Source organism: Pseudofulvimonas gallinarii (genome assembly GCF_004343305.1).
GTDB classification, from domain to species: Bacteria; Pseudomonadota; Gammaproteobacteria; order Xanthomonadales; family UBA2363; genus Pseudofulvimonas; species Pseudofulvimonas gallinarii.
The window spans coordinates 1-55,971 of sequence record NZ_SMAF01000020.1 but is presented as its reverse complement, the minus strand read 5'-3'; the positions used below and the strand labels follow the sequence as shown (position 1 = coordinate 55,971).

Sequence of the window (55,971 nt, the reverse complement as noted above, 5' to 3'; positions counted from 1 at the left end):
CCATGCGCAACTGTCCGACATCAAGCTCCGGCCCGACCTGGTGCGCTCGTTCTTCGGGCATCCAAGTGTCGCCTATATTTCTGACTGATGAGTAAGAGCGCTGGATTCCCGCCTGCGCGGGAATGACCAGCGGAGCGCGCGGCGGCCGGGAGCGCTGGATTCCGCCTGCGCGGGAATGACGAGCGGGGAGGTGGGTGCGCCGTCGGGTGCGCAGTGCGACTCGACACCAAGAAGTGTGGGCTCGTCATCCTCGAAAGCCCAGGCTTGTCATCCCCGCGAAGGCGGGGATCCAGTCGCACTTCCAGACATCCGGAGCGCTGGATTCCCGCCTGCGGGGGAATGACCAGCGGAGCGCGCGGCGGCCGGGAGCGCTGGATTCCGCCTGCGCGGGAATGACGAGCCGAGCGCGGGAATGCGCGGCGAGTGGGAGAACTGGATTCCCGGTTGCGGGGGAATGACGCGCCGAACCGGAGACGGGATTCAAGCCAGCGCGGGAAGGAGGACCGGCCGGCACACAGCGCGGAATTCCAGACATCGTCCATAATCGCCGGCCCGATCCGCTTTCCCGGACCTGCAATGCTCAGCCGCGCCGAATTCGACGACCTGGTCGCCCAGGGCTACAACCGCATCCCGCTGGTGCGCGAGGTCCATGCCGACCTCGACACGCCGCTGTCGGTGTACCTGAAGCTCGCCGATGGTCCCTACGCCTACCTGTTCGAATCCATCGAGGGTGGCGAGACCTGGGGCCGGCATTCGATCATCGGCCTGCCGGCGCGCCGCACCTTCGAAGTGCGCGGACATGTCTGGCGCGAGTGCGAGCTGGGCGCCGTGGTCGCCGAGCGCGAGGTCGCCGATCCGCTGGCCGAGGTCGAGCGCGTGCAGCAGGCCTACCGTGTGCCGGCGCTGCCCGGCCTGCCGGCGTTCACCGGCGGACTGGTCGGCTATTTCGGATTCGAGACCATCACCTACGTCGAACCCCGGCTCGCCGGCAACACGAAGCCGGACCTGCTCGGTACGCCGGACATCCTGCTGATGGAATCGGATGCGGTGGCGGTGTTCGACAACCTGCGCGGCAGTCTGTTCCTGATCGTGCACGCGGATCCGTCGCAGCCGCAGGCCTATGAGCAGGCGAAGCGCCGGCTCGACCAGCTCGTGCATCGGCTGCGTGGCGGCGCACCCGGCTATCCGGAGGTGCTCGATCCGGCCAGCATCGACGAAAGCCATTTCGTTTCCGGTTTCACCCGCGAGGGCTTCGAAGCGGCGGTGCGCAAATCGAAGGAATACATCCTTGCCGGCGACATCTTCCAGGTCGTGCTCAGCCAGCGCCTGAGCGTGCCGTTCCGCGCGCGACCGATCGACGTCTATCGCGCGCTGCGCGCGATGAACCCTTCGCCGTACATGTATTTCCTTGACCTCGATGGCTGCCATGTCGTCGGCTCGTCACCGGAGATCCTGGTCCGACTGTCCGGTGACACCGTGACGCTGCGGCCGATCGCCGGCACGCGCCCGCGTGGCGCCACGCCCGACGAGGACGCGGCGCTCGCCACCGAGCTGCTTGCCGATCCGAAGGAAATCGCCGAGCACGTCATGCTCATGGACCTGGGCCGCAATGACGTCGGCCGCGTCGCGCAGCCGGGCAGCGTCAGCGTGCCCGAGCGCATGGTCATCGAGCGCTACAGCCACGTCATGCACATCGTCAGCCAGGTCGAAGGCCGGCTGCAGCCGGGCCTGTCGGCGATGGACGTGGTCCGCGCGACCTTCCCGGCCGGCACCGTCAGTGGCGCCCCCAAGGTGCGCGCGCTGGAAATCATCGCCGAGCTGGAACCGGTGCGCCGCAACGTCTATGCCGGTGCCGTCGGCTACCTGGGCTGGCATGGCGACGCCGATCTTGCGATCGCCATCCGCACCGCGGTCATCCAGGACGGCCAGCTGCATGTGCAGGCCGGCGCCGGCATCGTCGCCGACTCCGATCCCGCGAAGGAATGGGAGGAAACGATGAACAAGGGCCGCGCCCTGTTCCGTGCCGTGGCCCAGGCGGCCAGCGGACTGTAGCGGCCCGCACGTTGCCGTTCGTCAGGCGGTGCCGCCCATCAGCGACGTGACCGCCTCGTGCGCCTGGCGCGCCAGCGCCTGGCGGTCGCCCGGCTGCAGGCCGGCCGTTTCGATGGCTTCGCCGAAACGCAGGGTGATCGTGCCTGGCCGGACCTTGAAGCCGCCGGGCTGCAGCACCGAGCCACTGCCCTGGATCGCCACCGGCAGCACCGGGCAGCCGGCGGCGATGGCGATCTGGAAGGCGCCACCCTTGAACGGCGAAGGCAGGCCTTCCGGTTTGCGCGTGCCTTCCGGGAACGCGACCAGCGTGGCGCCGCCGCGCACCAGTTCCGCCGCCTGTTCGATGCTCGCGCGCGCCTTGCGGCCGTCGCCGCGGGCGATGCCGATCATGCCCATGGCGCGGATGTACCAGCCCAGGAACGGCACGCGCGTCAGTTCTTCCTTGAGCACGAAGCGCAGCGGCACCGGCGAGGTGCGGAACAGCGCCGGGATGTCGATCATCGACTGGTGGTTGGCGACCAGCACCTGGGGTCGCGACCAGTCCACCTGATCGGCGCCTTCGACACGCAACCGCGCGCCGGCGCCGAACATCAGTCCAGGCGCCCAGATGCGGCGCGCCAATGCCAGCGGCAGCTTCTGCGAACGGGTGACCGCATGGATCACGTAGGCGATGAGCAGGCCGGGCAGGGTCCAGCACAGGGTAAACAGCGCCTGCACGGCGTTGACGGGCCACCAGAGCACGGCAGCTGCCTGCCGCCACACCGGATCGGTGGGCAGTGATTGTCGGGAGGGGGTCGACACGGGGCGCGATTCTAGCCCAGCGCTGTGCGGCCGCCGCTGCGTTGCGTGGGTGCGGTTTGGCATCCGGCAAGCCGGGGGGGCGGTTGTCGATACGAAAATGCCGTCGCCGGGTGGCCAATGCCGCCATGGCGGCGGCACGCCGGCACGACCAGGCGGCTCCGGAATGGGCATCCGGCAAGGCGGGCGGAGCTTGTTGTCCATCGGGGGTGCCGTCGCCACCGTCGCGGGTTTGCGCGCCATCCCGGACGCGGCATCGACCTTGCCCGGTCGTCGCCTGCGAAACGGGCGTCAGTCGGATACGGCCGCAGCCGGCCCGGGTCGTCCGGCTGGCGGATCGGGCAGGGATCGCGTCGTCCCGCCCTGAGCTCGAACGTCCCGCCCCGAGGGACGGAGTCCCACGCGGGCGGGGCGCCGCTGCCCGATGCGCCTTCCTGGCTCACCGGGCCGTCAGCTCGCCCCCGCGCTCGCCGGGGCTTCGGTTATGCGGCGCCAAATGCACCCATGGCGCGCAGGGAAAATGCACGCTTTCCGCTGCGACGTGCCGTTCGATCGGCCCACGGCGTCGCTAACTGCCCGCCGTGGCGGAAGTTTTTTTCGCGCCCCGTTGTGCCTGTTCTTGCGAATGCGGTCACGAATAAACGCCAACAGGCTTATTTGCTTACGATTTTTTCTGGAGTACACTGCCCGAACCATCAGGGGGAGACACCGATGTTCAAGCGCCTGCTTGCGCCCGCCGTCGCACTCATGACGTTCGTGGCCGTGCACGCTGCAGACAGCGTGCTGCGCAGCGATCATCCCGATCGCTATGTGGTCCAGAAGGGCGACACCCTTTGGGACATCTCCGCGCGATTCCTGCGCCATCCGTGGTTGTGGCCGGAGATCTGGCAGGCCAACCCGCAGGTCGCCAATCCGCACCTGATCTATCCGGGTGACGTGCTCGACCTGAGCTACCTCGGCGGCAAGCCGCGGCTGAGCAATGGCGGCCCGCAGATCCGCAGCGACGACGAGGCCGCGATCCCGGCCCTGCCGCTGTCGCACATCGAGGCGTTCCTCAAGAGCGTCCGCGTCCTCGAGGGCGATGCCTGGAAGCACCTGCCCTACATCGTCGCGACCGAGGAGAACCGTCCGTTCGCGGCGGAAACCAATTACGTCTATGCGCGCAACCTCGACGCCCGCGCCGGCGACCGCGTCGCCATCGTGCGGCCGACCATGGCCTATCGCGAGGTCAGCAAGCGCAACCGCCAGCGCCACACCGTCGAGCAGTACGCCCGCGGTACGCCGTGGCGCGCCGCCGACAGCATCCATGCGCCGGCAGAGACCCGGCGCCGGGAGACGCTGCTCGGCTACGAGGTCATGGAAGTCGGCTTGGCGCAGGTGATCCGCACCGGCGATCCGGCCACGCTGCTGGTCGATGACTCCGACATGGAGATCAAGGCCGGCGACCTGATCGTGCCGGTGGAAGTCGCGCCCTACGACCTGTACTTCTATCCGCAGCCGCCGGTCTCGGTGCCGGCCGGAATGGAAGTGATGGCGGTGACAGGCGACGGCATCGCCGCCGGCAAGTACTACGTCGTGGCGCTGAACCGCGGCGCGCATGACGGCGTTGCCAACGGCCAGGTCTACAGCGTCTTCAAGCCCGGCGAGCACATCCGCGACGACGTGCGCTATCCGAACCGCAACGTCTTCCGCGACCATCGCCGTGATGACAGCCATGTCACGCTGCCGGACGATTTCGCCGGTCACGTCATGGTGTTCCGCGTCTTCGACCGCATCAGCTACGCGCTGGTGATGGAGGGGCAGCGCCCGATCCATCCGCGTGACCGACTGCGCGAGCCGTACACCCTGTAAGACGGCATGACCCAGGCCGGCGACGAACGCGAAGCCTGGTTGACCCTGATCCGCGCGCCCGGCCTGGGTGCGCGGATCGTCCGGCAGGTCCTCGACAGCGAGGGCTGCGCCCGCGACGCACTGCTGCGCTTGCGCAGGGCGCCAGCCAGCGAATCCGGCATCGCCGACGCCACCCGCGCCGCCCTGCTCGATCCGGACCTCAATGCGATAGATTCGGACCGGCACTGGCTCGACCAGCCCGGCCAGCACCTGCTCACCTGGCTCGACGCCGACTATCCGGCGCTGCTGCGCGACACCGCGCGGCCGCCGCTGGCGCTGTTCGTGCGCGGTGATCCCGGCCTGCTGTGGCAGCCGCAGCTCGCCATCGTCGGCAGCCGCAATCCCACCGCCGGCGGTCGCGACAACGCGCTCGCATTCGCGACGGCACTGGCGCGGTCCGGCGTCGTCATCACCAGCGGCCTGGCCGGCGGCGTCGACAGCGCCGCCCACGAAGGGGCGTTGCGCGGCGGCCGCACGATCGCGGTGGTCGGCACCGGACCGGACGTCGTCTATCCGGCCGGCAATGCCGCTCTGGCCGAACGCATTGCCGGAAGTGGCGCCATCGTCTCCGAATTCGCGCCCGGCACGCCGCCGCGGCCCGAACACTTCCCGCGTCGCAACCGGCTGATCGCCGGACTCAGCCTGGGCACGCTGGTGGTCGAGGCGGCATTGCGTTCCGGTTCGCTGATCACCGCGCGGCTGGCCACGGAGGCCGGGCGCGAGGTCTTCGCGCTGCCGGGCTCGATCCACAATCCCATGGCGCGCGGATGCCACCGCCTGATCCGCGACGGCGCCCGCCTGGTGGAGACGGCCGGGGAAATCCTCGAGGAACTGAAGCCGATGGCGGCGCGCCTGGCCGAGCGCCTGCGCGACACGCTGGCGGCCGATGCCGCGGTCCAGGACACGGCCGGTGATGCCGGAAACAGTGCCGGCCGGCTCGCCGATCCGGACTACCAGCGCCTCTGGGACGCCCTCGGCCACGATCCGCAACCGGTGGACGCGCTGGCTGAACGCACGGGTTTGACCGTCGCGGACATTTCCTCCATGCTCTTGATCATGGAGCTGGATGGCCTCATTACCGTCGGCGCCAACGGCCGTTACGGCCGGGCCGGCAGGAAGGCGGAATGAAAGAAAACATACTGGACGTACTGCTCTACCTCTTCGAAAACTTCGTCTACGACGACCCGGACAGCCTCAACGACCGGGACTCCCTCCAGGCCAGCCTGCTTGAGGCGGGCTTCTCTCCCTCCGAAATCAGCAAGGCCTTCGACTGGCTGGACGTTCTTGCGCGCGAGCGCCCGCAGCTGCGTCCCGCCACCGGAGGCGGCCAGGCGCCCCTGCGCGTCTTCGCGGCCGAGGAAACGGCCAAGCTGGACGTGGAGGCACGCGGTTTCCTCATGTTCCTGGAGCACAGCGGCGTCATCGATGCCGAGCGCCGTGAACTGGTGCTCGACCGCATCATGGCGCTGGACGCCGACGAGGTGGATCTGAACGACCTGAAGTGGGTCATCCTCATGGTCCTCTTCAGCCAGCCGGGCCAGGAGGCCGCCTGCGCCTTCCTCGAAAGCGACCTGCTCGAAAGCGAAGGCGAAGCGCTGAACTGATCCATCACCGCGGCCGGCACGCCGCGCCGTTCCGGCATATTCTTCGCCGGCGCGCCTGCGACCGCGTCGGCCAGGACCTCCCATGCCCACCATCGAATCCCGAATCCGCAGTTTCCTCGGCGAGCAGTTCCAGGCGCCGGACGACCTCCCGTCGGATGCCAGCCTGCTCGATGGCGGCATCATCGACTCCATCGGTGTGCTCACGCTGGTGACGTGGCTCGAGGAAGCCTTCGGCTTCGTCGTCGATGACGAGGACGTGCTGCCCGGGAACCTCGACGGCGTTGGCAACCTCGTCGCCTACGTGCAGCGCAAGCTGGACGAGGCCGCCGCGCGCGCTTGATGCGCTACGAGCGCTTCCTCTTCGACAGTGCGGCCCGTGATCCGGGCCACGTCGCGCTGGTCTGCAACGGCCGGCGCACGACGTATGCCCAGCTGGCCGACCAGGCGGCGCGTTTCGCGCGCGTGCTGCTGGACGAGGCCGGGCTGGCCAATGGCGACCGCTGCCTGCTGTTCCTCGAGAACCGCTCCGAGACCGCGGTCGCGCTGTTCGGCACGCTTGCCGCCGGCGGTGTCTTCAGCGTCATCAATCCGGCGACGCGCGCCGGCAAGCTCGCCTACCTGCTGCAGGACAGCGGCGCCGGCGTGCTGGTCACCCAGACCAGCCTGCTCGAACAGGCGCGGGAGGCGGCCGCGCAGGCGCCCGGCCTGCGCCGGATCATCGTCGTCGATGCGCCGGCCGGCGCGCTGCGCGAGGGCGAGCTCGACTGGGCGACCGCGCTGTCATCGGCGCAGCCGCTGCCGCCGACCCCTCGCGGCATCGACATCGACCTGGCGATGCTGGTCTATACCTCCGGTTCGACCGGCCGGCCCAAGGGCGTGATGATGACGCACCGGAACATGGTGCATGTTTCGGAGTCGATCACCCGGTACCTGGAAAGCCGCCCGGACGATGTCGTGCTGAGTGTCCTGCCGCTGGCCTTCGACTACGGTCTGTACCAGCTGCTGATGTGCGTGCGCATGGGCGCGACGCTGGTGCTGGAAAAGTCCTTCGCATTCCCGCAGAAGATCCTGCCCCTGCTGGCCAGTGAAGGCGTCACCGTCTTCCCGCTGGTGCCGACGATGGCGGCACTGATCGTGCAGATGCGCAACCTGCGCCCGGAATGGGTGGCCGGCGTACGCACGATCACCAACACGGCGGCGGCGCTGCCGCCCGCGCACATCCTGCGCCTGCGCGAGCTGTTCCCGAACGCGCGCCTTTTCTCGATGTACGGCGTCACCGAATCCAAGCGCTGCACCTGGCTGCCGCCGGACGAGCTCGACCGTCGCCCGGACAGCGTCGGCATCGCCATTCCCGACACCGAGGCCTGGGTCGCCGATGACGGCGGCCGACCGCTGCCGCCCGGCGAAACCGGCGAACTGGTCGTTCGCGGCGGCCACGTCATGCAGGGCTACTGGAACGATCCGGATGCGACCGCGCGGGCGCTGAAGCCGGGCCGGTATCCATGGGAAAAGGTCCTGCACACCGGCGACCTGTTCCGCATGGATGCTGACGGATTCTTCTATTTCGTCGCCCGGCGCGACGACATCATCAAGACGCGCGGCGAGAAGGTCAGCCCGAAGGAAGTCGAGAACGTGCTCTACGCGCTGCCCGGCGTGCGCGAGGCCGCCGTCGTCGGCGTACCCGACGACATCCTCGGCCGCAGCCTGAAGGCGATCATCGCGCTGGAGCAGGGCGTCGAGCTGTCGGCGCGCGACGTGGTCGCGCACTGCGCGGCGCAGCTGGAGGATTTCATGGTGCCGCGCCAGGTCGAGTTCCGCGGCGCGCTGCCGAAGACCGGCACCGGCAAGATCCGTCGCAGCGCCCTGCAGGCCGAAGCCGAAGGCAGGGTGCTACCGGCCGAGGATGAATGAAGCGCCTGCCGCGCCTGCCCGGTAAACGTCCGACACATGCAGCGCGCACAGGCTTCGCTACACTGGACAACCTGCAGACCGGCTGCCTGGAGACAGCGCTGCCAGGCTGCCGATTCAGCCCTTGCGACCACTGGGAGTCACCGACATGAATGCGATCACCGTGCAGCCGCTCAAGCAACTGGACAAGGCCCTGTCCGGCCTTCGCCGCATCGGCCTGCTGCCTGCCGACAGCAAGTCCGAAGAGGCGCCGGTGGTGGCGCTGATCGAGAAGATCACGCACCTGGACCCGGACCGGACGCTGGCGATCGCGCGCACGCTGGCGCAGGCCAGCCTGTTCAACCAGGTGGTGCGCGAGAACATCGACGCCATGCGCATCGGCGAGCGCTACAAGGCGATCACCCAGGGTTTCGACACCATCCGTGACGACGCCAAGCGCATGGTGCAGCAGGTCGACGACGGCAAGATCGACACCTTCGAGCGCCTGTCGAACATCTGGATGAAGGTGACGCGCGGCGACATCCCGTCGCGCTTCGACAAGATCAAGCAGGTCTACCTGGAGGTCGCCGCCGACTCCAAGGACCAGATCCAGCGCGAGCAGACCATCCTCGAGGCCTATCGCGACTTCCGCGTCGCGCTGAAGGAATCGCAGGTGCTCGGTTTCGAGGTGCTGAAGAAGGCCGAAGCGGTGCTCGAGCAGGCCAAGGCCGAGCTGACCACCGCCGCCCAGGCGCTGGAGTCCAGCACCTCCGAAGACCGTGTCGTGCTGTCCGGCCTGGAACTGGAGCGCGACCGCAAGCTCCGCGCCGTGCAGGACGAGGACAAGCGCTACCAGATCGCCAAGGACCTCGCCGAGAACCTGTCGATCGCCTACAACACCTCCGACGTGATCATGGCGCGCCTGATGCAGATCACCGACGCCAAGGAGCGCGTGTACTCGCAGGCCGTCACTTTCTTCGGCACAAACGAAACGGTGTTCACCGCGCTCAGCGCCTCGTTCACCGGCATGCATGGCCTGCACGAGGCCACGCAGACGCTGGAAGCCATGAAGGACGGCATCAACAAGAGCCTGGAAACGCTGGGTGAAGTCGGCGACAAGATCCAGGAGGCCGCCGTGCGCGCCGGCTACGGCCCGACCATCCGAGCCGAGTCGGTGAAGAAGCTGGTCGACGCCGTGGTGAACTTCCAGGAGAAGTCGCAGCAGATCATCGCCGAGATGCGCGACCTGGCCGAGAAGAACGAGATCGAAGTGACGCAGGCCGTCGAGGACGGTCGCCGTCGCCTCGTCCAGCTCGCCCAGCAGGCCCATTCGCTGCCGGGACCGACCACCGTCCAGCTGGACGGCTGATCGCGACCGCCGGAGACCACGGTGCGACTGCAGAAACCCGACGAGCACGACCCGGCCGCCCGCATCAGGGCGCGCCGGGAAGAAGCCAAGGCCAAGGCCGAAGCTGCGGCACCCGCCGTGGTGAAGGCGCCGGCGCAGCTGACGCTGGATGCCACCGACCTCGACCTGCTGCCGCCGATGCCCGATGACGGCGGCGGCCTGGACAAGGTCATGCTCGCCATGGACGTGGTCGACACCCTGCGCCACCAGCAGGACCTCGTCGAACATGCGCTCGGCCAGGAGGAGCGCGACGCCGAACTGATCGCGCGCATCCGCAAGATCTACGCCGACCAGGGCATCGAGGTCAGCGACGCGGTGATCGCCGAGGGCGTGCAGGCGCTCAAGAAGGACCGCTTCACCTACCAGCCGCCGGAGCGCGGTTTCGCGCGCCGGCTGGCGCACCTCTATGTCGATCGCGGCAAGTGGTTGCGCCGCACCGTGATCGTCGCCGGCCTCGGCCTCGCCGGCTGGCTGGCATTCGCCGTGCCGGACTGGATCGATGCCAGCCAGCGCGCCGGTGCGGTGCGCAGCGAAGTCGCCGACCTGCGCTCGCGACTGGCCCAGGCGCAGGAACGCCTCGCCAGCGCGCAGCGTGCACAGGCGGCCGTCACCGCGCCGGCCAACGGTGCCGGCCAACGCCTGCTGGCCGATGCGCGCGCCGAAGCCGCACGCGCCGCCCAGGCGCTGGCCCAGGCCCAGGCCGCCGTGCCGCGCCTGGATGGCATCGCTAGCCTCGCCGATGCCAGCGCCATCGAACAGGTGCTGGTACCGGTACGCACGCCGCTGGCGGATGCGGAACAGGCACTGCAGCAGGCGGAGTCGCGGCTGTCAGACCTGTCCAGCCTGGGTGGCCTGGAGACCGCACTGGCGCGCGCGCTCGCGGCGCTGGCTGGCGGCAATCTTTCGGCGGCGGCGCAGGCCGACGTGCAGGTGATCCACGCGCAGGCGCGGCAGGCGCTTGCCGCCGGCGACGTTCCGCTGGCGCGTGGCCGCATCGACCGCCTCAACGCGCTGGCGGAAACCGTTAACCAGGCCTACGAGCTGCGCATCCTGTCGCGGCCGAACGAGCAGTCCGGCGTCTGGCGCCATCCGGCCGACAACCGCAACGCGCGCAACTACTACATCATCGTCGAGGCCATCGGCCCCGACGGCCGGCCGGTCGAACTGCCGGTGACCAGCGAGGAAGACCAGGTGCAACGTCGCGTCAGCCGCTTCGGCATCCGCGTGCCACAGGCCGTCTATGACGCCGTGCGCGCGGACAAGCTCGACAACGGGCTGATCGACAACCCGGTGTTCGCGGTCAAGCGCCGCGGCGACCTTGAGCCGGTGTACCGGCACAACGTCGCCGGCGGCTACATCACCAGCTGGTGACGGGACAGGCTATGACGACTGGACGCAAGGCCTACGAGGACCTCAACCGCCAGGTCGACGCACTGCGCAGGCAGGCGGCGAAGGCGTCATCTCGGCTGGACGAACTGACGCGTCGCGACGAACAGGCGCGCGCCGAGGAAGGCCGGCAGACCGCGTTGCTGGCGAAGTTCCGCCTCGACGAGCTGGCGGCGCAGCGCGTCGGCCAGAGCCTCGGTTCCGCCGAGCGCGAAGCCATGGTGCAGATGGCGCACAAGCAGGTCGCGCAGGAACGCTGCGAACAGGCGATCCAGGCCTCGGTCGAGGTCCAGCAGCAGCTCGAACAGCAGCGCCAGCAGCGGGTCGCCGAATCCGACGCACTGCGCCAGCGCTTCGAGCGCGAGCACCTGGAAGTCGCCGAACGCACACGCGCCACGGCGCAGTGGCAGGCGCTCAGCGAGCGCGCCGACCGGCTCGCCGGACAGGCCGCGCTGGCCGACGAAAAGGCCGAGCTGGCCGAAGCCGACCGGCTCGACAAGGGCAAGCCCTACGAGTCCGATCGCCTGTTCGTCTATCTGTGGCAGCGCCGCTACGGCGGTGCCAGCTATCGCGCCGGACCGCTGGTGCGCACGCTGGACGGCTGGGTCGCCGGACTGATCGGCTACAAGGAAGCGGCGCGCAACTACCGCCTGCTGGTCGCGTTGCCGATGCACTTGCGCCGCCACGCCGAGGACCTGCGCAAGCAGTCGGAAGCCGCGCAGGATGAACTGGCGGCGCTGGAGACGCGGGCGCTGGCGGATTCGGGCGTGCAGGCGCTGGAGGAGCAGATCGTCGCGCTCGACCAGCGCATCGACGCGCTCGCCGCGCAGATCGGCGAGGAAGAACAGAAGCACGCGGCGCTGCTGCAGCAGCGTGGTGAAATGGCCGAAGGGCGTGACGAATACACGCGCAAGGCGCTGGCGGCGCTGACGAAGGCGATCGAGCAGGCCTCCACCGACGAGCTGCGCCGCGACAGCGCGGCGACGCCCAGCCGCGTCGATGACAGCGCCGCCATCGGCATCGAGCAGGCACGGCAGTCGCGGCAGATCCTGGCCGGCGACCTCACCGCCGCGCGCCGCGAGCACGAAGGCGTGATGGCATCACTGCAGCGCGTGGAGGAACTGCGTCGCCGCTTCCGCGAGCGCCAGTACGACAGTGGCGATTCGGAAATCGACGATGGCCTGGACTGGGACGACGTGCTTGGCGGCGTCATGCGCGGCGTGCTGGAGATGGGGCGCGCCTGGGAGCGCGTGCAGCGCAACCAGCGTTTCCGCATGCCCAAGGGCATCGACTTCCCCGGTGGCATCTTCGGTGGCGGCGGCAGCCGGCGCAGTGGTGGCAGCAGCAACCGCGGCAGTGGCGGCGGTGGCTTCGGTGGCGGGGGCTTCAAGGGCGGCGGCGGATTCGGCGGTGGCGGTTTCCGCAGCGGCGGCGGCTTCTGACCGCGGCCTGCTTCACGCGTCGCGACACCTTGCACAACGGTGATCGCGCTGTGCGGGGCGCGCTGCAGCCTCGATCGGCGCGCCAGACCGAAACCGCGGCAAGGCCAGTCGAACGCTAGGCGTAGCTTCACGATCGAACCTTTTTTTTGCCGTACCATCAAACACCTGCTGCCCACGTCCGTGGTCGGCCAAGCTGTTTTAGATGAGCCGGTCGCACGCCTGAAGAACTGACGTCGCGACCGCAAAAGGTGCGCAGATGTCGGTTGTGGACAAGGCAAACAGGTGGGCCGGACGCATTGCTGCGACTGCCCTGTCGTTGGGACTCGCGGGCTGCGGCGCTGATTCGCCGGCGCCGGGCGGCGGAGCCGGACCGGGTGGCATGCCGACGACGGTCACTGCCTACGTGGTCCAGGCCGACGAGTGGGTGGACCAGATCGAGGCGCTGGGCACGGCGCGTGCCAACGAGTCGGTCACCATCACCGCGAAGGTCACCGAAGTCGTGCGCAGCATCCGCTTCCAGGACGGCGACCGCGTCCGCCAGGGCGACGTGCTGGTCGAGCTGACCGGCCAGGCGGAAACCGCCAACCTGCGCGAGGCGCAGGCATCGCTGAACGAGGCGCAGCAGCAGCTCGAGCGCCTGGAACCGCTGGTCAACCAGGGCACGCTGCCGCGGGCGCAGCTGGATACGCAGCGCGCGCTGCGCGACACCGCACGGGCCCGTGCCGATGCCATCCGCGCCCGCCTCGCCGAGCGCGTCATCACCGCGCCCTTCGCCGGCGTGCTCGGCTTCCGCCAGGTCTCCGATGGCGCGCTGGTGACTCCGGGCACGGTCATCGCCACGCTGGACGACATCGACACCATCAAGCTCGACTTCACCGTGCCGGAACGCTACCTGTCGACGCTGGCGGCGGGTCAGGACATCGTCGCGCGCAGCGTCGCCTGGCCGGATCTTCCCTTCAACGGCAAGGTCACTTCGATCGGCTCACGCGTCGATCCGGTATCGCGCGCGGTCACGCTGCGCGCTGAGCTGGCCAATCCCGAGCACATGATCAAGCCGGGCATGCTGCTGACTGTGGAACTGGCCACGCAGCCGCGCCAGGCGCTGGTGATCCCCGAGCTGGCGCTGATCCAGGTCGGCACCCGGCAGTCGGTGTTCCGCCTCGGCGACGACGACGTCGTCACCGAAGTCGAGGTCCGCGCCGGATCGCGTCGCCTCGGTGACGTCGAAATCATTGCCGGCCTGTCCGCGGGCGACCGTATCGTCCACGAAGGCACCGGCAAGCTGCGCAACGGCCTGCGCGTCACGGTCGTCGAGCCGCGTCCGCAGGACACCGCGGTCGCCGGTCGCGCGGACTGACCGCCATGAAGCTGTCCGACGTCTCGATCAAGCGGCCGGTGTTCGCCACCGTGCTGAGCCTGCTGCTGGTGGTGCTCGGCGTGATGTCGTTCACCCGCCTGACCCTGCGCGAACTGCCGGCCATCGATCCGCCGATCGTGTCGGTGCGCGTCGATTATCCGGGCGCGTCGGCGGCCGTGGTCGAATCGCGCGTCACGCAGCTGCTCGAGGACGCGGTCAGCGGCATCGAAGGCGTGGAGATGCTGGAATCGCGCAGCGTCAACGGACGCGCCGGCCTGACCATCGAGTTCTCGCTCAACCGGGACATCGAGGCCGCGGCCAACGATGTCCGCGACGCCATCAGCCGCGTCACCAACCGGCTGCCTGACGAAGCCGACTCGCCGCAGGTGGAGAAGACCGAGAGCGACGCCGAAACCATCATGTGGTTGAACATGCGTTCGAACTCGATGGATACGCTGGAACTGTCGGACTACGCCGACCGCTATGTCGTCGATCGCCTGGCCTCGCTGGACGGTGTCGCCCAGGTGCGGATCGGCGGCGAGCAGCGCTATGCGATGCGCATCTGGATCGACCGCGCGGCTTTGGCCGCGCGCGAGCTGACCGTCAGCGATGTCGAGAGCGCGCTGCGGCGCGAGAACGTCGAGCTGCCGGCGGGACGGCTGGAGTCCGCCGACCGCGACTTCACGCTGCGCGTCGCGCGCAGTTACCAGAGCGCCGACGACTTCGCGCAGATCACGCTGGGAAAGGGCGAGGGTGACTACCTGGTCCGGCTCGGCGACGTCGCCCGCGTCGAATTGGCGTCGGCCGAGCGTCGCGCCTATTTCCGCAGCAACGGCCAGCCGAACATCGGCCTGGGCATCATCAAGACGTCCACCGCCAACAGCCTGGACGTCGCCCGCGCCGCCCGTGCCGAAGCGATCGAGATCCAGCGCACGTTGCCGGACGACATGGAGATCTTCGTCGCCTTCGATTCCACCGTGTTCATCGAGGCCTCGGTGAAGCGCGTGTACTGGACGCTGATCGAGGCGGTGGTCCTGGTGCTGGTGGTGATCTACCTGTTCCTAGGCAGCCTGCGCGCGGCATTGATCCCGGCGGTGACCGTGCCGGTCTGCCTGATCACCGCCTTCATCGCGCTGTTCGCGTTCGGCTTCTCGATCAACCTGCTGACGTTGCTGGCACTGGTGCTGTGCATCGGCCTGGTCGTGGACGACGCGATCATCGTGCTGGAAAACATCCAGCGCCGCGCCGACCTCGGCGAGCCGGTGCTGGTGGCGGCCCGGCGCGGCACCGCGCAGGTCGCCTTCGCGGTGATCGCGACGACGGCGGTACTGGTGGCCGTGTTCCTGCCGGTCGGCTTCATGGAAGGCGACACCGGGCGGCTGTTCCGCGAGCTGGCGGTGGCGCTGGCCGCGGCGGTGGCGATCTCGGCATTCGTGGCGCTGACACTGACGCCGATGATGTCGTCGAAGCTGGTGCGGCCGCACTCGGCGCCGCGCGGATTCAACGCCTGGATGCAGCGTCGCCTGGACGGACTTGCGCGCCGCTACCGCCGGGCCGTGCAGCACACCGTCGGCCGGCCCTGGCTGTTCGCGCTGGTGATGATCGGCGCCGCCGTGGCCAGCGTGATCATGTTCCGCATCGTGCCCAGCGAGCTGGCGCCACCGGAAGACCGCGGCTCCTTCTTCGTCAGCGTCGTCGGCCCGGAAGGCGCCGGCTACGACTACACCGTGCAGCAGATCCAGCAGGTCGAGCACATCCTCGAACCCTATCTGGACGAAGACCAGCCGCTGGAACGCGCCAACGCGCGCGTGCCGGGCGGTTTCGGCGCCAGCGAGGAAATGCATACCGGCATGGTGATCGTGTTCCTCAAGGACTGGAGCCGGCGCGACATCTCCACCGTCGAGGTCGTCGAGCGGATGCGCGCCGACCTCGCGCAGGTGCCCGGCGTGCGCGTTCTGCCGTCGGTGCGCACCGGCCTGACGCGTGGCCGTGGCCAGCCGTTCCAGGTCGTGCTCGGCGGGCCAGACTATGCCGAGCTGGCGCAGTGGCGCGACATCCTGCTGGCACGCATGGCGGAAAACCCGGGTCTGTTCGGCGCCGATTCCGACTACAAGGAAACGCGTCCGCAGATGCGCGTCGAGATCGACCGCTCGCGTGCCGCCGACCTCGGCGTCTCCGTGCAGGAAATCGGCCGCACGCTGGAAGTGATGATGGGCGCGCGCCGCATCACCACCTTCGTGCAGGATGGCCAGGAATACGACGTGATGGTGCAGGCGCAGGCCGATGACCGCGCGACGCCGTCCGACCTCAACAACCTCTACGTGCGCTCGCAGCGCACCGGATCGCTGGTGCCACTGGCCAGCCTGGTGACGCTGAGCGAGATCGCCGAGCCCGGCAGCCTCAACCGCTTCAACCGCCTGCGTGCGATCACCCTGACCGCCGGCCTGGCGCCGGGATATCGACTCGGAGATGCCCTCGCGTGGATCCAGCAGGTCATCGAGGAAGAGCTTCCTGACTACGCGCAGGTGGATTACAAGGGCGAATCGCGCGAATTCCAGCGCGCGGGCAGCGCGGTGCTGTTCACCTTCGCCATGGCGCTGCTGATCGTCTATCTCGTGCTCGCGGCGCAGTTCGAAAGCTTCATCCATCCGCTGGTCATCATGTTGACGGTGCCGCTGGCCGTGCTCGGCGCGTTGATCGGCATCGCCATCACCGGCGGCACGCTCAACCTGTTCAGCCAGATTGGCATCGTCATGCTCGTCGGCCTTGCCGCGAAGAACGGCATCCTGATCGTCGAGTTCGCCAACCAGCTGCGCGACGAAGGCCTTGCCGTGCGCGATGCCATCATCGAATCGGCGACCGTGCGCCTGCGTCCGATCCTGATGACCTCGATCGCCACCATCATGGGTGCGGTGCCGCTGGTCGTAGCCGGCGGCCCGGGATCGGCCAGCCGCGCCACCATCGGCGTGGTGATCATCTTCGGCGTCGCCTTCTCGACGCTGCTGTCCCTGTTCGTGGTGCCGGCGTTCTACGCGCTGCTTGCGCCGTACACGCGTTCGCCGGACGCACTGGCGCGCAAGCTCGACGAACTGGAATCGGCGACCCCGGAACCGGCGGCCGCTGCCACCGCCAGCGGCGAGATCCAGCACGCGCACACCTGACGGAACGGTGCGCTCGAAAGCCGCGCCGCCCGTCGACGCAGTGCTTGCGCCACCATTCACCGGCGGCGGTGGTAGCGCGTTTCCCGCAGGCGCGGGATGCCCGGCGACGCGACGCACCAGGGCAATGCCTTCTCCGGCAATGGTGCGTTCTGCAACGGCCCGCGCACGCGGAATTTCAATCTGCATGAGGCGGGCCGGGGTTGCCGGCCGATCGTGTTCATGTGCTTGAACCGGGTTTGAATCCGAACCTGAAGGAACGCATTTCGTTGCGCCTGCTTCAGGCGCGGTGCGTTGCACTGTCACCGCCTCGTATCCGATGGCGAACAACAAACAGCGCGTGCCGTGCACGCGCCTCTGGATCGTGACGACAGGAGCAACCTCCCATGAAAAAACTCATCCTTCCGGCATTGCTGGCAGCCATCGCCGCGCCCGCCGCGTTCGCGCAATCGGTCGACAACTACCGGCCCGACCTGCGCAGCGGCGACGGCCACTGGTTCCTTTCCGGAAACGCCGGTCGTACCGATGGCGGCACTGCCGACACCTTCGGATCCGGCGACTTCAACCTCTTCCACAGCGCCAACGGACGCCGCACGGGTTATGGCCTGGCAACGGGTTACCGCTGGAAGGTCGGTCCTTCCTGGGGCCTGGGCATCGAAGGCGGTTACACCGACCTGGGCAACATCACCATCAGCAACGCCTTCGACGCCGAACCGGTGAACGAGCGCGAAAGCGAGAACGCACTGCGTGGCTGGCACGTCGGTGCCAACGCGCGCTTCCATGTCATGCCGGCGTGGTACATCGGCATGCGTGGCGGCTACTTCCGCGCTTCCGACAACAATGCCGACTACTACAACAGCGTCGGCCAGTCGCTGGGCCTTGAAAGTGGCGGTCGCGACGGACGCAACAGCTGGTACGGCGGCCTCGGCACCGGCTGGAATGCCACCGATCGTTTCAGCATCGGCGTCCATTACGACTACTTCCGCGCCCGCTCCGGCGAGCTGCGTGATCCGGCGACCGGCATCGAGTTCGACGGGCCCAAGCGCTCGACGGCGCTGGTCAGCCTGACCGGCGAAGTGACGTTCTGATCGGCGTCGCGGTGTAGATCGGCGCGTCGCGGGCATCAGCCCGCGGCCGCCGGTGTGGACCGATGCGGCCGGATGCAGCCGCCCGCATCGGTTTTCCGCCCCGCTCAGCCGGCCAGCAGGCGGTTGAGGCGCTTCACGAAGGCTGCGGGATCCTCCAGCGGTGCGCCGGCCGCGATCTCGGCCTGCTCCAGCAGAATCGCCGCCAGGTCGGCGGCGCGTGCCTCGTCGCCTTCGCTGCCGATGCGCTGCACGAGCGCATGATCCGGATTGATTTCCAGCGTCGGCCGGCTGTCCGGTACGTTCTGTCCGGCCTCACGCAGCAGTCGCGCCAGGTGCGGTGCCAGCTCGTGGTCGGACAGCGCCAGGCAGGACGGCGAATCCGTCAGGCGCGACGACACGCGTACGTCGGCGACGCGATCGCCCAGCAGCGACTTCAGGCGTTCCACGAGGGGCGCGGCGGCCCTGGCGGCTTCTTCCTGCTTCGTCTTGCCGGCTTCGTCCAGCGGCAATTCGCCCTTGGCGACGTTGCGCACCGGTTTGCCGGCGTATTCGCGCAGGTGGCCCAGCATCCATTCGTCGATGCGGTCGAACATCAGCAGCACTTCGATGCCGCGGGCGCGGAAGGCTTCCAGCTGCGGGCTGCCGGCGGCGGCGCGGTATCCGTCGGCGGTGATCGTCCAGATCGTGTCCTGGTCCCCGGCCATGCGCGCGATGTAGTCATCGAGCGAGACATCCTGTGCGTCGCTGTCGCCGCGCGTCGAGGCGAAGCGCAGCAGCTTCGCGATGCGCTCGCGATTGGCCGGATCCTCGACGATGCCTTCCTTCAGCGTGTTGCCGAAGGCCTTGTAGAACGCTTCGAACTTCTCCGGCTCGTCGCGCGACAGCTTCTCGATCAGGTCGAGCACGCGCTTCACGCAGGCGCCGCGGATGCGCTCGAGCTGGCGGTTCTGCTGCAGGATCTCGCGGCTGACGTTCAGCGGCAGGTCGTCGGCGTCAATGACGCCGCGCACGAAGCGCAGGTAGTTCGGCAGCAGTTCCTCTGCCGCGTCCATGATGAAGACGCGCTTGATGTACAGCTTCAGTCCCTTGCGTTCGTCGCGGCCACCCATGAGCAGGTCGAACGGTGCCTGCGACGGCAGGTAGAGCAGGGTGGTGAAGCTCTGGTTGCCCTCGACGCGGTTGTGCGTCCAGGCCGCCGGATCGTTGAAATCGTGGCCCAGCGACCGGTAGAAGGCGATGTAGTCCTCGTCCTTGACCTCCGATTTCGGCCGGGTCCACAGCGCCGAGGCGTCGTTGACGGTTTCCCAGTCCGCGGCGCCGGCTTCGCCCTCGTCGCCCTCGTCGCCCGAAGCCTTGGCCGCCGGCATGCGGATCGGGAAGGCGACATGGTCGGAATACTTGCGGATCAGGCCGCGCAGCGTCCAGCCCTCCAGGAAGCTGTCCTCGTCATCCTTCAGGTGCAGGATCACCGTCGTGCCGCGGTCGGGCAGCTCGACCGATTCCAGCGTGTATTCGCCGCGGCCGTCGCTTTCCCAGCGCACGCCTTCGGATGCCGGCGCGTCGGCGCGACGGGTAAGGACGGTGACGCGGTCGGCGACCACGAAGGCGGAATAGAACCCGACGCCGAACTGGCCGATCAGCCGGGCGTCCGCCTTCTGCTCGTTGCCCAGCGCTTCCAGGAAGCGCCGCGTCCCGGAGCTGGCGATGCTGCCGATGTTGGCGATCACCTCGTCGCGGCTCATGCCGATGCCGGTGTCGGCAATGGTCAGCGTGCGCGCCTCCTTGTCCCAGTTGACGTCGATGCGCAGCTCGGGCTGTCCGGCCAGCAGCTCGGGCCGGGTGATGGATTCGAAGCGCAGCTTGTCGCAGGCGTCGGACGCGTTCGAGACCAGTTCGCGCAGGAAGATTTCCTTGTGCGAATACAGCGAATGGGTGACCAGGTGCAGGACCTGGGCGACCTCGGCTTCAAAGCGGCGGGTTTCGGTCGGGGTGTTCATGCAAGCTCCGTGGCTGTGGCCGTGCAGGCGGCCGATATGCGAGCGCTGGGCGCGGTTTTCAAGCGCACCGGCAGGCCGGTCCGGGCCCTCGCGGCATAATGCCTGCATCCAGGAGGCCTGCCCGCATGAAGACCGTCGAAGTCCGCCACCCGCTCGTCCAGCACAAGATCGGCCTGCTCCGCGACGCTGCCCTGAGCAGCAAGGGATTCCGCGAGCTGGTGACCGAGCTGGGGACGCTGCTGGCCTACGAGGCGACGGCGGACCTGGAGACGGAAAGCTGCACCATGGACGGCTGGGCCGGCCCGGTCGAGGTGCGGCGCATCGCCGGCGCCAAGATCACGCTGGTGCCGATCCTGCGCGCCGGCCTGGGCATGCTGCCCGGCGTGCTGGCGCTGATCCCGGCTGCGCGCGTCAGCGTGGTCGGCCTGCAGCGCGACGAGGAAACACTGCTGCCGGTGCCGTATTTCGAGCGCCTGACCGGCCGCCTGACCGAGCGCGATGCGCTGATCCTCGATCCCATGCTCGCCACGGGCGGCACGCTGGTCGCCACCATCGACATGCTCAAGCGTGCCGGTGCGCGGCGGATCAAGGGCATCTTCCTCGTCGCCGCGCCAGAAGGCCTGCAGGCGGTCGCGGCGGCGCACCCCGACATCGAGGTCTATACCGCGGCGATCGACGAACGGCTCAACGACAAAGGCTACATCCTGCCCGGACTCGGCGACGCCGGTGACCGCCTGTTCGGCACGCGGGTCGACTGAGCAGCACCGACCGGAAGCGCCCGCGCTGACCACGGCCGTCCTGCGACAATGACGCCATGAACTACCTTCTTGCGGCCGTCGCCTTCAGCGTCCTGGTTTCCGTCCTGCTGAAACTTTTTCCGCGCCTGGGCATCGACACCGGCCAGGCGGTGACCTGGAACTATCTGGTCGCCAGCCTGCTGTGCTGGTGGCTGCTGTCGCCGTCGCTGGCTTCGCTGCGCGGGGGCGACGCGCCCTGGCTGGGCCTGCTCGGCCTGGCCTTCATCCTGCCGACGCTGTTCATGGTGCTGGCGATCGCCGTCCAGCGCGCCGGCATCGTCCGCACCGATGTCGCGCAGCGGCTGTCGCTGCTGCTGTCGCTGGCGGCGGCCTTCCTGTACTTCGGCGAACGCACCGGCGCGCAGAAGCTGATCGGACTTGGACTGGGGCTGGTCGCCGTGGTCGCGATCCTGGCGCGGCCCGGCGGCGAGGAACGCCAGCGTGGCGCCGGCTGGGCGCTGCTCGCCGTCTGGGTCGGCTATGCGGTGGTGGACGTCATGCTCAAGCTGATCGCCCAGGCCGGCACGCCGTTCGCCGCTTCGCTGCAGGTCGCCTTCGTGCTCGCGTTCATGGGCATGCTGGCGGTGCAGGGCCTCCGCCATGCGCGCAGCCAGGACGGCTTCTCGCTGCGCGGCGTCGGTGGCGGCATGGTCCTGGGCAGCCTCAACTTCGGCAACATCGTCTGCTATGTGCTGGCGCATCGCAGCCTCCCGGACAGTCCGGCGGTGGTGTTCGCGACCATGAACATCGGCGTCGTCGTCCTGGGGACGCTTGTCGGCGTGTTCGCCTTCGGCGAACGCACCGGCGTCTGGAACCGCGTCGGCATCGCGCTGGCGGTGGTCGCCATCGCGCTGATCGCGCTGGCGCCGTCGACATGACCGCGGGCGGTGCCGGGGATGGCGTCGGATCGTCGTCGCCTGCGCGCGTCGCGGTGATCGGCGGCGGGCCGGCGGGACTGTTCGCGGCGGAAACCCTGTGCAAGGCCGGCGTTGCCGTCGATCTCTACGAAGCGAAAGGTTCGGTCGGCCGCAAGTTCCTGATCGCCGGCAAGGGCGGACTCAACCTCACGCATTCCGAAGCCTTCGACGCCTTCGTCGGCCGCTACGGCGAAGCCGCGGACTGGGTCGAAGGCTGGCTGCGCGCCTTCGATGCCGACGCCCTGCGCGACTGGGCGCGCGCGCAGGGCGTCGAGACCTACGTCGGCACGTCCGGACGCGTCTTCCCCATGGACCGCAAGGCGGCGCCGCTGCTGCGCGGCTGGGTGCGCCGCCTGCGCGAGGCGGGCGTGCGCTTCCATGTCCAGCATCGTTGGCTGGGCTGGAGCGGTGCGCGCGCGTTGCGCTTTGAAACGCCGGACGGCGAAGTGACCGTGGAAACCGATGCCGTCGTCCTCGCCCTGGGTGGTGGCAGCTGGCCCGAGCTGGGTTCCGATGGCGCCTGGCAGTCCCTGCTGGCCAGCGCCGGCGTGCCGGTGGCGCCGCTGCGTCCATCCAACTGCGGTTTCGACCTCGACTGGAGCGGACACTTCGCGACGCGGCATGCGGGTGCGCCGCTCAAACCGGTGGTCGCGCACTGGCACGACGAGGCCGGCGCGGCGCGCTCGCTGCAGGGCGAATGCGTGGCGACCGCGACCGGGCTGGAAGGCAGCCTCGTGTATGCGCTGTCGGCCTTGCTGCGTGACCGCATCGAGCGTGAAGGCCATGCCGACCTCGAACTGGACCTGGCGCCTTCGCGCGACGTCGATGCCGTGCGCGCGGCACTGGAAAAGCCGCGCCGCAAGCACAGCCTCAGCGAACACCTGCGCCGCGAGCTGGGCCTGCAGGGCGTGAAGGTGGCGCTGCTGTACGAACGGTTGTCGAGGAACGACATGGCCGACACGGGGCGCCTCGCGGCGGCGATCAAGCGCCTGCCGCTGCGCCTGCTGCGGGCGCGTCCGCTCGCGGAGGCGATCAGCAGTGCCGGTGGCATTCCACGCCATGCATTCGATGACGGCCTGATGTTGCGCGCACGTCCGGGGGTATTCGCCGCCGGCGAGATGCTCGACTGGGAAGCGCCCACCGGCGGCTACCTGCTGACCGCATGCTTCGCCAGCGGCCTGGTCGCCGCGCGCGGCGTGCTGGCCTGGCTGGCGGACTCTTCGCACCGCCGCGGCGAGCTCGACTGACACCACGAGCGGCGGCGCATCGCATCTCCGTCGGGTTCCGACTGCGCACGCGGCGGTATCGCTACACTGCGCAGCTCCATCGACTTGCATGCCGCCATGCCCATCGCCCACCGCTTCATCACCTTCGCCATCGCTGCCAGCGTGCCGACGTTCGCGGCCCCCGCCAGCGCCAGCGAGGGCGTCCGGTTCAGTCACCACGACTGGGAAATCGCCTGCGACAACACGCTCACCTGCCGTGCCGCCGGCTACCAGCGCGAGGACGACGAGCGCGTGGTGTCGCTGTTGCTGACGCGCCGGGCCGGCGCTCGCGAAGGGCTCAGCGGGCAGCTGCAGCTGGGTGCTCCGGACGGCAGCCCCGGCGTGTCCTCGGCGACGCTGCGCATCGGCGACAGGTCGCACGGCACGCTGCGTTTCGATGAGGCCAGCGATGTCGCGGCACTGTCGCCGGCGCAGGTGACCGCACTGGTCGCCGCCTTGCGTCGCGATGGCGGCATCCGCGTCGACGCCGGCGAGCAGGGCAGCTGGTCACTGTCCGATCGCGGCGCGTCGGCGGTGTTCCTGAAGATGGACGAGGTCCAGGGCCGGCTGGGTACGCCATCGGCGCTGGTGCGACGTGGCGATGGCGACGAGGCCGGCGTGCCTGCGCCCGTGCCGGCGCCGGTCATCCGCGTTCCTGGGCTGGTGCCCGACCGTGACGGCGACGCGGCGATCGCGCGCGATCCGGCGCTGCTCGCGGAACTGCGCAGGACCGTCGATGACGAGGACTGCGCGCATATCGGCGAGGGCGGTGCGCAGGAACGCCTGGTCGTCACGCGACTGGATGCCTCCTCGCTGCTGGTCACCACGACCTGCTGGATGGCCGCCTACAACGTCGGCGAGGGGTTCTGGGTCATCAACGATCAGGCGCCCTACGCGCCGCGGATCGTGACCACCTCGGCCAGTTCGTTCGAGGACGGCATGATCCAGGCGCTGCACAAGGGACGCGGCCTGGGCGACTGCTGGTCGTCGCGCAGCTGGGCCTGGAACGGTCGCGAATTCGTGCTTGCCGGTGCGGGCGGTACCGGCCTGTGCCGCGGGGTGCCGGGTGGCGCCTGGGACCTGCCGACCTACGTGAGCGAAATCGTCCACTGAGTGGGCACGCAGGCGTGCGTCCAATCGCCGGCGTCGGCCTCAGGCCAGGTGGCGGCGGAACCAGTCCAGCGTGCGCTGCCAGGCCAGCTTCGCGGCGGCTTCGTCGTAGCGTGGCGTGGAGTCGTTGTGGAAGCCATGATGGGTGCCCGGATAGACGTGCGCCTCGTAGGTCTTGCCGTGCTCCTTCAGCGCCGCCTCGTAGTCCGGCCAGGTCGCGTTGACGTTCGGATCGGTCTCGGCGAAATGGAACAGCAGCGGCGCCCTGATCTTCACCACGTCGGCGGGTGAGGCCTGGCGCCCGTAGAACGGGACCGCGGCGGCGAGTTCCGGATAGGCCACCGCCGCCGCATTCGCGACGCCGCCGCCATAGCAGAAACCGGTGATGCCGACCTTGCCGGTGCTGTCGGCGTGGCCCAGCAGGAATTCGATGCCGGCGAAAAAGTCGTTCATCAGCTTCCCAGGATCGACCTGCTGCTGCAGCGTGCGGCCCTGGTCGTCGTTGCCGGGATAGCCGCCGACGCTGCTCAGGCCGTCGGGTGCCAGCGCGATAAAGCCGGCCTTGGCGACCCGGCGCGCGACATCCTCGATGTAGGGGTTCAGGCCGCGGTTCTCGTGCACCACCAGCACCGAAGGCACCGGCGCGCTGGCCGCGGTGGGCCGCACCAGGTAACCGCGCACTTCGCCATGGCCCTGCGGCGACGGATAGCGGATGTACTCGCCGCGGATGTCCGGATCGGTGAACTGCACCTGCTGCGCGAGCGCGTAGTCCGGGCCCAGCGAGGCCAGCAGTGCGGCGGTGGTCAATCCGCCGACGGCATAGCGGGCGGCGCGGTCGAGGAACTGGCGCCGGCTGATGCGGCCATGCACGTAGAAGTCGTACAGCTCCAACAGCTCGGGCTGGAAATCCTTCGCGGTCATCCGGCTCATGGCGTTCTCCCGTTCGCTTCGGCGATGCTGCCTGCGGCAACCATACAACCGGCCGCCTCGCGCCGCAGGAACCGGCCCGACGCCAGCGATGCGGCTAGGGCCGCCAGTTGGCGTGCCGCTCCCAGAACTCGACGCTGCGCCGGTAGGCCTCGCGGTCCAGCGGCACGCCGGATCCGCCTTCCTCGACGCCCAGCGCATTGCGCATCATGGTGATCGGCGCCATCGGGATTTCTTCCGGCGCCATCGTGTACAGGCAGCCGACCACGCCCCAGTCGGCGTCGATGGCCTCGCCTTCCTTCGCCAGTTGCGCGCGATCGTAGAGGATCACGACCAGGTAATCCGCGACCGGCGCGTCGATGCCTTCGAACCAGCGCACCAGCACCGGCAGCTCGGCCGGCGTGCGCGCCTCGTAGCCGGAACGCAGGCGGTGGCGGTTTTCGTCGGTGATGGCGATGGCCATGCAGCGCGTGGAGGTCCAGTTGCGATGCACGTGCAGGCGGCAGAAGGGCGCGTAGCCCGGCAGGACCTTCAGCGGCGGATCGTCGTTGAGGCGCTGCTCGAAGGCGTCCGGCGTGCAGTCCTGGATGGTGTTGCCGCGTGGCACCTGCGGGAACAGGCGCGCACGCGCGAAGGGCGTCAGTACGATCGACATGGGCGAGGGCTTGCAGGCAACGATGTCCGGCATGGTCGCCGAAATCGGCCGACGGCGACAGCCGCCGGCCATGCGACGGGATCAGAGGCCGTAGCGCTTGCGCTTGCGGTACAGCGTCGAGCTGTCGATGCCGAGCGTGCGCGCGGCGGCGTCCAGCGAGTCCGACTGCGCCAGCACCGCTTCGATGTGCGCGCGTTCCAGGTCGTCGCAGGTGACCGGATCGCCGGCGCGCAGGCCATGCCCGCGTCCATCGCCATTGCTGGCGACGACGACGCCCAGGCCGAGGTCGTCGGGGCCGACCTGCTCTCCGCGCGCCAGGATCGCCGCGCGTTCGACCACGTTCTTCAGCTCGCGGATGTTGCCCGGCCATTCGTAGTGCAGCAGGCGCTCCTGCGCCGCCGGCGAGAAGCCGCGGGCCGGCCGCCGGTAGGCGTCGGCGTAGCGCTGCAGGAAGCGCTGCGCGAGGTCGATGATGTCCTCGGCATGCTCGCGCAGCGGCGGCAGTTCCAGGGTGATGACGTTGAGGCGGTAGAGCAGGTCTTCGCGGAAATTGCCCTCGGCCACCATCGCCGGCAGGTCGCGGTTGGTGGCGGCGACGATGCGCACGTCGGCCTTGCGCGTCACCGGATCGCCGACGCGCTCGTATTCGCGGTCCTGGATGAAGCGCAGCAGCTTCGGCTGCATCGCCATCGGGAAGTCGCCGATTTCGTCCATGAACAGGGTGCCGCCATCGGCCTGGTCGACGCGACCGAGCTTGCTTTCCGTGGCGCCGGTGAAAGCGCCGCGGACATGGCCGAACAGCTCGCTGGCGATCAGTTCGCTGGACAGGCCCGGGCAGTTGATCGTGACGAAGGACTGGCTGGCGCGATGGCTCCAGTCATGGATGGCTTTGGCCATCACGCCCTTGCCGGTGCCGCTTTCGCCGAGGATCAGCACGGAGGCATCGGTGTCGGCGACCTGGTGCGCCAGCTCGAGCACGCGGCGCATCGCCGGCGAGGCGCTGGCCAGGCCGCTGGGATCCTCTTCATCCTTCTTGCCGGCCTCGAGGGCATCGAGGCGGCGGCGCAGCACGCTGGCCTCGGCATGGCGCGCGGCCGTGCCCAGCAGCACTTCCGCCGGGCAGGGCTTGACCAGGAAGTCGGCGGCGCCGAGCTGGATCGCCTGCACGGCCAGCGGCACCGAAGATTCACCGGTGACCATGACCACGCGCAGCCAGGGCGCGAGCTGCTTGGCGCGCGGCAACCATTCGAGCGTGGATTCCTCGCCCAGGCGCAGGTCGAGGAAGCACAGGTCGAAGACCGCTTCGGCGAGCCGACGTTCGGCACCGGCGATGTCGGAGGCCGTGGACACGAGATGGCCGGCATCCTCCAGGCAGAGCCGGAAGGAGCGCAGGATGTGCCGGTCATCGTCGACGACCAGGATACGCAGGCGATGGCTGGGTGGCGTCGTCATGGTGGCTGGTCAGGGGTGGTTTCAGGTTGGGGTTTCGGTTGATGGCAGGGCATCGGACAGCGCGCGCAGCACGGCGGGCGCGGTGAACGGAGCGGCCAGGTGCCCGGCGACGCCGGCGACCGGGGCGTCATCGCGAGCGCCGAACGCGACGACCGGTCCGTCGTAGCCGGCGCTGCGCAGACGCGCCAGGCCGTTGCCGTCGTCGAGCTGGTCGTGCGCGGCCAGCACCAGGTCCAGTCCGGCGGCGACGCCGTCGATCTCGCCCAGATGGTGGAACGGCACCGGCTGGTAGCCGAACAGGTCCAGGATGTCGGTCAGCTGGCGTCCGTCGGCATCGTGTGCGGAAACGACGGCGATGCGTTCCAGCCGGCCGGGCGCGTCGCCGCTGCCGGCCTGGGCAGGGTCATCCTCGGCGGCAGGTTCCGGCGCCTGCATGGGCAGGTAGATGTCGAATCTGGATCCGCTGCCGCGCTCGCTGTCGACGCGGATCAGGCCGTGGTGGCGTTCGACGAAACGCTTGCAGGACACCAGCCCCAGTCCGGTGCCGCCGTCGCGGGTGGTGAAGAACGGCGTGAACAGGCGAGCCAGCGTGTCCGGATCCATGCCGCGTCCGGTGTCGCGGATGCAGATGCGGACGTACTCGTCACCGACGCCCTGTTCGCCGTCGCGCAGGAAACCGGCCGGCAGGATCACCCGTTCGGCATCGACGCTGACCGTGCCACCGCCATCGATCGCCTGGATCGCGTTGAGCACGAGGTTGAGCACGCATTGCTGCAGCTCCATCGCGTCACCGGGAATTTCCAGTGCCGAATCGACATGGGCGACGTCCAGCGTGACATCGCCGCGCAGGGCCGGGCGCGCCAGCAGCATCGCCGCGTCGAGCAGGGCGCCGATGCGCACGCGGCCTGCGCGCGAATCCGAGCTGGCGCCGCTGGCCAGGTCCATCATCGCCTGGACCAGCGCGAGGCTCTGCTGCAGGCAGTCGCGGATGGTCGTGCAGTGCTCGGACACCTCGGGGTCAGGGTCGCGGTGTTCGATCATCGCCGTCGCCATCAGCACCGGCTGCAGCGTGTTGCGCAGGTCGTGGCTGAGGCTGCCGGCCAGGATCGCCAGGGTCTGGAAACGCTGGCTGCGGACCAACTCGGCTTCGGCGGTGTCACGCGCGCGGCGCTCCTCGGCTTCGGCGATGGCGCGCCGCACCGCCACGGCCAGGCGCGCGTTGCGCGACTTCAGGATGTAGTCGGTGGCACCGGCGCGCAGCGCCTCGATCGCGGTGTCCTCGCCGATCGTGCCGGAGAGGAACACGAAGGGCAGGTGGCGGTCGCGTTCGCGCAGGAGGCGCAGCGCCTCGTGTCCGGAAAAGCCCGGCAGGCTGACATCGGAGAGCACGATGTCCGGCTTCATTTCCGACAGCGCCGCAAGAAAGCCGGCGCGGTCGTCGACCACGCGGCGCTCGCCGCGGATGCCGTCCTCTTCGAGGGCATCCAGGGCAAGGCGCGCGTCCAGCGGGTCGTCCTCGACCACCAGGATGCGCAGCTCCAGGCGTTCGCGGGATTTCGCGGACGCCGTCGTGGCGTCGTCAGCAATCGTAGGCGCGCTCATTGAGCTCGGTCCAGAAATGTCCCAGCGACTGGATCGTCGCCGAGAACTCGTCAACGTCCACCGGCTTGACGACGTAGGCGTTCACGCCCAGCGCCCAGCCACGTTCGATGTCGCGCTGTTCGCGCGAAGAAGAAAAGATCACCACCGGCAGGTGCCGCAACGCCGGATCGGAGCGGATCGCTTCCAGCGTCTGCAGGCCGTCGAGCCGGGGCATCTTCAGGTCCAGCAGCGCGACGGCGGGCAGGCCCGCGGGCCGGTCGCTGTAACGACCGCGCCGGTACAACCAGTCCAGCGCCTCGGCACCGTCGCCGACATGCACGACGTGCTGGGCCAGTCCGATTTCCGCCAGCGCATCCATGGTCAGTTCGGCATCCAGATCCGCGTCCTCCGCGAGCAGGACAGTGTGCAACCAGGGGTTCATGAGGGCTCTCCTTCCGGGCTCCCGATGACCCGATCCGGCAATGTGAAATGGAAAACGGCGCCTTCGCCGGGCGTTGAGGTCGCCCAGATCCGTCCGCCATGTCGCGCGACAACGCGCCGCACGTTGGCCAGGCCGATGCCATGGCCGGGGAATTCCTTTTCCGAGTGCAGGCGCTGGAACATGCCAAACAGCTTGTCGGCGTACGCCATTTCGAAGCCGACGCCATTGTCGGCCACGCGGAAAACATACTCGTGTCGCTCGATGTCGTGGCGGCAGCTCACCTCGATGCGCGGCGGCTCGCTGTGCGCGCTGTACTTGGCAGCGTTGCCAAGCAGATTCTGCCAGAGCAGGCGCAACGTCGATGCGTCGCCGTGCACCACCGGCAGGCGGTCGATCTGCCACTCCACCGGCGTGCCTTCCGTGTCGGCGTCGATCATGCTGCGAACCTCGTCGACGAGGCGGTCCATGTCCACCGCCGCCCGGTGCAGGTCGCCGCGGCCGAGCCGCGAGTGCTGCAGCATGGCGTCGATCAGGCGGTCCATGCGGCGCGCCGATTCGGCGATGACATCGAGATGTTCGCGCGACCTTGAGCTCATCGTGTCGCCGAGTTCGCGCTCCAGCTTGAGCGCGTAGGCGACGATGTGCCGAAGCGGCGCGCGCAGGTCGTGCGACACGGTGTAGCTGAAGGCTTCCAGCTCGCGGTTGGCTTCGGAAACCTCGGTGACGCGCTGGTTGAGGATGTCGTTGAGCTCGCGGATCTGTCCTTCCGCGGTGCGCGCGACGGTGATGTCGTTGAGGCCGATGATCACGTGGTCGGCCTGGCCATTGGAGCCGGGCATGCGTCGCGCGTTGAGGGTGATGATGCGCGGCCCGATGCCGGGAATGTCCTGCTGCAGTTCGTAGTCCCACAGCTCCTTGTCGAGCGCGATCACGTCACGCAGGATCTGCAGCACCGCGGCATTGCTCCAGGCGCCATTGCCAATGGTTTCGATCGGCGCGCCGGTGATGTCCGGCTGGTCGCTGGCATACAGCTTCTGGAAGGCCGGGTTGCGCATCTCGACGCGCAGGTTCTGGTCGAGCATGGCGATCGGCTTGCGGATCGTGCGCAGGATCAGGTTGGCCTGCTCGCGTTCGTAGGCGGAGCGGGTTTCCAGCTGCAGGCGGCGGCGGTACTGGCGTTCGGACAGGCCGACGATCATCGCCAGCAGCACCAGCTGGCCGGTGGCGAACGCGGTGCCGATGACGATGTAGTGCTTGCGCGAAGAGTGCGCCTCGCTGCGGCCCTCGCCCAGCGCCTGCAGTTCGAAGTCGCGCAGTTCGGCGCTGATGCCGCGCAGCTGGCGCGTCGTCTCGCGGTTGCTCAGCAGTTCACGGGCAACGGAGATTTCCCGGCGCTCGATCAGCTGCACGGCATGGTCCAGCTCAGACTGCCTGGCATCGATCAGCGCCGCGTAGGACGCGGCACGCGCACCCTGTGCCGGCTCGTCGTCGGTCAGGCGTGCCAGCTCGGCGATACCGGCGCGGATGCTCTCACGCGCCGGTTCGATCTGTTCGATCAGGCCGGGTCGTCCTGGAAACAGCGCCAGCCAGACGACCGACGAGTCGATGTCGCTGAGGTTCCGGTTGATCGTGCTGATCGTCGAAATCATGTCGGCGGCATGGGAAACCGACTCCTGGCTCTGCGTCATCGCATCGAGCATGCGCATGTACTGCAGCCAGGGAACGCCGACGACCAGCGCGATGGCGACAAGCTGCAAGGCGAGGCGGAGCGTGTCGCGGGCGTGGATGATGGGCGGCATCGGATCGATCGGTTCAGGCGGGGTTCCGTTACAGGGGAAGCATAGCCTGTGCCACATCCCCGGTGCTGGCCCGCATCGGGAGACAGAGTGCCCCAGGCCTGCGCTCGCCCGTGAAATGCAGCCGCTGAACCGCCGTGGGCGCCTCGGCTCACGGATGCGCGTGCGACCCATGCATTGCGCATTGCAATGCGCCTTGCAATTCGCCATGCACGATGCACGGGCTGCTGCACGGACTTCGTGGTCGATGAATCGGAATCCCTTGAATTCATCACGATTTCCAGATTGGCACGACGGATGCACTACCGCTGCCACGCCGATCTCGGCGAACAAGGAGAATGTCCATGCTGTACTACGCCATCGTATTTTTTGTGATTGCCCTCATCGCCGCGGCCCTCGGTTTCGGTGGAATCGCCGGTGCCGCCACCGGTATCGCGAAGATCCTGTTCTTCGTCTTCCTTGCCCTGTTCATCCTGTCGCTGGTCTTCGGCGGCCTGCGTCGACGGTAAGTAAGTCGCGCCTGACTGACACAACCTGACGGAGAGACGACATGACGACCCCCCTGATCCGAATCACCCTGATGACCGCGGCCGCCTTCTCGCTGGCCGCCTGCGGCCCCGACAGCCCGGAGAAGAACGCCCGCGATGTCGCCGAAGCGCGGCAGGAAGCGGCACGTGAAGTCCAGGACGCCCGCGAAGACGCCGCGCGCAAGCAGCGCGAAGCCGCCGAGGACCTTGCCGAGGCGCGTGCCCGGGCGAACGAGAACGCCCGCGACGTCAACGGCAACCTCGCCGAAGCCGAGGCCGATGCCATGCGCGAAACCGCCGACGCCACGCACGATCGCAAGGTCGCCGAAGCCGATGCGACCCACAAGGTGGCGATGGAGCGCTGCGAGGTGCTCTCCGGTGATGCCCACGACGCCTGCGAAGCCAGCGCCGATGCCGCCCGCGACGCCGCCGTAAGTGCCGCCAAGGCCGAACTGGCCGATGCCCAGCAGCGCGCCGAGCGCCTGGCCGACCGCAACCGCTGATCCCGACACAAGCCCGACATCCAAGGAGAACCACCATGATCCGCAATGAAAACACTGTCGTGCGCTACATCCTGGCCGCCGTCGCCCTGGCGTTCGTGCTGCCGCAGCTCACCGGTTGCAACACGATGCATGGCGCAGGCCAGGACATCGAACGCGCCGGCGAGAAGATCCAGGAAAAGGTCGAAGATCACGATTGATGGCCCCGGCCATGCCGCGCGGCGCGGTCGTCCACAGTGGACGCCGCGCCGCGCATGTCTCTGCGGTCGACACCCCTGATGCAAACCCCACCGGCTCGTCGGCACGGCCCATGCGCGCCGGATGACAGCCGCTTCCGCCTTCCTGCATAGTGGATGCGCGGATTCCTTTTATGAATCGAGGAGCCACTGATGAACGCCACCACCAGTAATGTCCGCAACACCGCCCGTTCCGCCGCCGACGAAGCCGTCGACGATCTGAAGGACGCCGCCGCGACCGCCACCGACGGCCTGCGCCAGGCTGCCGCCAGCCTTCGCGACGCCACCTCCGAAGCGACCGCGCACCTGTCCGAAGCCGGTACCGCCGCCGCCCGGGGCGCGCGTGACCTGTGGGACCAGGCCGGTGACGCGATCCGTCGCAATCCGATGGCGGCGTTTGGCATCGCGCTTGCCGCCGGTGCCGTGCTGTCGCGACTGCTGCGTCGCTGAGAGCACCCGGCGTGACGCCGGAACATCCGCTGCCGGAGGATGCACAGGCGCCGCCACCGGGCGGCGCTGCGCCTTCGTCCGGTCCATCGCCCGCCTCCGAGGCGCTGGAGCGGGGCAAGGTCGTCGCCGAGGCCGCCGCGCAGACCGTGGCGCACGGTACGCGCGCGCTGCTGGCCTGGTTGCGCCTCGCCCAGGCCGAGGCGGGCGTCGCCCGCGCCTACGTGGTGCGCATCGGCATCGCCGCCGCCATTGGCGTGCTGGCTGTGTTCTTCACATGGATCTCCGCGGCGGTGGCGCTGGGCGCGGCGCTGATCGCCGCCGGGCTTCCGGTAGCGGCGGCGCTTGCGCTCGTCTTCCTCGCCCATGTCGTGGTACTGGTGATCCTTGGCCTGTTGATCAGTCGCTGGTCGCGATCACTGGGCTTCCCGAAGACGCGTGCGGCATTCATGGCGATGTTCGCGAAGGACAAGGCATGAAACTCAAGGGTCGACTCGCCCAGCTGGAAGCGCGCGAACGCGCCGTCCATCACCACCTGGCACAGGCGCGGGAATCGGCGGCTGCGCTGCAGGCGGCGGCGCATTCGCTGCCGCCGAAGCTGGTGGTCGGGGCGGGCCTCACGGTCGGCGCTCTGCTGGCCCGGTTGCCTGCGAAAACCTGGTCGATGCCGGTCGCCGGCCTGTTCGTCGTCGGCCGGCATGCAGCGAAACTTCCGGTCGGTCGCTGGCTGCTGCTGGCATTGACGCGGCAGAAGCGGCACTGGAAGCGCAAACTGCGCGGAATCACCGCTGCGGCGAAGGCGCGCCCCGGACGCTGACCGGCCGGGGCCTGCCAATCGCCGGCCAGCATGCTAGGATTTGTCCTTGTATCGCGATACAGCGATAAAGGACTGTCCCCGCATGCACCCTTCCATCTCGCTGGAATTCTATCCACCGAAAAACGACGAGCAGCGCGCCCAGCTCGACAAGACCGTCGGCCGCCTGGCCACGCTCCAACCCGACTACGTCAGCGTCACCTTCGGTGCCGGCGGCTCGACGCTGAGCTACACGCCGGAAACCGTGTCCGGCCTGCGCCAGCGGCACTCACTGGATGCCGCGCCGCACGTCTCATGCGTCGGCGGCACGCGCGCCGAGCTGTCGGAACTGGTCGCGCGCTATCGCGACATGGGTTGCCGCCGCGTCGTCGCACTGCGTGGTGACCTGCCTTCGGGCATGGGCCATAGTGGCGATTTCCGCTACGCCTCCGACCTGGTCGGGTTCATCCGCGCCGAGCATGGTGACTGGTTCCATATCGAAGTCGGCTGCTACCCGGAAGTGCATCCACAGGCTGAAGACGCCCACGCCGACCTTCGCGCCCTGAAGATCAAGGTCGAGGCCGGCGCCAACGGCGCCATCACGCAGTACTTCTACAACGCCGACGCCTATTTCCGCTTCGTCGACGAAGCGCGCCGCATGGACATCGACATCCCGATCGTGCCCGGCATCATGCCGATCGCGAATTTCACCCAGCTGCGCCGGTTCTCCGACCTGTGCGGCGCGGAAATCCCGCGCTGGCTGGCCAAGCGGATGACGGCACTGGGCGATGACGTCGCCGCCGTCCGCGAGCTGGGGGCCGATGTGGTCGCCGCCCTGTGCCGTCGCCTGCTCGAAGGCGGCGCGCCGGGCCTGCATTTCTACACGCTCAACCTGGCGAAGCCGACGCTGGCGGTAGTCGAGCGCCTGTAGTCGGTGAACGGTGGTGGCCGTCCCGCGCGGGCGGCCATAATGGCCGCTTCGACATCGCTGGAAGGCAGGGCATGGGCAGCTATCCGGAAAAGATCTGGTTCAACGGCGGCATCGTGCCGTGGCAGGACGCGAACATCCACGTGATGTCGCATGTGGTGCACTACGGCTCGTCGGTGTTCGAAGGCATCCGCAGCTACGAGACGCCGTCCGGCGTCTGCATTTTCCGCCTGACCGACCACCTGCGCCGCCTGTACGCCTCGGCGAAGATCTACGAGATGCAGATCGATGTCGAACCCGACATCCTGCGCCGCGCCTGCTTCGAGGTGCTGGAAGCCAACGGACTGCGCGGCGGCTACCTGCGCCCGGTCGCCTGGCGTGGACTCGGCGGCTTCGGCCTGAGCGCGCAGACGCCGATCGAAGTCGCGGTCGCCGCCTGGAACATGGGTCCCTATCTCGGCCCCGGCGTGCTGGAACAGGGCATCGACGCCTGCGTGTCGAGCTGGCAGCGCATGGCGCCGAACACGATTCCCACCGGGGCAAAGGCAGGCGGCAACTACCTCTCCGGCCAGCTGATCGCACGCGAGGCGCGTCGCCTCGGCTTCGGCGAGGGCATCGCGCTGGCCTCCACCGGCCTGCTGTCCGAAGGCGCCGGCGAAAACCTGTTCCTCGTATTCGACGGCGTGCTGCACACCACGCCGGTGTCGGCGGCGCTGCTCAACGGCATCACCCGTGACAGCATCATCTCGCTGGCGCGGGCGAACGGCATTGCCGTCGTCGAACGCGACCTGCCGCGCGAATACCTTTACCTGGCCGACGAGATCTTCATGTGCGGTACGGCTGCGGAGATCACGCCGATCCGCAGCGTCGACGGTCGCGCGGTCGGCAGCGGCAGGCCCGGGCCATTGACGGCGCGCATCCAGCAACTGTTCTTCGGACTGTTCGACGGCAGCACGCCGGATCCTGCCGGCTGGCTCGAATACCGCTGAGCCGCCCGGCCAGTCGCGGGCGCCCGCCCGACGCCGGCTTGGCGCCCGCGCCACGCAGCGGCGAACGGCTGACAGGGTCGCCGCTGCTGGCACCGGCGGCCCTTCTATGCTCGATTGCCTGCACGGCACAGGCCGTCGACAGTTGGGTCCTCAGGGCCGCCCGAACACCAGGGTCGCCTTGGCGCCATGCGGATCCAGCGGCTCCAGGCTGACACGCCAGCCGTAGAGCTGGCTCAGCCGACCGACGATCGCCAGGCCGATGCCGCCACCCGTGCCGGTGGCGGCGCTGCCGCGATAGCCGCGGTCGAAGGCGTGCTTGGCGTCCTCGGCGCTGAGGCCGGGCCCGGTGTCATGCACCTCGACGCGATCCTCGAGCACGCGCACGCGTACGTGCCCTTCGCGCGTGTACTTGCAGGCATTGCTGATCAGGTTGCCAAGCGCGACGGCAAACACCGATTCCGGCGCCAGCACCTGCGGCTGCGCATCCGCCTCGAGCACGATCTGGATCGACTTGCCGGCGATGGTCGGCTGGTTGTCCTCGATCAGCTGCGCGCACAGCCTGGCGATGTCGGTACGTTCGCCGGCGCCAATGTTGCGCTCGTTGCGTGACAGCATGAGCAGGGCGCTGATCAGGTCGGTGCACTGCCGGGACGCACGCTCGATGCGCTGCACGCGCTCGCGCATCTTCGGCGTCAGGTCGCCGGCGAGGATCAGTTCGGCGGCGCCCTTGATCACCGCTAGGGGCGTGCGCAGTTCGTGGCTGACATCGGCGTTGAACTCGCGGTCGCGCCGCACCAGTTCGGTCAGCCGCGCCGCGTAGTCGTCGAGCGTGGCGGCCAGCTGGCCGACCTCGTCGTCCGGGAAATGCGTCGCCAGTTTCGGCGGATCGGTGCGGCCGGCGAATTCGTCGACGCGGCGCGCCAGCTCCGTCACCGGTTTCATCACGCGGCCGGACAGCCACAGTCCGATCAGCAGCGCCGCACCGGTGAACAGCACCAGTGCACCGGCGAGGGCGCCGATCATCTGTTGCTTGCCCAGTTCCTCCTGGGTGACGTCGTAGCGCAGGAATCCGCGGATGTCGCCGTCATCGCGCACCGCCAGCTTGTAGTGGCGGACGCTGCCGTCGGCATGGCGCTCGTCGAGGTCGTGGATGCCGCTGCCCAAGTGCTGCCATTCCAGCGGGATGTTCGCGAAGCGGTGGCGGGCATAGATGCCGGCAACGAAGCGGTCGAACTCGTAGTTGGCGCCGGGTTCGGGATGCGCGCGCTTGAAGGCGACGAAGCTGTCGACTTCGCTCTGCAGGCTTTCGTTGATCAGTTCGCTTTCAAGCCGGTCACGCAGGTACAGCGTGGCCAGCGCGAACGCCGTCGTCAGCAGGGTGCCGAAGACGACGAAGGCGATGACGATCCGGCTGCGGAGCCTATGCCTGAACCGCTTCCGTGTCCGCGATCCGGTAGCCGATGCCATGTCGTGTGTGGATGAGGGCTTTTTCGAACGGCTTGTCGATGGCCTGGCGCAGGCTGTGGATGTGCACGCGCAACGAATCGCTGTCGGGCAGTTCCTCGCCCCAGACGCGCGTCTCGATTTCGCCGCGGGTGACGACGGCCGGCGAGGCTTCCATCAGCACCTGCAGGATCTTCAGCGCCGTCGGATTGACGGTCAGCGTCTGCCCGGCGCGGCGCACGATCAGCGTGTCGAGGTCGTATTCCAGGTCGGCGACGTTGAGGACGCGCGACTCCGGCTTTCGCTGGCGGCGACCGAGGGCGGCCAGGCGCGCACCCAGTTCCTGCAGTGCGAACGGCTTGACCAGGTAATCGTCGGCGCCGGATTCGAAACCGGCCAGCTTCTGGTCGAGGGCATCGCGCGCGGTCAGCATCAGCACCGGGGTGTTCTTCTGCGCGTCCTGGCGCAGCCGCCTGCACACCTCCAGGCCATCGAGGCCCGGCAGGTTCAGGTCGAGGATGATGATGTCGAAGTCCTGGCTCACCGCCAGGTGCAGGCCGCTGATGCCATCGGCGGCGAAGTCGACTTCGTTGCCCTGGTCTTCCAGGAAGTCGCCGATGTTGGCGGCGATGTCGCGATTGTCTTCGATGACGAGTATGCGCATGCCCGGAACGCTATCGGCAGGGAAAGGCCGGTGCAAGCCGCGGCGCGGCGGACGGTGCTGCTCCGGTTCATCGGCGCAAGGGAGAAGCATTTCCCTGCGCCCGGTATCGCTCCGGTGCCGATCGGGCCCGCCGCCGGCACCGCCTTGCACGGGGGTACAAAAAACCCGGAACCGCTGGCGGCTCCGGGTTCAATGCTGCTGCCCCGATTACCGTAACCTGCCCTTCGTCCCTGACGTTGGAGTGTCCGCAGATGTACGATGCGGGCCATCCTACAGGAAGCCGTCTTAAGGTCTTGTTAAACCTCGGGAAACGGCGGCCGCCCTGGCTGCCCGGCCATTCCGGGCCCGTTCGGCCTGGCGGCGTTCGTCGGCCTGTTCGCGGCGTTTGCGCACGCTGCTTTCCAGATGGCGCACGATCGCGCCGGCGACATCCACCCCGGTGGCGCCCTCGATGCCTTCCAGTCCCGGGGTCGAATTGACCTCCAGCACCAGCGGACCGCGGCGCGAACGCAACAGGTCGACGCCGCCGATGCCCAGGCCGACGGTGCGGCAGGCGCGGATGGCCAGCGCCTTTTCCTCGGCCGTCAGTTCGACCGGATGGGCCTGGCCGCCCCGATGGATGTTGGCCCGGAACTCGCCGCTGGCGGCGCGCCGCTGCATGGCGGCGACAACCTTGCCGCCGACGACGAAGCAGCGCAGGTCGCAGCCTTCGGCTTCGGTGATGAACTCCTGCACCAGGAAGTTCGCGTACAGGCCGCGGAACGCCTCGATCACGCTGCGCGCCGCCGACACCTTCTCGGCGAGGATGACGCCGCTGCCCTGCGTGCCTTCGACCAGCTTCACGATGTAGGGCGGCGGCCCGAGCATCGCCAGCAGGTCGCTGGTGTCGTCCGGATTGTCGCCGTACACGGTGATCGGCAGGGCGATCCCTTCGCGGGCGAACAGCTGGTGCGCGCGCAGCTTGTCGCGCGAGCGCAGGATGGCGTCGGACGGATTCGGCGTGAACGCGCCCATCATCTCGAACTGGCGCAGCACGGCGGTGCCGTACTTGCTCACCGAGGCGCCGATGCGCGGCAGCACGGCGTCGTAGTCGGCCAGCTCGCGACCCTTGTAGTGCAGCTCGACGTCGTTCGGTGCGATGCGCATGTAGCAACGCAACGGATCGAGCACGCGCACGCTGTGGCCGCGCGCGCGCGCCGCCTCGACCAGCCGCTGCGTCGAATACAGCTTGCTGTTGCGGGAAAGGATGGCGATCTTCATCGAGGCTCCGGGCGCCCGAGCAGGAAGGACTGCGCAGGGTCCACCGCCAGCCGGCCGGCCATGGCGGTACGACCCAGCAGCATCGGGAACAGCATATCCGCGCGATTGGTGAGATTCATTTCGATCGGCCAGTGCGCGCCGTCGGCCAGTTGCAGCGTCGTGCGGATGAACGGGCGCTCGCGCGTGCGGCCGCCGGAATCGGTGACCGGACGGATGTCGATCACTTCCGCCTCCTTCTCGACGCGCTCCAGGTCGAGCCCGGGCCGCAGGGCGAAGCGGACGCGGCGCTGGCCGCCGCGTTCGATCAGGGTCATGTCGTCGACGTGCAGCGCCGAGCTGCGTGCGCCGGTATCGAGCTTGGCGCGGATGGCGGGAATGCCCAGGTCGGGCAGCGCCAGCCACTCGCGCCAGCCGGCGAGCCGGAAATCGGTGCTCATGGAAGTGGGGATCGGGCTCGTCTCGGGTGGCGGACAATGCGAGCGGGGCAGGAGGAAAAGACGATGCCGGGTCGCGAAGGCGCGGAGATTAGCACCGTCGCGGCTGCCGTGGATGAAGGGTTCCGCCACCGCGATCCCGCCGCGCGGCAACAAGGCTCGGGTAGCATGGGGAACCGATCCGGCCGACCCGTCCGGACAGCAAGGACGCACGCATGGGCACGCCGTATCCACACCTCCTCGCGCCACTGGACCTGGGCTTCACGACGCTGCGCAACCGCGTCCTGATGGGCTCCATGCACACCGGCCTGGAAGACCGTCGCCGCGACCTGCCGAAGCTCGCCGCCTATTTCGCCGAACGCGCGCGCGGCGGCGTCGGCCTGATCGTCACCGGCGGCTTCGCGCCGAACATTGCCGGCTGGACCAAACCCTTCGCCGGCACGCTGGTCAGCGCCGGCCAGGCGCGCCGCCACCGCCAGGTCACCGATGCGGTACATGCCGAGGGCGGCCGCATCGCGCTGCAGATCCTGCACACCGGCCGTTATGGCTATCACCCGTTCGCCGTCGCACCTTCAGCGATCAGGTCGCCGATCTCACCGTTCAAGCCGCACGCGCTGGGCGCGCGTGGCGTCGAGCGGCAGATCCGCGCCTTCGTGCGCTGTGCGCAGCGGGCCCGCGAAGCCGGATACGACGGCGTCGAGATCATGGGCAGCGAGGGCTACTTCATCAACCAGTTCCTCGTCACCCACACCAACGCACGCAACGACGAATGGGGCGGTGACTATGCGCGCCGCATGCGCCTGGCGGTGGAGATCGTCCAGCGCACGCGCGAAGCGGTCGGCCCGGACTTCATCCTCGTCTACCGGCTGTCGATGCTGGACCTGATTCCGCAGGGCAGCGACTGGAACGAGGTCGTGCAGCTGGCGCGAGCTGTCGAGGCCGCGGGCGCGACCATCCTCAACACCGGCATCGGCTGGCACGAAGCGCGCGTCCCGACCATCGCCACCTCAGTGCCGCGCGCCGCCTTCGCCTGGGTGACCCGTAAGCTGCGTGGCGAAGTCGGCATTCCGCTGGTCACCACCAATCGCATCAACACGCCCGAGGTCGCCGAACAGCTGCTCGCCGACGGCTATGCCGACATGGTGTCGATGGCGCGGCCACTGCTGGCCGATCCCGCTTTCGTCGCCAAGGCGGCACGCGGTCGCGCCGACCAGATCAACACCTGCATCGCCTGCAACCAGGCCTGTCTGGACCATGTGTTCCAGAACCGTCTGGCGACCTGTCTGGTCAATCCGCGCGCCGCGCGCGAAACCGAATTGCGCATCGAACCGGCGACGCGACGGAAGCACATCGCCGTTGTCGGTGCCGGCCCGGCAGGACTGGCGGCGTCGACCGTCCTGGCCGAGCGCGGCCACGCGGTGGATCTGTACGATGCCGCCGACCGCATCGGCGGCCAGTTCAACATGGCGAAGACGATTCCGGGCAAGGAAGAGTTCGCCGAGACGCTGCGCTATTTCGCCGTGCGCATCGGGGACACCGGCGTGCGCCTGCACCTCTGCCGGCGCGTCGACGCGGCGATGCTGGCCGCCGCCGGCTACGACGACATCGTGCTGGCGACCGGCGTCACGCCGCGCGATCCGCGCATTCCCGGCCAGGCCGAAGGCCAGAAGGCCGGCCGCGTGCTGACCTACATCGACGTGCTGCGCGAGCGGCGCCCGGTCGGCGCGCGCGTGGCGGTGATCGGTGCCGGCGGCATCGGTTTCGACATCGCCGAGTTCCTGGTCCACGACAGCTCCACGCATGCCGGCGACATCGCCGCCTGGATGGAGGAATGGGGCGTGGCCGATCCGGCGCACGCGCGTGGTGGCGTCGGTCGTCCGGCGCCGACGCCGCCGGCGCGCGCGGTCACGCTGCTGCAGCGCAAGCCGGCGCCGCTGGGCAAGGGCCTGGGCAAGACCACCGGCTGGATCCACCGCGCGACACTGAAGATGAAGAACGTCGCCTTTGTCGGCGGCGTCAACTACGAACGCATCGACGGGCGCGGCCTGCACATCAGCCACGGCGAGAAGCGCGCGAACCCCACATGCATCGAAGTGGACACCATCGTCCTCTGCACCGGCCAGGAGCCGCAGCGCGAACTGGAAGCGCCGCTGCGCGAAGCCGGCCAGTCGGTCCACCTGATCGGCGGCGCCGACGTCGCCGCCGAGCTCGACGCCAAGCGCGCCATCGACCAGGGCACGCGCCTCGCGGCGCGCCTTTGATGCGGAGGGACCGGGATGCGCGTTCCGCCCCAGCGCAGGCCGGCGACCATGCGGCCGGGAGAATCTGGAGCGGGTGAAGGGAACATCACACCGCACTCAACTCGTTGATTGATAACGAGTTTCTTCCGTTGACGCTACGGAATTAGGCCAGATTATGTACCGGACGTACCGCGTCGGCAACCAGATCCTATCCGCATTTGTCTGCTGACATTCACGGTCAGTCATCAACGCGCGCTCCATGCAGACGTGTTTCATTCTATCGTTTGATGTATAAGATCAACGAAATCAAGGAACATCTTTTGGGCAATGGAAAGATCCTCACATGCCCAGCGCGCTCTTGCCCTGCTCCACAAGCAGGGCTTCCTGCGCACCCGCGACTTGGACACCATCGGCGCGCCGCGGGTGGTGCTGACACGTCTGTCCACTTCCGGGCAGTTGGAGCGTGTCGGGCGCGGCCTCTACCGTTTGCCAGGCAACCCCATCTCCGAGAAGGAGGACCTCGCCTCGATTGCAGTCAAGGTTCCCAAAGCCGTGTTCTGCTTGCTGACGGCACTCCAGTTCCACGAACTGACCACGCAACTGCCTCGCCAGGTTTGGATTGCCATGCCTCGTGGCAGCCACACCCCACGTATCGAGCACCCGCCGATCAAGATGGTGCAGATGGCGGGTGATGCCTATGCCTTGGGCATTGATGAGCACGAACGCGATGGCGCGAGACTGCGGATCTACAGTGCCGCCAAAACCGTGGCGGACTGCTTCAAGCACCGCAACCAGATCGGCCTGGACGTGGCCATTGAGGCGCTGAAGGCTGCCTGGAAGACACGCAAGGCTTCAGCCGATGACCTATTGCGCCATGCCAAGGTCTGCCGGGTCGCAAATGTAATGCGTCCTTACCTGGAGGCGGTTTCGCATGAGTGACCACGCCGCCTTGATTCGCGCTTTCCGGGCAAGCCGATCCGTGCATTCGGATCGAGACGTCGTTGTCAACGAACGGCACGGATAAGGCAGCCCATCATGGCACTCGACCACCTCACACTCACCACATACCGCGATCGGCATCCTGCATGGCGATTGCTGGCCTCGCCACATGCGCCATTGGTAGCCAGCTTCCTGTACCGGGTGTTCGTTGCACCGAACGTGCGGCTGACGAGCGAAGCGGATCTGGCCGAAATGCTGGAAGACGAGCTGTTTGCGCTGCGCGAACAGCTCGGTGTCGAGGTGTATCCGAAAACCGCAACCGAATACCTGAATGACTGGTGCGCGCCGGACAAGGGCTGGCTGCGCAAGTTCTACAAGCCCGGCACCGACGAGGCCCAGTTCGATCTCACCCCCGCCACCGAAAAAGCCATCGCCTGGCTGGTATCGCTGACCGAACGGCCTTTCGTCGGCACTGAATCTCGCCTGCTGACCTTGTTCGCGCTGCTGGAGCAGATCAGCACCGGAAGCCAGGCCGATCCAGCCAGGCGCCTGGAGGAACTGCGCCGCAAGCGCGACGAGATCGACGCCGAGATCGGCCGCGTCCTGTCCGGCGACGTGCCGCTCATGGATGACACGGCCATCAAGGATCGCTTCCTGCAATTCCAGCAGGTGGCGCGCGAGCTGCTGAGCGATTTCCGCCAGGTGGAACACAACTTCCGCCAGCTCGACCGCAGCGTCCGCGAGAAGATCGCGTTGTGGGACGGCAGCAAGGGGGCTTTACTCGACGAAGTCATGGGCGAGCGCGACGCCATCGGGGATTCCGACCAGGGGCGCAGCTTCCGTGCATTCTGGGATTTCCTGATGTCCAGCCGTCGCCAGGAAGAACTGTCCACACGGCTCGACCAGATCCTCGATCTGCCCGCCGTGGCTGCGCTCAAGCCGGAGCCGCGCACCCGCCGGGTGCACCACGATTGGCTGGAAGCGGGCGAACATACCCAACGCATGGTGGCGCAGTTGTCGCAGCAACTGCGCCGCTTCCTGGATGACCGGGCCTTCCAGGAAAACCGTCGCATCCTCGAACTGTTGCGCAGCATTGAGACCCAGGCGCTTGCGTTGCGCGACATGCCACCGGCTGGCGACGTGATGCGCCTCGACGAGATGGGCGCGGACATTGCCTTGCCGCAGGAACGCCCCCTGTTTGCGCTCCATGCCAAGCCGCGCCTGGCGGAACTGGTCCTTGAGGACGGTGACGACGACATCGACACCGCACGCCTGTTCGACCAGCACGTCGTGGACAAGACCCGCCTGCGTGAGGCCCTGCGGCAGGCATTGCGGCAGCAGTCGCAGATCAGCTTGCGCGCGTTGCTGGAGACCCAGCCGCTGCAACAGGGATTGGCCGAACTGGTCGCCTGGCTGGAACTGGCCCACGCGGGCAGCCGCGGGCTGGATGGCCTCAGGGCCACGGTGGATGACGATGTGCAGGAGATCATCGAATGGGCCATGCAGGACAGCGATGGCTCGACGGTACGACGGCGGGCGCGAATGCCACGCGTGATTTTTGCGCGTTGATGCAAACTGCGACGGATAAAGCGAAGACCCATGAACGATATGCATCAGGATGATCCAGAAGGCAGTACCGAGTCGCTCCCGCCCGTTGTAGCGGAACTCTCGCAACTGATGGTGCATTTGCTCAAAGGCGTGTTGTACCGCCAGGACGACGAGCGCCTATGGGCCAGTCTGCTGAACCTGCAGGCGCGTGTACGGGAGCAGGCGGCGGTGTTGTTGCTGGATCTGGTGCTGGACGAAGCCGAGGGCTACGCCTTCCTCAAAAGCCAGCCGGAGCCGGAGCATGCGGACGCCACACCTCGCCTGCCACGCCTGATCGCGCGACGGCCGCTGTCCTACCCGGTCAGCCTGATGCTGGCCTTGCTGCGCAAGCGCCTGGCCGAATCCGACGCCGGCGACGGCGATACCCGGCTGGTGCTGTCGCGCGAGGAGATCGCCGAACTGATGCGCGTGTTCCTGCCGGACGGCACCAACGAGGCGCGCCTCATCGACCAGGTCGATTCGACCATCACCAAGGTGGTGGAACTGGGCTATCTGCGCAAGCTCAAGCCCGCTGCCGGCGCAGCGCAGCAGGCACCTCGCTACGAGGTGCGGCGCATCCTCAAGGCGTTCGTCGATGCACAGTGGCTGGCCGACTTCGATGCGCGCCTGGAGGGCTATCGCACCGCATTGTCAGGTGCCGATCGCGACAAGGAAGCCGGCCGATGAATGATCCCTCACTGCAAGAGCTCGATTTCGTGGCCGACGACAGCCGCGTCGGCTTTCGCCTGCAGCGGCTGGAAGTCCTGAACTGGGGCACGTTCGACCGGCGCGTCTGGCGCCATGAGCTCGATGGGCGTAACGGCCTGCTGACCGGCGACATCGGTTCGGGCAAATCCACCCTGGTCGATGCCGTCACCACCCTGCTGGTGCCGGCGCAGCGTATCGCCTACAACAAGGCTGCGGGCGCCGAGACGCGTGAGCGATCGCTGCGATCCTACGTGCTGGGCCACTACAAGAGCGAGCGCAACGAAACCACCGGCAGCGCCCGCCCGGTGGCGTTACGCGACACCACCAGCTACAGCGTGATCCTGGGCGTGTTCCGCAACGAAGGCTACGGCCAGGCGGTCACGCTGGCGCAGGTCTTCTGGTTTCGCGAACCGCAGGGCCAGCCGGCGCGCTTGTTCGTCACGGCAGAGCGGGAACTGTCCATCACCGAGCACTTTTCCGGATTCGGCAGCGACATCAACGGCCTGCGCAAGAAGCTGCGCGCGATGGGCTGCGAACTGAACGACAGCTTCCCGCCCTACGGCGCCTGGTTCCGCCGCCGTTTCGGCATCGAGCACGAGCAGGCGCTGGAACTGTTCCATCAGACGGTTTCCATGAAATCGGTCGGCAACCTGACCGATTTCGTGCGCAGCCACATGCTCGAACCGTTCGACGTGGGCAGCCGCATCGAGGCGCTGCTCGGCCATTTCGACGACCTCGACCGCGCCCACCAGTCAGTGCTCAAGGCCAAGCGCCAGATCGAGTTGTTGACGCCACTGGTGGACGATGGCCGTCGCCACGCCGAGATCGCCGCCGACATCCAGGTGCTGCGCGAGGGACGCGATGCACTGCGCCCGTACTTCGCCGGCCTGAAAGCGGCATTGCTGGAGCGGCGCCTGGAGTTGTTGACTCAGGATGCGACGCGCTGGGATGCCCGCATCAAGCAACTGGGAGAGCAACGAGACAACGCCCGCATCGAGCAGGGGAAGCTCGAAAGCGCACTGCGCGAAAACGGCGGCGACCGGCTGCAACAGCTCGCCGCCGCCATCCAGCAGCAGGAAACCGAGAAGCGGCAACGGCAGGAGAAAGCCGACGCGTACACCATGCTATTGAAGCGCATTGGCGAAGCGGCGCCGGGAGACGAAGCCGCCTTCATCTCGCAACATGCCTCGATCGGCCAACGTGCCGAGGATCTGCGGACCCAGGCGGTCGGCTTCGAGAACGATGAGCGCGAATTCGAGTTCGCCTTGCGCAAGGGACGTGAGGAGCATGAGGTGCTGACCAGCGAGATCGACAGCCTTGCGCGTCGAAAAAGCAATATCGATGCGGCCCAGGTACGCATCCGCGACGCATTGTGCGCCGCCTTGTCCATCGCCGAGGAAGACCTGCCCTTTGCCGGTGAACTGATCCAGGTGCGTGAGGACGAGCGCGACTGGGAGGGCGCGGCCGAACGCCTGCTGCATGGCTTCGGCCTGTCCCTGCTGGTGCCGGATGCGCACTACAAGGACGTGGCCGATTGGGTGGAACGCCAGCACCTGGGCACGCGGCTGGTGTACTTCCACGTACGTGCGCGCAAGCCCACCCAGGCCATCAGCCTGCATCCCCAATCGCTGGTGCGCAAGCTGCTCATCAAGCCCGACACGCCGCACTACGACTGGCTGGAACGCGAACTGCACCACCGCTTCGACCTGGCCTGCTGCGACAGCACCGAGCAATTCCGCCGCGAGACCCGCGCCATCACCCGCGCCGGGCAGATAAAGGACCCGAGCGGACGCCACGAAAAGGACGACCGCCGCCGCATCGACGACCGCAGTCGCTATGTGCTGGGCTGGAGTAACGCCGACAAGCTGCGCACCTTGCGTGACGAACGCGAGAGCCTGGAACAGCGACTGGGCGACATTGGTCTGCGCATTGCCAACACACAGCGATTGCGCGGGCAATGCCAGGCGCAACTGGAAGCTTTGGCCAAGCTCGAAGTCTTCACCCGCTACAGCGAGATCGACTGGCAGGCACCGGCGCGCGAGATTGCTCGGCTGATCGATGAACGCGACCGCCTCAAGGCGGCCTCCGATACCCTGCGGGAACTGGAAAGCCAATTAGCGCAGGTCGTTGAGCGCCTGAAGGAGATCGAAGGCGATCTTGGCGAGGCACAAGGCAAACGCGGAGAAACCCGCAGCAAGCACGAAACTGCCCAGGCACAGCATGCGCAGGCTCTCGAAATCCAAGCGCAAGCCGCACTCGACGATGTGTTGCTGCCCTCTCTTGAGGGATGGCGCGCCGAAGTCCTGGGCGACCACCAGCTCTCGGTGGAATCCTGCGACAACCGCGAACAGGACGTGCGCAACGGCTTGCAGGCGCGCATCGATGCCGAAGACAAGCGTCTCTCGCGCCTGACCGAGCGCATCATCAACGCCATGCGCGGTTTCAAGGAGGCCTTCAAGGCAGAGACCGCCGAGATCGACATCAGCCTGGCCGCGTTGCCCGAGTTCGAGCGCTTGATGAAGGATCTGCAGCACGACGACCTGCCGCGCTTCGAAGCGCGTTTCAAGGAGCTGCTCAACGTCAATACCATCAACGAGATCGCCAACTTCAACGCCCAGCTCGCGCGCGAGCGGGAAACGATCAAGGAGCGGGTCGATGTCATCAACCAATCCTTGCAGGTGATCGACTACAACCCCGGACGCTACATCCGGTTGCTGGCGCAGCCCAGCCCCGATGCGGAGATCCGCGACTTCCTGCAGGATCTGCGTGCCTGCACCGAAGGCGCGCTGAGCGGCTCGGAAGACGAACAGTATTCGGAGACCAAGTTCCTGCAGGTCAAGGCCATCATCGACCGCTTCCGGGGGCGTGAGGGCCTGGCCGAGATCGACCGGCGCTGGATGCAGAAGGTGACCGACGTGCGCAACGGCTTCCTGTTTTCCGCCAGCGAGCGCTGGCGCGAAGACGATGCCGATCACGAGCACTACTCCGACTCCGGCGGCAAATCCGGCGGGCAGAAGGAAAAGCTGGCCTATACCGTGCTGGCCGCCAGCCTGGCCTACCAGTTCGGCCTGGAATGGGGTGCGGTGCGCTCGCGCTCATTCCGTTTTGTCGTGATCGACGAAGCCTTCGGGCGCGGCTCGGACGAATCGGCCCAGTATGGGCTGGAACTGTTCCGCCAGCTCAACCTGCAACTGCTGATCATTACGCCGCTGCAAAAGATCCACATCATTGAGCCCTACGTGTCTAGCGTCGGCTTCGTGCACAACGAAGGCGGCCGCGAGTCGCGGCTGCGCAGTCTGAGCATTGAGGAATACCGGGCACAGAAGGCTGCTGCCACGGGAGGCGCTGTATGACATGGAGCCAGCCCGCCGACCTTCGTGCGCAGGTCGAGCGGCTGTGGCAGCGCGGCGAGTTGCTGCGTGCCGTGGTCGGCGACGGCACGCTGGGCTGGCCGTTGCGGCTGTCGCTGAAGTCGCCGTCCACCGCCGACCTCAGCAACCGTTTCGATGCCGTGCGCGGCTGGGTGCGCGACATCAGCGCCACGCCATGCGTGCGCATTGAATGGCGCGAGTGGACGCACCGGGTGCAGGGCCGGCAGCGCCTGCCGGACACGCTCTGGATCGATATGCTGGAAGACGCGCTGGCGATGATCGGCAAGACCGGCGATGCCCACCGGTTCCAGGCGCTCTGGCAGCACACTGCCGAAGCGCAACCCGCCCTGCTGCCGTGGCTGCACAGATCGCCGCTGCAGACCTTGGCGCTGGCCGAACACTGGCCACGCCTGCTGGCCGTGGTGGCCTGGGTGCAAGCCCATCCGCGCCCCGGCGTCTATCTTCGGCAGGTCGACGCACCGGGCGTGGACAGCAAGTTCATCGAAGCCCATCGCGGTACGCTGGCTCAGTGGCTGGATCTGGCTTTGCCGCCGGAAGCCATCGACCACGCTGCGGCCGGGATGGCGGGGTTTGCCCGTCGCTACGGCTTTCTCGGCAAGCCCGTCCGCATCCGCCTGCGCTTGCTCGATCCGCAACTGCCCCAGCTTCCCGGCTGCACGGGACTGACCGACATCACCCTGGATGAGGACAGCTTCGCCACGCTCACCTTGCCTGCGCAGCGTGTTTTCATCACCGAAAACGAGGTGAACTTCCTGGCATTCCCACCGGTCTCCAGTGCCATCGTCGTGTTCGGTGCCGGCTATGGCTGGGGAGCGCTCGCCCGAGCCAACTGGCTGCATCGCGCCTCTCTGCACTATTGGGGAGACATCGATACCCATGGCTTTGCCATTCTGGACAGCCTGCGAAAGTATTTCCCGCTAGCCGCTTCGTTCCTCATGGACCGCTCTACCCTGATGGCCCACGCACCTCAATGGGGTGAGGAGCCCCTCGACAAACGCCATACGCTGCCCTTGTCCCGACTGATCGATGAGGAAGCCGCTCTCTACGACGACTTGCGTAATGACCGAATCCGGCCACAGCTGCGGCTGGAACAGGAACGCATCGGCTATCGCTCGCTATGCGCGGCGTTGGCGACAACAGTTCAAGATGATTCTCGGCCGTAGCGGTATGTCCTGCCGATGTCGTCAGGGCGTGGTCGATTCGACGAACGCCGGCTCGAAATCCAGCAGGTCGGTACCGCGCATGCCCAATCCCCGGGCCAATGCACGCCAGCCCGCCACGGCCTGGGCCACTTCGCTCCAGATCGCCTGCGCTTGCGCAGCATCCAGCCTGAAATACGACGCGGTGGCCATCAGCATGTCACGGCTGTCGATAACGCCTGTGTCCTCGCTCAGCCAGGTCTTGCTCTCGCGCCGGTCGCCCGGCATCGGGTTCAGGTCGAAGGCCGGCGACAGGCGCCAGCCGCGCTGGCGCGCGTCGTACAGGAAGCCGGTGTTGCGCAGGTGGTCGTCGGTGTTGCAGATCAGGAAGTTGAAGACCAGGCGGCGCCACAGCTCATGGATTTCGGCAATCGGATCGGCGCCTGCCTGCAACAGCACGTCCACCAGTTCGGTGTAGGCGCGCGTCGCATCGCGGCCATCGGACTGGAGCATCGTCGCGGCCGACACGTAGGGGATGCGAGCGCCATCGTCGGTGCGGTCGAAACGCCGGATGATGGCGACCGCCGTGCCGCCGATCACTTCCACACGCGCCGGAGCCACGCGAATGCCGGCCTTGTCCGCCAGTTGCATGGCCAGCACTTCGCCCCGGATCACGTCGCGCCGATCCGCCTGGCTGGGAAATTTGCCGACCGCCAGGCGGCCATCGGTGTCCCGCACCGTGGACTTCGGTCTGGCCCCTCCCAGCGACGTGCCTTGCCCGAGCAGGTAGCGCAGGTCCTGCACGCTTTCCGTTCCGTCTTCCAGGGCGCGGGCCGCGTGGAGCACCTTGTCCAGTTCCACCAGCGGTGGCACATGCCGGTTCGCTCCTCCGGCGCGCAGGTAGGCGCCAGATTGCGGATCGAACAGGCGCAGCGCACCGACGCGCGCCTCGTCATCCACCCACATCACGAAGTCCACCGGGTCCAGTGCAGGCGTGTCGCGGTCTTCCTGCCGCAGCTTCGCATGGGCGCGCCGGATGACGCGCTCGCCCCAGGCGTCGGGCGCGGTGTCCTCCAGCGCGAGGAAGAACACCTGCCGGGGATGCTGCACGCCGGCCACCGGCTGGAGATCGGGCGACAGCGTGAAGAAACGGGCATCACGCAGCCAGCCTTCGTCGTAGCTGAACGCGCTGCGCCGGCCGCTGCCCAGATGCAGGCGCCCCACGACCAGGCCGCTCGCCCCCAGGTGGACTTCGAGGTCCGGACGTCGTGTGGGCCGAGGCGCTGCCATCAAAAACCCTCCAGGTCATCGGCAGGCGCGGGCGCATCGCCTTTGCCGACGACGGGGCCCGCCTGCCGCTTCCTGCCGGCAGAGGTGCGTACCCGCTGCGGCAGTTGCTCCCGCACCAGTTCCATGCCGAGCGCATCGTTCTCCAGGGTCATCGCCTGGGCCAGGTCATCGAGCCGGCCCAGCACGTGCAGCGCGCGCAGGAAGGTGTGCAGCGCGGTGCCGGCATAGCCATCTTCCATGCGCCTGACGGTGCTCAGGGACGTGCCGATGCGTTGCGCAAGGTCTTCCTGGCTCAGGCGGCGCATGCGCCGCGCTGCCGAGATGTCCTGCCCCAAGCGGCGCAGCGCGCGCGCGACAGGCAGCGGCATCGCCACTTGCGCGCCAGAACGTTTTTGCTCGGAAGAAGACATCTTTTATCGCCTCAAATGTGAGCTTATTTTTCGAATAAGCATTCATATTTGAACGCAAAAATGGAGGGCAGTCAATCTAGCCCATGCCTGCCTCTTGCAGTTCTGGTGACCGCGCCGCTCCATTGCGAGCGGTCCTGTTCGGGGGAGGTATCAGCGGGCTGCCAGCACCCTATGAAATCCGACGGGTGATCTCACCTCTTCACCGCTCGATTCCGTCGCAGGAGCCACCAAACGGCTCTTTCGCACGCGTGAGAGAAACGGGGAGTCATGCTTTGTCGATCTGGAGGCAGACCGCTGGGGTCTTGCCCGAAACCTCGTCGCACCCCGTCTAAGCGGCATCACCACACCTGATTCCGCCCGAACCGCGTCTGCTGACAGACCGTCGCTGTCTTGCACGCCGGTGACAACCAGGCTCTAACGCGAGAAGACCAAATCCGTCTTTCGCCTCGATGGCGTCTGTAGCAAAACCTCGTTATCGAGCCATCCTGCCATGGGCAGTCAACCCCTCGAAGCATACCGCGACGCAGAGGCTCGGTGCTGTTGGACAAGCGCCATATCGACAGGCGGCGGCTGGTGAACATCCGTCATCCCGGCCTTTCCCACAAGCCAAGCCGCCACCGTCTCGCGACGTGAAGGCGCACCCGGCAGCGATTCCAATCAACGAGGGAAACAGATGTCCTGATTCCGGTTACCTGGGAGCAGCCATGCGAAAGCCACCTTCATCCGGCCACCAAGCCAAGGTCTTTTACCGTCCGATCGAGGCGGCCATCCAGTGGGCGGGGCTGTCGCGCTTCGAGTGCCGCATCCTCGGTGTCGCCAAGGGGATGAACCGCTTGCCTGAGCACCCCGAACTGGCACGCTGGCCACAGCTTCGTCTCAACGCGGAACGGATCTATGACGCACTGGTGCATCTCGACCTTCCCTACGGCAAGGATGGCCTCACGAGCAACGATCCCGCCTTGCTCGATGACCCTGGCCTCACGATCCGCCACGTCGATCTGAAGGCATGGATGATCCGTTTCTATCCCGACCAGCGACCGGCCTTCCTGTTCGATGCCTTCGAGCGCCACCTGCATCCGGCCATCAGTGTCAATGCCGTGCAGGCACTGGTCATGGATCGCGAGGCGTTGAAGCTCCAACTCGCCGACAGGGTGCAAGCCTGGGATGCGCTCTATGCCCAGTTCCAGACGCTCAGCCAGGAGCACCAGGCGCGCACGGAGCGCGAGAAGCGTTCCGGGGTGCCGGGCGCCCGCAGTGAGTCCACCTACCTGAACATCGTTGGCGGTCTTCTGACCCTGCTGTTGGGCATGTCGCCCAATGGCGTTCCCTATTCGTCCTTCGAGACGCTGGAATCGGTCATCAGTGCGCTGGTTGCCCACTACGGCGACAAGTCCGGAATCAGCGAGCGAACGCTGTGGGCGAAGTTTTCGGCAGCCAGGCGTCATCTCGCCACCCAGGACCGCTGACTGCAAGTGCAGATGGCGAGCCTGCACTTGCGGTGACTGCGCGGGAACCGCGCTATTGAATACGGGGCACGTCCATCACCGTCGCTACACAGCGCCAAGGAGTGACCCTCGTGACTGCCCAGACCATCGCCACCGCGACGCCGAACGAACACCGCATCCTGCGCCGCGCGGAAGTCGAGGCCAAGACCGGCTTCAAGCGCGCCCACATCTACAACCTGATCAAGGAGGGCAAGTTTCCCAAGCCCCTGCGCCTCGGGGTACGCGCCATCGGCTGGGATTCGGTGGAGATCGATCAGTGGATCACCGATCGACTCAGGGAGCGGGCGTGAGCCCGCGCCCCCCGGAATCCCTTCCATGAGGAGTCGCACCATGCAGGTGGTATCCATCATTTCGACCAAGGGTGGCGTCGGCAAGACGACCACCGCAGCGAACCTGGGCGGCTTCATCGCCGATGCGGGACTGCGCGTGCTGCTGCTGGACCTGGACGTACAGCCCACCTTGTCGAGCTACTTCACGCTCGACACGCATGCGCCTGCCGGCATCTATGAGTTGCTGGCCTTCAATGAGCAGCGTATCGAGCGATTGGCTTCGCAGACCGCTGTGGCGGGTCTCGACCTGGTGGTGTCGAACGACCATCGCGGCGAACTGAACACACTGCTGCTGCACGCACCCGACGGCCGGCTGCGCCTGCGTCACCTGCTCCCCGCGCTGGCGCCGCACTACGACCTGCTGGTGATCGATACCCAGGGAGCGCGCAGTGTGCTGCTGGAGATGGCGGTACTGGCCTCCAGTCTGGCGCTGTCACCGGTGACGCCGGAAATCCTGGCGGCGCGTGAGCTGAGGCGCGGCACGCTGCAACTGATCGAGGACATCGCGCCGTATCGGCACCTCGGCATCGAGCCGCCACCGCTGCGCTTGCTCATCAACCGTGTGCATCCGGTTTCGTCGAACGCCCGACTGATCCAGCAGGCCCTGCGACAAGTGTTCCAGGCGCGCGCTGGCATACAGGTCCTGAACACCGACGTCCCGGCCATCGAAGCCTACCCACGTGCTGCAACACGGGGACTGCCAGTGCATCGCGTCGAGTACCGGCAGCCGGTGGGCCGCACTGCACCTGCGGCGTTGGAGACGATGCGTGCGCTGGCTGGCGAGCTGTTCCCGGCATGGCGGGAGCGCTTTGCGTGCGTTACCGGCAGAGGCCGCGCAGGGGGAGCCAGTCATGGCGAATTCGCATGAACTGGCCCGCGGCCATGCGCGACTGCGTGCGCTGATCGAGTTCGCGCTGGGCGAAGGCTGGCACGTGAAACGCACGCGCGGCGGGCACCTGATGTTCACCAAGCCCGGCTGCGCCGCGATCTATACCAGCTCGACTGCGAGCGACCACCGCGCCAGCCGCAACGCACGCGCGCAGCTTCGCCGCGCCGATCGACAGGTACTGACGGCGTCTCGGGAGAGCAGCGATGGCTGAGCCGACGCCGCAGGACATGGCCGCCAAGCTGCTGGCCAAGGGCTTCGAACGCAGCGGTCCTTCGGCCGGGGCGTTGACCGACCCCATCGCCGACACACCGATGGTGGTGACGCTGGACGAGCTGCGCCCCTATGAACATGACCCGCGCGTGACGCGCAACCCGGCCTACGAGGAAATCAAGGCGTCGATCCGCGAACGCGGGCTGGACGCGCCGCCGGCGATCACGCGCCGGCCGGGCGAGGCGCACTACATCATCAGGAACGGTGGCAATACGCGGCTCGCCATCCTGCGCGAATTGTGGAGCGAGACCAAGGAGGAACGCTTCTTCCGCATTGCGTTCCTGTTCCGCCCGTGGCCGGCGCGCGGCGAGATCGTGGCGCTGACCGGGCATCTGGCCGAGAACGAGCTGCGCGGCGGGCTGGCCTTCATCGAGCGGGCCTTGGGCATCGAGAAGGCGCGCGAGTTCTACGAGCAGGAAAGCGGCCAGGCGCTGTCGCAGAGCGAACTCGCGCGGCGGCTGACTGCCGACGGCTATCCGGTGCCGCAGTCACACATCAGCCGCATGAACGATGCGGTGCGCTATCTGCTGCCGGCGATCCCGACGCTGTTGTACGGCGGATTGGGCCGGCATCAGGTGGACCGGCTCGCAGTGCTGCGCAAGGCGTGCGAGCGCACCTGGGAGCGGCGTGCGCTGGGCCGGCCGCTGACCGTGGACTTCGCTTCGCTGTTTCAGGATGTGCTGTCGCAGTTCGACACGCGGCCGGAGGGCTTCTCGCCCCAGCGCGTGCAGGACGAACTGGTGGGTCAGATGGCCGAGCTGCTGGAAGCGGACTACGACACGCTGGCATTGGAGGTCGATGACAGCGAAAGCCGTCAGCGAGCATTGACCAGCGAGCCGGCCGCGCCGAACCCGGCAACGCCTGTCGCACCTGCGGCGCCAGCCATCACGCCGCAACTGCCGCCCGCGGCGCCAACGCCACGGGACACCTCGCCCGTCGCGCCACCGGCAGAGACACCCTCGGCACCACCTGCCGCTGCACCAAACGCCCGGGACGGGCAGCGCGACGAGCGCCTGCAGGGGCACATCGTGACGCCGGCCCCGACCACCGAGCGCCTGCAGTCCATCCAGCGGATGGTCGCGGATCAGCTCGGCGACAAGCTACGCGACTTTGAGGCAGATGCGCTGCGTGCGATCCCGGTGCAGGTTGGCGGGCTCTTTCCCATCTCGGATGTCTGGTACATCGAGCCGGGCCTGGACGTGCCGGATCGCCTGCGCGTGCATATCGCGCAGTTCGCTCGCGAGATCGCGGGGGAAGCGGCGGTGGCCGACCACATCGAAGCCAGCGATGGCGGCATCGGCTTCGTCTGCGTGACGCCGGCCGTGGGCCAGGCGAAGGCGCTGCCGGCGTTCGCGCGTGCGATGCTGACCCTGCTGCACGCGCTGAGCACCGCGCCGGCACCCGCGACCGGGCTGGACAGCGCGCGGCTGGCCGATGACCTTGGGCCGCTGCTGCATGGCCACGGCGGCTCGGCCACACGCCTGAGCGATGCCGGGCTGGTGAAGCTGTTCCGTCTGCTGCGCCTGGCGCGCCGGTTGCTGGATCTGGAAGCCGGCGTAGCGAGCCAGGATTCCTGAGCGCAGGAGGCTCCCGTATGTCGGCACCGCACCCGCTCAACCAGGCCGTGATCGCCCAGGCCCTGCATGACCTGCGCAACGGCCAGTTGCGCCGCTGCAAGGCGATGGGCTTCGGCGAGGAGGAGCTGGATGCGCTAAAGCACCCCGAACTCGTGAGCATGCTGGTGAATGCCACGGTGTCGTAGTGTTCGGTGTCGGTGAACCGGGAAGTGTTGAAGCGGCTGCTGAGCCAGGTGCACGACGTGGAGCGGGAGATCGCCACGGTGGACCGCATGCTGCGCCTGGGAGCGAGCACGGAGATGGTCAGCAAGTTCTACGGCCTCACGCATCAAGAAGTGGCGCTGCGCCGCGACATCCTCGGACTGCCCAAGTGTCTTGCCCCCAGGTCCCTGGACCCGATGGAATGTTAGCCAACCATCGAGGAGCGAGGCATGGGACGCAAGAGCGAGGTACCTGCGGACAAGCG

General features: G+C 67.8%; 49 protein-coding genes and 2 pseudogenes. 36 read left to right on the top strand and 15 right to left on the bottom strand.

The window, feature by feature from the left end; genetic code table 11:
• Positions 1–576 precede the first annotated feature (576 nt).
• Positions 577–2,052: an anthranilate synthase component I gene (gene trpE / locus EDC25_RS11675; RefSeq protein WP_123521261.1), complete on the top strand. Its 1,476-nt coding sequence runs from the start codon at positions 577–579 to the stop codon at positions 2,050–2,052.
• Positions 2,053–2,073: 21 nt separating this feature from the next.
• On the opposite strand, the gene EDC25_RS11670 is transcribed toward trpE, so the two are convergent.
• Positions 2,074–2,853: a lysophospholipid acyltransferase family protein gene (locus EDC25_RS11670; protein ID WP_240639595.1), complete on the bottom strand. Its 780-nt coding sequence runs from the start codon at positions 2,851–2,853 to the stop codon at positions 2,074–2,076.
• 708 nt (positions 2,854–3,561) lie between these two features.
• Between EDC25_RS11670 and EDC25_RS11665 the strand changes: the two genes are divergently transcribed.
• From EDC25_RS11665 to EDC25_RS11620, 10 genes are all read left to right on the top strand, one after another.
• Positions 3,562–4,701, top strand: a complete 1,140-nt coding sequence (locus EDC25_RS11665; protein ID WP_123521259.1) for a LysM peptidoglycan-binding domain-containing protein — start codon at positions 3,562–3,564, stop codon at positions 4,699–4,701.
• Between the two features lie 6 nt (positions 4,702–4,707).
• Positions 4,708–5,868 (top strand): DNA-processing protein DprA, encoded by a 1,161-nt coding sequence (dprA, locus tag EDC25_RS11660; protein WP_123521258.1) that lies wholly within the window; start codon positions 4,708–4,710, stop codon positions 5,866–5,868.
• On the top strand, positions 5,865–6,344 hold the full coding sequence (locus EDC25_RS11655; RefSeq protein ID WP_123521257.1) for a Smg family protein: 480 nt from the start codon (positions 5,865–5,867) through the stop codon (positions 6,342–6,344). Before dprA ends, EDC25_RS11655 begins: the two co-directional genes overlap by 4 nt.
• Before the next feature lie 82 nt (positions 6,345–6,426).
• Positions 6,427–6,684, top strand: coding sequence for an acyl carrier protein (locus EDC25_RS11650; RefSeq protein ID WP_123521256.1), 258 nt, complete (start codon positions 6,427–6,429; stop codon positions 6,682–6,684).
• Positions 6,684–8,255 (top strand): class I adenylate-forming enzyme family protein, encoded by a 1,572-nt coding sequence (locus EDC25_RS11645; protein ID WP_123521255.1) that lies wholly within the window; start codon positions 6,684–6,686, stop codon positions 8,253–8,255. The genes EDC25_RS11650 and EDC25_RS11645 overlap by 1 nt, the downstream gene beginning before the upstream one ends.
• Positions 8,256–8,400: 145 nt before the next feature.
• Complete coding sequence (locus EDC25_RS11640; protein ID WP_123521254.1) at positions 8,401–9,600, top strand: cell surface protein; 1,200 nt, start codon at positions 8,401–8,403, stop codon at positions 9,598–9,600.
• Between the two features lie 21 nt (positions 9,601–9,621).
• Positions 9,622–11,010, top strand: coding sequence for a DUF6384 family protein (locus EDC25_RS11635; protein WP_123521253.1), 1,389 nt, complete (start codon positions 9,622–9,624; stop codon positions 11,008–11,010).
• 11 nt (positions 11,011–11,021) lie between these two features.
• Positions 11,022–12,467, top strand: a complete 1,446-nt coding sequence (locus EDC25_RS11630; protein ID WP_123521252.1) for a coiled-coil domain-containing protein — start codon at positions 11,022–11,024, stop codon at positions 12,465–12,467.
• A gap of 379 nt (positions 12,468–12,846) precedes the next feature.
• Entirely contained in the window at positions 12,847–13,824 is a 978-nt protein-coding gene (locus EDC25_RS11625) for an efflux RND transporter periplasmic adaptor subunit (RefSeq protein WP_164483945.1), read from the top strand.
• 5 nt (positions 13,825–13,829) lie between these two features.
• Positions 13,830–16,985 carry an efflux RND transporter permease subunit gene (locus EDC25_RS11620; RefSeq protein ID WP_123521250.1) on the top strand — a complete coding sequence of 1,052 codons (3,156 nt, stop codon included), beginning with the start codon at positions 13,830–13,832 and terminating at the stop codon, positions 16,983–16,985.
• A gap of 56 nt (positions 16,986–17,041) precedes the next feature.
• Here EDC25_RS11620 and EDC25_RS14740 read toward each other — a convergent pair whose 3' ends face one another.
• Positions 17,042–17,206 (bottom strand): hypothetical protein, encoded by a 165-nt coding sequence (locus EDC25_RS14740; RefSeq protein ID WP_165910904.1) that lies wholly within the window; start codon positions 17,204–17,206, stop codon positions 17,042–17,044.
• Positions 17,207–17,368: 162 nt separating this feature from the next.
• Here EDC25_RS14740 and EDC25_RS11615 point away from each other — a divergent pair, with 162 nt between their 5' ends.
• Complete coding sequence (locus EDC25_RS11615; protein ID WP_123521249.1) at positions 17,369–18,070, top strand: outer membrane protein; 702 nt, start codon at positions 17,369–17,371, stop codon at positions 18,068–18,070.
• Between the two features lie 104 nt (positions 18,071–18,174).
• Here the strand turns inward: EDC25_RS11615 and htpG are convergent, their stop codons facing one another.
• The gene (gene htpG / locus EDC25_RS11610; protein ID WP_123521248.1) at positions 18,175–20,067 is read right to left on the bottom strand and encodes a molecular chaperone HtpG; all 1,893 of its coding nucleotides are present in this window, start codon (positions 20,065–20,067) and stop codon (positions 18,175–18,177) included.
• A 125-nt stretch (positions 20,068–20,192) separates the two neighbouring features.
• On the opposite strand from htpG, the gene upp reads away from it, so the two are divergent.
• The 4 genes from upp (at position 20,193) to EDC25_RS11590 (ending at position 24,159) form a co-directional block, all read left to right on the top strand.
• Entirely contained in the window at positions 20,193–20,825 is a 633-nt protein-coding gene (upp, locus tag EDC25_RS11605; protein ID WP_123521247.1) for a uracil phosphoribosyltransferase, read from the top strand.
• Between the two features lie 56 nt (positions 20,826–20,881).
• Positions 20,882–21,742 carry an EamA family transporter gene (locus EDC25_RS11600; RefSeq protein WP_123521246.1) on the top strand — a complete coding sequence of 287 codons (861 nt, stop codon included), beginning with the start codon at positions 20,882–20,884 and terminating at the stop codon, positions 21,740–21,742.
• Positions 21,739–23,028 (top strand): TIGR03862 family flavoprotein, encoded by a 1,290-nt coding sequence (locus EDC25_RS11595; protein WP_123521245.1) that lies wholly within the window; start codon positions 21,739–21,741, stop codon positions 23,026–23,028. Before EDC25_RS11600 ends, EDC25_RS11595 begins: the two co-directional genes overlap by 4 nt.
• Positions 23,029–23,124: 96 nt before the next feature.
• Positions 23,125–24,159 (top strand): DUF1176 domain-containing protein, encoded by a 1,035-nt coding sequence (locus tag EDC25_RS11590; protein ID WP_123521244.1) that lies wholly within the window; start codon positions 23,125–23,127, stop codon positions 24,157–24,159.
• Between the two features lie 39 nt (positions 24,160–24,198).
• Here the strand turns inward: EDC25_RS11590 and yghX are convergent, their stop codons facing one another.
• The 6 genes from yghX to EDC25_RS11560 all read right to left on the bottom strand — a co-directional run bounded on the left by yghX (position 24,199) and on the right by EDC25_RS11560 (position 31,012).
• A complete protein-coding gene (gene yghX, locus EDC25_RS11585; RefSeq protein ID WP_132577536.1) occupies positions 24,199–25,086 on the bottom strand; it encodes a YghX family hydrolase in 888 nt (295 codons plus the stop codon).
• A gap of 94 nt (positions 25,087–25,180) precedes the next feature.
• On the bottom strand, positions 25,181–25,738 hold the full coding sequence (locus tag EDC25_RS11580; protein ID WP_123521265.1) for a DUF3228 family protein: 558 nt from the start codon (positions 25,736–25,738) through the stop codon (positions 25,181–25,183).
• A gap of 81 nt (positions 25,739–25,819) precedes the next feature.
• Positions 25,820–27,190, bottom strand: coding sequence for a sigma-54-dependent transcriptional regulator (locus EDC25_RS11575; RefSeq protein WP_123521243.1), 1,371 nt, complete (start codon positions 27,188–27,190; stop codon positions 25,820–25,822).
• A gap of 21 nt (positions 27,191–27,211) precedes the next feature.
• Entirely contained in the window at positions 27,212–28,792 is a 1,581-nt protein-coding gene (locus EDC25_RS11570) for a hybrid sensor histidine kinase/response regulator (RefSeq protein ID WP_123521242.1), read from the bottom strand.
• A complete protein-coding gene (locus EDC25_RS11565; protein ID WP_123521241.1) occupies positions 28,770–29,213 on the bottom strand; it encodes a response regulator in 444 nt (147 codons plus the stop codon). Before EDC25_RS11565 ends, EDC25_RS11570 begins: the two co-directional genes overlap by 23 nt.
• Positions 29,210–31,012 (bottom strand): sensor histidine kinase, encoded by a 1,803-nt coding sequence (locus EDC25_RS11560; protein ID WP_164483944.1) that lies wholly within the window; start codon positions 31,010–31,012, stop codon positions 29,210–29,212. Before EDC25_RS11560 ends, EDC25_RS11565 begins: the two co-directional genes overlap by 4 nt.
• A 341-nt stretch (positions 31,013–31,353) precedes the next feature.
• On the opposite strand from EDC25_RS11560, the gene EDC25_RS11555 reads away from it, so the two are divergent.
• The 8 genes from EDC25_RS11555 to EDC25_RS11520 all read left to right on the top strand — a co-directional run bounded on the left by EDC25_RS11555 (position 31,354) and on the right by EDC25_RS11520 (position 35,429).
• Complete coding sequence (locus tag EDC25_RS11555) at positions 31,354–31,518, top strand: DUF1328 domain-containing protein (protein ID WP_123521264.1); 165 nt, start codon at positions 31,354–31,356, stop codon at positions 31,516–31,518.
• A 41-nt stretch (positions 31,519–31,559) separates the two neighbouring features.
• Positions 31,560–32,039 carry an SPFH domain-containing protein gene (locus EDC25_RS11550; protein WP_132577535.1) on the top strand — a complete coding sequence of 160 codons (480 nt, stop codon included), beginning with the start codon at positions 31,560–31,562 and terminating at the stop codon, positions 32,037–32,039.
• A gap of 35 nt (positions 32,040–32,074) precedes the next feature.
• Positions 32,075–32,236, top strand: a complete 162-nt coding sequence (locus EDC25_RS11545; protein WP_123521238.1) for an entericidin A/B family lipoprotein — start codon at positions 32,075–32,077, stop codon at positions 32,234–32,236.
• A gap of 189 nt (positions 32,237–32,425) precedes the next feature.
• Positions 32,426–32,722, top strand: a complete 297-nt coding sequence (locus tag EDC25_RS11540) for a hypothetical protein (protein ID WP_123521237.1) — start codon at positions 32,426–32,428, stop codon at positions 32,720–32,722.
• Positions 32,723–32,733: 11 nt separating this feature from the next.
• Complete coding sequence (locus tag EDC25_RS11535; RefSeq protein WP_123521236.1) at positions 32,734–33,198, top strand: hypothetical protein; 465 nt, start codon at positions 32,734–32,736, stop codon at positions 33,196–33,198.
• Positions 33,195–33,536: a hypothetical protein gene (locus tag EDC25_RS11530; protein WP_123521235.1), complete on the top strand. Its 342-nt coding sequence runs from the start codon at positions 33,195–33,197 to the stop codon at positions 33,534–33,536. Before EDC25_RS11535 ends, EDC25_RS11530 begins: the two co-directional genes overlap by 4 nt.
• A gap of 82 nt (positions 33,537–33,618) precedes the next feature.
• Entirely contained in the window at positions 33,619–34,443 is an 825-nt protein-coding gene (gene metF / locus EDC25_RS11525) for a methylenetetrahydrofolate reductase [NAD(P)H] (protein ID WP_123521234.1), read from the top strand.
• A gap of 71 nt (positions 34,444–34,514) precedes the next feature.
• Positions 34,515–35,429, top strand: coding sequence for a branched-chain amino acid transaminase (locus EDC25_RS11520; protein ID WP_123521233.1), 915 nt, complete (start codon positions 34,515–34,517; stop codon positions 35,427–35,429).
• A gap of 150 nt (positions 35,430–35,579) precedes the next feature.
• Here EDC25_RS11520 and EDC25_RS11515 read toward each other — a convergent pair whose 3' ends face one another.
• The 4 genes and pseudogenes from EDC25_RS11515 to EDC25_RS11500 form a co-directional block, all read right to left on the bottom strand.
• Entirely contained in the window at positions 35,580–36,896 is a 1,317-nt protein-coding gene (locus tag EDC25_RS11515) for a sensor histidine kinase (protein ID WP_132577534.1), read from the bottom strand.
• Positions 36,850–37,536, bottom strand: a complete 687-nt coding sequence (locus EDC25_RS11510) for a response regulator transcription factor (protein ID WP_123521232.1) — start codon at positions 37,534–37,536, stop codon at positions 36,850–36,852. Before EDC25_RS11510 ends, EDC25_RS11515 begins: the two co-directional genes overlap by 47 nt.
• Before the next feature lie 387 nt (positions 37,537–37,923).
• Positions 37,924–38,796, bottom strand: a pseudogene (gene rimK / locus EDC25_RS11505) (30S ribosomal protein S6--L-glutamate ligase); the annotation flags it as partial.
• The gene (locus EDC25_RS11500; RefSeq protein ID WP_123521230.1) at positions 38,793–39,233 is read right to left on the bottom strand and encodes an ATP-dependent zinc protease family protein; all 441 of its coding nucleotides are present in this window, start codon (positions 39,231–39,233) and stop codon (positions 38,793–38,795) included. The pseudogene rimK and the gene EDC25_RS11500, both read right to left, overlap by 4 nt.
• 212 nt (positions 39,234–39,445) lie before the next feature.
• Between EDC25_RS11500 and EDC25_RS11495 the strand changes: the two genes are divergently transcribed.
• The 6 genes from EDC25_RS11495 (at position 39,446) to EDC25_RS11470 (ending at position 49,259) form a co-directional block, all read left to right on the top strand.
• Positions 39,446–41,491, top strand: a complete 2,046-nt coding sequence (locus EDC25_RS11495; RefSeq protein ID WP_132577533.1) for an NADPH-dependent 2,4-dienoyl-CoA reductase — start codon at positions 39,446–39,448, stop codon at positions 41,489–41,491.
• Positions 41,492–41,797: 306 nt separating this feature from the next.
• A complete protein-coding gene (locus EDC25_RS11490) occupies positions 41,798–42,409 on the top strand; it encodes a type IV toxin-antitoxin system AbiEi family antitoxin domain-containing protein (protein ID WP_123521229.1) in 612 nt (203 codons plus the stop codon).
• 96 nt (positions 42,410–42,505) lie between these two features.
• Positions 42,506–43,978 carry a DUF3375 domain-containing protein gene (locus EDC25_RS11485; protein WP_132577532.1) on the top strand — a complete coding sequence of 491 codons (1,473 nt, stop codon included), beginning with the start codon at positions 42,506–42,508 and terminating at the stop codon, positions 43,976–43,978.
• Between the two features lie 30 nt (positions 43,979–44,008).
• Positions 44,009–44,683 (top strand): DUF4194 domain-containing protein, encoded by a 675-nt coding sequence (locus tag EDC25_RS11480; protein ID WP_132577531.1) that lies wholly within the window; start codon positions 44,009–44,011, stop codon positions 44,681–44,683.
• Positions 44,680–48,057 (top strand): ATP-binding protein, encoded by a 3,378-nt coding sequence (locus tag EDC25_RS11475; RefSeq protein ID WP_132577530.1) that lies wholly within the window; start codon positions 44,680–44,682, stop codon positions 48,055–48,057. Before EDC25_RS11480 ends, EDC25_RS11475 begins: the two co-directional genes overlap by 4 nt.
• Positions 48,054–49,259, top strand: coding sequence for a DUF3322 domain-containing protein (locus EDC25_RS11470; protein ID WP_103739042.1), 1,206 nt, complete (start codon positions 48,054–48,056; stop codon positions 49,257–49,259). The genes EDC25_RS11475 and EDC25_RS11470 overlap by 4 nt, the downstream gene beginning before the upstream one ends.
• Before the next feature lie 21 nt (positions 49,260–49,280).
• On the opposite strand, the gene EDC25_RS11465 is transcribed toward EDC25_RS11470, so the two are convergent.
• Positions 49,281–50,525 (bottom strand): type II toxin-antitoxin system HipA family toxin, encoded by a 1,245-nt coding sequence (locus EDC25_RS11465; RefSeq protein ID WP_123520810.1) that lies wholly within the window; start codon positions 50,523–50,525, stop codon positions 49,281–49,283.
• The gene (locus tag EDC25_RS11460) at positions 50,525–50,935 is read right to left on the bottom strand and encodes a helix-turn-helix domain-containing protein (RefSeq protein ID WP_123520809.1); all 411 of its coding nucleotides are present in this window, start codon (positions 50,933–50,935) and stop codon (positions 50,525–50,527) included. The genes EDC25_RS11465 and EDC25_RS11460 overlap by 1 nt, the downstream gene beginning before the upstream one ends.
• Positions 50,936–51,639: 704 nt before the next feature.
• Here EDC25_RS11460 and EDC25_RS11455 point away from each other — a divergent pair.
• The 6 genes and pseudogenes from EDC25_RS11455 to EDC25_RS11430 form a co-directional block, all read left to right on the top strand.
• Entirely contained in the window at positions 51,640–52,401 is a 762-nt protein-coding gene (locus EDC25_RS11455; RefSeq protein WP_123520808.1) for a hypothetical protein, read from the top strand.
• 110 nt (positions 52,402–52,511) lie between these two features.
• On the top strand, positions 52,512–52,730 hold the full coding sequence (locus EDC25_RS11450; RefSeq protein ID WP_009461157.1) for an AlpA family transcriptional regulator: 219 nt from the start codon (positions 52,512–52,514) through the stop codon (positions 52,728–52,730).
• Positions 52,731–52,770: 40 nt separating this feature from the next.
• Entirely contained in the window at positions 52,771–53,637 is an 867-nt protein-coding gene (locus EDC25_RS11445; RefSeq protein WP_123520807.1) for a ParA family protein, read from the top strand.
• Positions 53,621–53,869: a type II toxin-antitoxin system HicA family toxin gene (locus EDC25_RS11440; RefSeq protein ID WP_123520806.1), complete on the top strand. Its 249-nt coding sequence runs from the start codon at positions 53,621–53,623 to the stop codon at positions 53,867–53,869. Before EDC25_RS11445 ends, EDC25_RS11440 begins: the two co-directional genes overlap by 17 nt.
• The gene (locus tag EDC25_RS11435) at positions 53,862–55,505 is read left to right on the top strand and encodes a ParB family protein (protein WP_123520805.1); all 1,644 of its coding nucleotides are present in this window, start codon (positions 53,862–53,864) and stop codon (positions 55,503–55,505) included. Before EDC25_RS11440 ends, EDC25_RS11435 begins: the two co-directional genes overlap by 8 nt.
• A gap of 17 nt (positions 55,506–55,522) precedes the next feature.
• Positions 55,523–55,876 (top strand): annotated as a pseudogene (locus tag EDC25_RS11430) (DUF2857 domain-containing protein); the annotation flags it as partial.
• Positions 55,877–55,971 lie beyond the last annotated feature (95 nt).

Coding starts and splice junctions, on each gene's coding strand:
- EDC25_RS11455 (WP_123520808.1), top strand. CDS start 51,640: ATGCGAAAGCCACCTTCATCCGGCCACCAAGCCAAGGTCTTTTACCGT.
- upp (WP_123521247.1), top strand. CDS start 20,193: ATGAAGACCGTCGAAGTCCGCCACCCGCTCGTCCAGCACAAGATCGGC.
- EDC25_RS11640 (WP_123521254.1), top strand. CDS start 8,401: ATGAATGCGATCACCGTGCAGCCGCTCAAGCAACTGGACAAGGCCCTG.
- EDC25_RS11620 (WP_123521250.1), top strand. CDS start 13,830: ATGAAGCTGTCCGACGTCTCGATCAAGCGGCCGGTGTTCGCCACCGTG.
- EDC25_RS11530 (WP_123521235.1), top strand. CDS start 33,195: ATGAAACTCAAGGGTCGACTCGCCCAGCTGGAAGCGCGCGAACGCGCC.
- EDC25_RS14740 (WP_165910904.1), bottom strand. CDS start 17,206: ATGAACACGATCGGCCGGCAACCCCGGCCCGCCTCATGCAGATTGAAA.
- EDC25_RS11540 (WP_123521237.1), top strand. CDS start 32,426: ATGAACGCCACCACCAGTAATGTCCGCAACACCGCCCGTTCCGCCGCC.
- EDC25_RS11475 (WP_132577530.1), top strand. CDS start 44,680: ATGAATGATCCCTCACTGCAAGAGCTCGATTTCGTGGCCGACGACAGC.
- dprA (WP_123521258.1), top strand. CDS start 4,708: ATGACCCAGGCCGGCGACGAACGCGAAGCCTGGTTGACCCTGATCCGC.
- EDC25_RS11625 (WP_164483945.1), top strand. CDS start 12,847: ATGCCGACGACGGTCACTGCCTACGTGGTCCAGGCCGACGAGTGGGTG.
- EDC25_RS11510 (WP_123521232.1), bottom strand. CDS start 37,536: ATGCGCATACTCGTCATCGAAGACAATCGCGACATCGCCGCCAACATC.
- EDC25_RS11440 (WP_123520806.1), top strand. CDS start 53,621: ATGGCGAATTCGCATGAACTGGCCCGCGGCCATGCGCGACTGCGTGCG.
- EDC25_RS11465 (WP_123520810.1), bottom strand. CDS start 50,525: ATGGCAGCGCCTCGGCCCACACGACGTCCGGACCTCGAAGTCCACCTG.
- EDC25_RS11665 (WP_123521259.1), top strand. CDS start 3,562: ATGTTCAAGCGCCTGCTTGCGCCCGCCGTCGCACTCATGACGTTCGTG.
- EDC25_RS11555 (WP_123521264.1), top strand. CDS start 31,354: ATGCTGTACTACGCCATCGTATTTTTTGTGATTGCCCTCATCGCCGCG.
- yghX (WP_132577536.1), bottom strand. CDS start 25,086: ATGAGCCGGATGACCGCGAAGGATTTCCAGCCCGAGCTGTTGGAGCTG.
- EDC25_RS11600 (WP_123521246.1), top strand. CDS start 20,882: ATGAACTACCTTCTTGCGGCCGTCGCCTTCAGCGTCCTGGTTTCCGTC.
- EDC25_RS11480 (WP_132577531.1), top strand. CDS start 44,009: ATGAACGATATGCATCAGGATGATCCAGAAGGCAGTACCGAGTCGCTC.
- EDC25_RS11565 (WP_123521241.1), bottom strand. CDS start 29,213: ATGAACCCCTGGTTGCACACTGTCCTGCTCGCGGAGGACGCGGATCTG.
- EDC25_RS11470 (WP_103739042.1), top strand. CDS start 48,054: ATGACATGGAGCCAGCCCGCCGACCTTCGTGCGCAGGTCGAGCGGCTG.
- EDC25_RS11615 (WP_123521249.1), top strand. CDS start 17,369: ATGAAAAAACTCATCCTTCCGGCATTGCTGGCAGCCATCGCCGCGCCC.
- htpG (WP_123521248.1), bottom strand. CDS start 20,067: ATGAACACCCCGACCGAAACCCGCCGCTTTGAAGCCGAGGTCGCCCAG.
- EDC25_RS11590 (WP_123521244.1), top strand. CDS start 23,125: ATGCCCATCGCCCACCGCTTCATCACCTTCGCCATCGCTGCCAGCGTG.
- EDC25_RS11550 (WP_132577535.1), top strand. CDS start 31,560: ATGACGACCCCCCTGATCCGAATCACCCTGATGACCGCGGCCGCCTTC.
- EDC25_RS11515 (WP_132577534.1), bottom strand. CDS start 36,896: ATGGCATCGGCTACCGGATCGCGGACACGGAAGCGGTTCAGGCATAGG.
- EDC25_RS11630 (WP_123521252.1), top strand. CDS start 11,022: ATGACGACTGGACGCAAGGCCTACGAGGACCTCAACCGCCAGGTCGAC.
- EDC25_RS11520 (WP_123521233.1), top strand. CDS start 34,515: ATGGGCAGCTATCCGGAAAAGATCTGGTTCAACGGCGGCATCGTGCCG.
- EDC25_RS11485 (WP_132577532.1), top strand. CDS start 42,506: ATGGCACTCGACCACCTCACACTCACCACATACCGCGATCGGCATCCT.
- EDC25_RS11570 (WP_123521242.1), bottom strand. CDS start 28,792: ATGAGCGCGCCTACGATTGCTGACGACGCCACGACGGCGTCCGCGAAA.
- metF (WP_123521234.1), top strand. CDS start 33,619: ATGCACCCTTCCATCTCGCTGGAATTCTATCCACCGAAAAACGACGAG.
- EDC25_RS11545 (WP_123521238.1), top strand. CDS start 32,075: ATGATCCGCAATGAAAACACTGTCGTGCGCTACATCCTGGCCGCCGTC.
- EDC25_RS11490 (WP_123521229.1), top strand. CDS start 41,798: ATGGAAAGATCCTCACATGCCCAGCGCGCTCTTGCCCTGCTCCACAAG.
- EDC25_RS11575 (WP_123521243.1), bottom strand. CDS start 27,190: ATGACGACGCCACCCAGCCATCGCCTGCGTATCCTGGTCGTCGACGAT.
- EDC25_RS11595 (WP_123521245.1), top strand. CDS start 21,739: ATGACCGCGGGCGGTGCCGGGGATGGCGTCGGATCGTCGTCGCCTGCG.
- EDC25_RS11500 (WP_123521230.1), bottom strand. CDS start 39,233: ATGAGCACCGATTTCCGGCTCGCCGGCTGGCGCGAGTGGCTGGCGCTG.
- EDC25_RS11650 (WP_123521256.1), top strand. CDS start 6,427: ATGCCCACCATCGAATCCCGAATCCGCAGTTTCCTCGGCGAGCAGTTC.
- EDC25_RS11495 (WP_132577533.1), top strand. CDS start 39,446: ATGGGCACGCCGTATCCACACCTCCTCGCGCCACTGGACCTGGGCTTC.
- EDC25_RS11445 (WP_123520807.1), top strand. CDS start 52,771: ATGCAGGTGGTATCCATCATTTCGACCAAGGGTGGCGTCGGCAAGACG.
- EDC25_RS11655 (WP_123521257.1), top strand. CDS start 5,865: ATGAAAGAAAACATACTGGACGTACTGCTCTACCTCTTCGAAAACTTC.
- EDC25_RS11460 (WP_123520809.1), bottom strand. CDS start 50,935: ATGTCTTCTTCCGAGCAAAAACGTTCTGGCGCGCAAGTGGCGATGCCG.
- trpE (WP_123521261.1), top strand. CDS start 577: ATGCTCAGCCGCGCCGAATTCGACGACCTGGTCGCCCAGGGCTACAAC.
- EDC25_RS11645 (WP_123521255.1), top strand. CDS start 6,684: ATGCGCTACGAGCGCTTCCTCTTCGACAGTGCGGCCCGTGATCCGGGC.
- EDC25_RS11560 (WP_164483944.1), bottom strand. CDS start 31,012: ATGCCGCCCATCATCCACGCCCGCGACACGCTCCGCCTCGCCTTGCAG.
- EDC25_RS11580 (WP_123521265.1), bottom strand. CDS start 25,738: ATGTCGATCGTACTGACGCCCTTCGCGCGTGCGCGCCTGTTCCCGCAG.
- EDC25_RS11435 (WP_123520805.1), top strand. CDS start 53,862: ATGGCTGAGCCGACGCCGCAGGACATGGCCGCCAAGCTGCTGGCCAAG.